At 58.7% G+C, this 46,302-nt stretch carries 45 protein-coding genes; 28 read left to right on the top strand and 17 right to left on the bottom strand.

Going from position 1 to position 46,302, the window contains the following annotated elements; translation table 11 throughout:
- Positions 1-13: 13 nt before the first annotated feature.
- Positions 14-1,465 carry a pyruvate kinase gene (gene pyk / locus QYH43_RS14040; protein WP_095057107.1) on the bottom strand — a complete coding sequence of 484 codons (1,452 nt, stop codon included), beginning with the start codon at positions 1,463-1,465 and terminating at the stop codon, positions 14-16.
- Between the two features lie 299 nt (positions 1,466-1,764).
- Between pyk and QYH43_RS14035 the strand changes: the two genes are divergently transcribed.
- On the top strand, positions 1,765-2,151 hold the full coding sequence (locus QYH43_RS14035) for a tol-pal system YbgF family protein (RefSeq protein ID WP_095057108.1): 387 nt from the start codon (positions 1,765-1,767) through the stop codon (positions 2,149-2,151).
- 232 nt (positions 2,152-2,383) lie between these two features.
- Positions 2,384-2,743 carry a PilZ domain-containing protein gene (locus tag QYH43_RS14030; protein ID WP_095057109.1) on the top strand — a complete coding sequence of 120 codons (360 nt, stop codon included), beginning with the start codon at positions 2,384-2,386 and terminating at the stop codon, positions 2,741-2,743.
- A 29-nt stretch (positions 2,744-2,772) separates the two neighbouring features.
- Here the strand turns inward: QYH43_RS14030 and QYH43_RS14025 are convergent, their stop codons facing one another.
- The 6 genes from QYH43_RS14025 to QYH43_RS14000 are packed head-to-tail and all read right to left on the bottom strand — an operon-like array spanning position 2,773 to position 9,486.
- Positions 2,773-4,101: a DUF58 domain-containing protein gene (locus QYH43_RS14025; protein ID WP_095057110.1), complete on the bottom strand. Its 1,329-nt coding sequence runs from the start codon at positions 4,099-4,101 to the stop codon at positions 2,773-2,775.
- Positions 4,098-5,099: a MoxR family ATPase gene (locus QYH43_RS14020; RefSeq protein ID WP_095057111.1), complete on the bottom strand. Its 1,002-nt coding sequence runs from the start codon at positions 5,097-5,099 to the stop codon at positions 4,098-4,100. Before QYH43_RS14020 ends, QYH43_RS14025 begins: the two co-directional genes overlap by 4 nt.
- A complete protein-coding gene (locus QYH43_RS14015) occupies positions 5,096-6,259 on the bottom strand; it encodes a DUF4350 domain-containing protein (RefSeq protein WP_301157235.1) in 1,164 nt (387 codons plus the stop codon). The genes QYH43_RS14020 and QYH43_RS14015 overlap by 4 nt, the downstream gene beginning before the upstream one ends.
- Positions 6,256-7,800, bottom strand: a complete 1,545-nt coding sequence (locus QYH43_RS14010; RefSeq protein WP_301157234.1) for a DUF4129 domain-containing protein — start codon at positions 7,798-7,800, stop codon at positions 6,256-6,258. The genes QYH43_RS14015 and QYH43_RS14010 overlap by 4 nt, the downstream gene beginning before the upstream one ends.
- Positions 7,787-8,764 carry a stage II sporulation protein M gene (locus tag QYH43_RS14005; protein WP_301157233.1) on the bottom strand — a complete coding sequence of 326 codons (978 nt, stop codon included), beginning with the start codon at positions 8,762-8,764 and terminating at the stop codon, positions 7,787-7,789. Before QYH43_RS14005 ends, QYH43_RS14010 begins: the two co-directional genes overlap by 14 nt.
- Positions 8,761-9,486 carry an RDD family protein gene (locus QYH43_RS14000; RefSeq protein ID WP_301157232.1) on the bottom strand — a complete coding sequence of 242 codons (726 nt, stop codon included), beginning with the start codon at positions 9,484-9,486 and terminating at the stop codon, positions 8,761-8,763. The genes QYH43_RS14005 and QYH43_RS14000 overlap by 4 nt, the downstream gene beginning before the upstream one ends.
- A 186-nt stretch (positions 9,487-9,672) precedes the next feature.
- Here QYH43_RS14000 and sbcB point away from each other — a divergent pair, with 186 nt between their 5' ends.
- Positions 9,673-11,103, top strand: a complete 1,431-nt coding sequence (gene sbcB / locus QYH43_RS13995) for an exodeoxyribonuclease I (protein WP_095057116.1) — start codon at positions 9,673-9,675, stop codon at positions 11,101-11,103.
- Positions 11,104-11,202: 99 nt separating this feature from the next.
- Here the strand turns inward: sbcB and mvaT are convergent, their stop codons facing one another.
- On the bottom strand, positions 11,203-11,580 hold the full coding sequence (gene mvaT / locus QYH43_RS13990) for a histone-like nucleoid-structuring protein MvaT (protein WP_007986150.1): 378 nt from the start codon (positions 11,578-11,580) through the stop codon (positions 11,203-11,205).
- A 336-nt stretch (positions 11,581-11,916) separates the two neighbouring features.
- Between mvaT and purU the strand changes: the two genes are divergently transcribed.
- Together purU and QYH43_RS13980 are read left to right on the top strand one after the other, a co-directional pair.
- Positions 11,917-12,765, top strand: a complete 849-nt coding sequence (gene purU, locus QYH43_RS13985; protein WP_095057117.1) for a formyltetrahydrofolate deformylase — start codon at positions 11,917-11,919, stop codon at positions 12,763-12,765.
- Between the two features lie 86 nt (positions 12,766-12,851).
- On the top strand, positions 12,852-13,028 hold the full coding sequence (locus QYH43_RS13980) for a hypothetical protein (RefSeq protein ID WP_177408777.1): 177 nt from the start codon (positions 12,852-12,854) through the stop codon (positions 13,026-13,028).
- Positions 13,029-13,043: 15 nt separating this feature from the next.
- Here QYH43_RS13980 and QYH43_RS13975 read toward each other — a convergent pair whose 3' ends face one another.
- From QYH43_RS13975 to QYH43_RS13965, 3 genes are all read right to left on the bottom strand, one after another.
- The gene (locus QYH43_RS13975) at positions 13,044-13,811 is read right to left on the bottom strand and encodes a DUF2334 domain-containing protein (RefSeq protein ID WP_095057118.1); all 768 of its coding nucleotides are present in this window, start codon (positions 13,809-13,811) and stop codon (positions 13,044-13,046) included.
- A complete protein-coding gene (locus QYH43_RS13970; protein ID WP_301157231.1) occupies positions 13,804-14,925 on the bottom strand; it encodes a glycosyltransferase family 1 protein in 1,122 nt (373 codons plus the stop codon). The genes QYH43_RS13975 and QYH43_RS13970 overlap by 8 nt, the downstream gene beginning before the upstream one ends.
- A 151-nt stretch (positions 14,926-15,076) precedes the next feature.
- On the bottom strand, positions 15,077-16,966 hold the full coding sequence (locus tag QYH43_RS13965; protein ID WP_301157230.1) for a methyl-accepting chemotaxis protein: 1,890 nt from the start codon (positions 16,964-16,966) through the stop codon (positions 15,077-15,079).
- Positions 16,967-17,154: 188 nt separating this feature from the next.
- Here QYH43_RS13965 and QYH43_RS13960 point away from each other — a divergent pair, with 188 nt between their 5' ends.
- The gene (locus QYH43_RS13960) at positions 17,155-18,633 is read left to right on the top strand and encodes a helicase HerA-like domain-containing protein (protein WP_095057137.1); all 1,479 of its coding nucleotides are present in this window, start codon (positions 17,155-17,157) and stop codon (positions 18,631-18,633) included.
- An 80-nt stretch (positions 18,634-18,713) separates the two neighbouring features.
- On the opposite strand, the gene QYH43_RS13955 is transcribed toward QYH43_RS13960, so the two are convergent.
- Complete coding sequence (locus QYH43_RS13955; protein ID WP_095057121.1) at positions 18,714-19,169, bottom strand: DUF721 domain-containing protein; 456 nt, start codon at positions 19,167-19,169, stop codon at positions 18,714-18,716.
- 307 nt (positions 19,170-19,476) lie between these two features.
- Here QYH43_RS13955 and secA point away from each other — a divergent pair, with 307 nt between their 5' ends.
- From secA to QYH43_RS13935, 4 genes are all read left to right on the top strand, one after another.
- A complete protein-coding gene (gene secA, locus QYH43_RS13950) occupies positions 19,477-22,212 on the top strand; it encodes a preprotein translocase subunit SecA (RefSeq protein ID WP_095057122.1) in 2,736 nt (911 codons plus the stop codon).
- Between the two features lie 121 nt (positions 22,213-22,333).
- Entirely contained in the window at positions 22,334-23,551 is a 1,218-nt protein-coding gene (argJ, locus tag QYH43_RS13945) for a bifunctional glutamate N-acetyltransferase/amino-acid acetyltransferase ArgJ (RefSeq protein WP_095057123.1), read from the top strand.
- Between the two features lie 145 nt (positions 23,552-23,696).
- Entirely contained in the window at positions 23,697-24,329 is a 633-nt protein-coding gene (locus tag QYH43_RS13940; protein WP_301157229.1) for a glutathione S-transferase family protein, read from the top strand.
- Entirely contained in the window at positions 24,326-25,270 is a 945-nt protein-coding gene (locus QYH43_RS13935) for a Nudix family hydrolase (protein WP_301157228.1), read from the top strand. The genes QYH43_RS13940 and QYH43_RS13935 overlap by 4 nt, the downstream gene beginning before the upstream one ends.
- Positions 25,271-25,388: 118 nt before the next feature.
- Here QYH43_RS13935 and QYH43_RS13930 read toward each other — a convergent pair whose 3' ends face one another.
- From QYH43_RS13930 to QYH43_RS13920, 3 genes are read right to left on the bottom strand one after another with little or no spacing between them, the layout of a single operon-like run.
- Entirely contained in the window at positions 25,389-25,970 is a 582-nt protein-coding gene (locus QYH43_RS13930; RefSeq protein WP_095057126.1) for a cob(I)yrinic acid a,c-diamide adenosyltransferase, read from the bottom strand.
- Positions 25,971-25,972: 2 nt separating this feature from the next.
- A complete protein-coding gene (locus QYH43_RS13925; protein ID WP_095057138.1) occupies positions 25,973-28,009 on the bottom strand; it encodes an ATP-binding protein in 2,037 nt (678 codons plus the stop codon).
- A gap of 45 nt (positions 28,010-28,054) precedes the next feature.
- A complete protein-coding gene (locus QYH43_RS13920) occupies positions 28,055-28,972 on the bottom strand; it encodes a putative 2-dehydropantoate 2-reductase (protein WP_095057127.1) in 918 nt (305 codons plus the stop codon).
- A 135-nt stretch (positions 28,973-29,107) separates the two neighbouring features.
- Here QYH43_RS13920 and QYH43_RS13915 point away from each other — a divergent pair, with 135 nt between their 5' ends.
- Together QYH43_RS13915 and QYH43_RS13910 are read left to right on the top strand one after the other, a co-directional pair.
- Positions 29,108-29,593, top strand: a complete 486-nt coding sequence (locus tag QYH43_RS13915) for a YajQ family cyclic di-GMP-binding protein (RefSeq protein ID WP_095057128.1) — start codon at positions 29,108-29,110, stop codon at positions 29,591-29,593.
- A gap of 135 nt (positions 29,594-29,728) precedes the next feature.
- Positions 29,729-30,571: a mechanosensitive ion channel family protein gene (locus QYH43_RS13910; protein WP_095057129.1), complete on the top strand. Its 843-nt coding sequence runs from the start codon at positions 29,729-29,731 to the stop codon at positions 30,569-30,571.
- Positions 30,572-30,700: 129 nt separating this feature from the next.
- Here QYH43_RS13910 and QYH43_RS13905 read toward each other — a convergent pair whose 3' ends face one another.
- Positions 30,701-32,059, bottom strand: coding sequence for an OprD family porin (locus QYH43_RS13905; RefSeq protein ID WP_095061304.1), 1,359 nt, complete (start codon positions 32,057-32,059; stop codon positions 30,701-30,703).
- A 901-nt stretch (positions 32,060-32,960) separates the two neighbouring features.
- On the opposite strand from QYH43_RS13905, the gene QYH43_RS13900 reads away from it, so the two are divergent.
- Together QYH43_RS13900 and QYH43_RS13895 are read left to right on the top strand one after the other, a co-directional pair.
- Positions 32,961-33,386, top strand: coding sequence for an HIT domain-containing protein (locus tag QYH43_RS13900; protein ID WP_301157227.1), 426 nt, complete (start codon positions 32,961-32,963; stop codon positions 33,384-33,386).
- A 3-nt stretch (positions 33,387-33,389) separates the two neighbouring features.
- Entirely contained in the window at positions 33,390-33,596 is a 207-nt protein-coding gene (locus QYH43_RS13895; RefSeq protein ID WP_095188019.1) for a SlyX family protein, read from the top strand.
- Positions 33,597-33,672: 76 nt separating this feature from the next.
- Here the strand turns inward: QYH43_RS13895 and QYH43_RS13890 are convergent, their stop codons facing one another.
- On the bottom strand, positions 33,673-34,275 hold the full coding sequence (locus QYH43_RS13890) for a cold-shock protein (protein WP_301157226.1): 603 nt from the start codon (positions 34,273-34,275) through the stop codon (positions 33,673-33,675).
- 530 nt (positions 34,276-34,805) lie between these two features.
- Between QYH43_RS13890 and QYH43_RS13885 the strand changes: the two genes are divergently transcribed.
- The 14 genes from QYH43_RS13885 (at position 34,806) to ybgF (ending at position 46,246) form a co-directional block, all read left to right on the top strand.
- A complete protein-coding gene (locus tag QYH43_RS13885) occupies positions 34,806-35,132 on the top strand; it encodes a ribbon-helix-helix domain-containing protein (RefSeq protein WP_095061312.1) in 327 nt (108 codons plus the stop codon).
- 136 nt (positions 35,133-35,268) lie between these two features.
- Positions 35,269-35,490: an FmdB family zinc ribbon protein gene (locus QYH43_RS13880; protein WP_007977333.1), complete on the top strand. Its 222-nt coding sequence runs from the start codon at positions 35,269-35,271 to the stop codon at positions 35,488-35,490.
- Between the two features lie 109 nt (positions 35,491-35,599).
- Positions 35,600-37,375 (top strand): aspartate--tRNA ligase, encoded by a 1,776-nt coding sequence (gene aspS / locus QYH43_RS13875; RefSeq protein WP_095061315.1) that lies wholly within the window; start codon positions 35,600-35,602, stop codon positions 37,373-37,375.
- A 128-nt stretch (positions 37,376-37,503) separates the two neighbouring features.
- Positions 37,504-38,250: a YebC/PmpR family DNA-binding transcriptional regulator gene (locus tag QYH43_RS13870; RefSeq protein ID WP_095061317.1), complete on the top strand. Its 747-nt coding sequence runs from the start codon at positions 37,504-37,506 to the stop codon at positions 38,248-38,250.
- A gap of 158 nt (positions 38,251-38,408) precedes the next feature.
- Complete coding sequence (ruvC, locus tag QYH43_RS13865; RefSeq protein ID WP_095061320.1) at positions 38,409-38,933, top strand: crossover junction endodeoxyribonuclease RuvC; 525 nt, start codon at positions 38,409-38,411, stop codon at positions 38,931-38,933.
- Between the two features lie 113 nt (positions 38,934-39,046).
- The gene (gene ruvA, locus QYH43_RS13860) at positions 39,047-39,655 is read left to right on the top strand and encodes a Holliday junction branch migration protein RuvA (protein WP_007995640.1); all 609 of its coding nucleotides are present in this window, start codon (positions 39,047-39,049) and stop codon (positions 39,653-39,655) included.
- Entirely contained in the window at positions 39,656-40,717 is a 1,062-nt protein-coding gene (gene ruvB, locus QYH43_RS13855; RefSeq protein WP_095061322.1) for a Holliday junction branch migration DNA helicase RuvB, read from the top strand. It begins immediately after the preceding gene.
- A 127-nt stretch (positions 40,718-40,844) separates the two neighbouring features.
- On the top strand, positions 40,845-41,312 hold the full coding sequence (ybgC, locus tag QYH43_RS13850; RefSeq protein WP_053155328.1) for a tol-pal system-associated acyl-CoA thioesterase: 468 nt from the start codon (positions 40,845-40,847) through the stop codon (positions 41,310-41,312).
- Positions 41,302-41,997, top strand: coding sequence for a protein TolQ (tolQ, locus tag QYH43_RS13845; RefSeq protein ID WP_008027789.1), 696 nt, complete (start codon positions 41,302-41,304; stop codon positions 41,995-41,997). Before ybgC ends, tolQ begins: the two co-directional genes overlap by 11 nt.
- Before the next feature lie 23 nt (positions 41,998-42,020).
- Entirely contained in the window at positions 42,021-42,473 is a 453-nt protein-coding gene (gene tolR / locus QYH43_RS13840) for a protein TolR (RefSeq protein WP_161806672.1), read from the top strand.
- Complete coding sequence (tolA, locus tag QYH43_RS13835) at positions 42,473-43,552, top strand: cell envelope integrity protein TolA (protein WP_095061326.1); 1,080 nt, start codon at positions 42,473-42,475, stop codon at positions 43,550-43,552. Before tolR ends, tolA begins: the two co-directional genes overlap by 1 nt.
- A 17-nt stretch (positions 43,553-43,569) precedes the next feature.
- On the top strand, positions 43,570-44,850 hold the full coding sequence (tolB, locus tag QYH43_RS13830; protein WP_177408856.1) for a Tol-Pal system beta propeller repeat protein TolB: 1,281 nt from the start codon (positions 43,570-43,572) through the stop codon (positions 44,848-44,850).
- A 52-nt stretch (positions 44,851-44,902) separates the two neighbouring features.
- Positions 44,903-45,400 (top strand): peptidoglycan-associated lipoprotein Pal, encoded by a 498-nt coding sequence (gene pal / locus QYH43_RS13825; RefSeq protein WP_003178634.1) that lies wholly within the window; start codon positions 44,903-44,905, stop codon positions 45,398-45,400.
- Between the two features lie 6 nt (positions 45,401-45,406).
- The gene (gene ybgF, locus QYH43_RS13820; protein WP_095061330.1) at positions 45,407-46,246 is read left to right on the top strand and encodes a tol-pal system protein YbgF; all 840 of its coding nucleotides are present in this window, start codon (positions 45,407-45,409) and stop codon (positions 46,244-46,246) included.
- The last annotated feature ends 56 nt before the right edge of the window (positions 46,247-46,302 follow it).

The following is a 46,302-nucleotide window of genomic DNA, read 5'->3' as shown; positions in this document are numbered from 1 at the left end:
AGCGACCGGTCAATCAGACCATCGGGTCGCCAACGTGCAGGATCTTCATGCCGTTGGTGCCGCCGGTGGCGTGGTAGCTGTCGCCCTTGGTCAGGATGACCCAGTCGCCTTTCTCCACGACGCCGCGCTTGACCAGCTCGTCGATCGCCTTCTGGCTGACTTCGTTCGGTGCCAGCGAAGCCGGGTCGAACGGGATGGTGTACACGCCACGGAACATCGCCGCGCGGGCCTGGGCTTCGCGGTGCGGGGTGAACGCGTAGATCGGCACCGAGGAACGGATACGCGACATGATCAGCGGGGTGTAACCGCTTTCAGTCAGTGCGATGATCGCTTTCACGCCCGGGAAGTGGTTGGCGGTGTACATGGTCGCCAGCGCAATGCTTTCATCGCAACGCTCGAACTCTTTGCCGATGCGGTGGCTGGAGGTCTTGCTGGTCGGGTGCTTTTCGGCACCGACGCAGATACGCGCCATGGCCTGAACGGCTTCCAGCGGGTACAGACCGGCAGCACTTTCGGCCGAGAGCATCACGGCGTCGGTGTAGTCGAGCACGGCGTTGGCCACGTCGGACACTTCGGCGCGGGTCGGCATCGGGTTCTGGATCATCGACTCCATCATCTGGGTCGCAACGATCACAGCCTTGTTGTGGCGGCGTGCGTGCAGAATGATTTTCTTCTGAATGCCCACCAGCTCGGCGTCACCGATTTCCACGCCCAGGTCACCACGGGCAACCATCACCGCGTCGGACGCCTTGATCAGACCGTCGAGGGTTTCGTCATCGGCCACGGCTTCGGCACGTTCGATCTTCGCCACCAGCCAAGCGGTGCCGCCGGCCTCGTCGCGCAGTTGGCGGGCGTATTCCATGTCGGCAGCGTCACGCGGGAAAGAGACCGCGAGGTAGTCGACTTCCATTTCCGCCGCGAGCTTGATGTCGGCCTTGTCTTTTTCAGTCAGGGCTGGTGCGGTCAGGCCGCCACCGCGACGGTTGATGCCTTTATGGTCCGACAGCGGGCCGCCGATGGTCACGGTGCAATGCAGTTCGGTGGCGGTAGCGGTGTCGACGCGCATGACCACGCGACCGTCGTCGAGCAGCAGCTCGTCGCCGACGCCGCAGTCCTTTACCAGGTCCGGGTAGTCGATACCGACCACTTGCTGGTTGCCTTCGGTCAGAGGATGGCTGGTGGAGAAGGTGAATTGATCACCGATCTTCAGCTCGATCTTCTTGTTGGCAAATTTGGCGATACGGATTTTCGGGCCTTGCAGGTCACCCAGCAGGGCGACGAAGCGACCGTGCTTGGCCGCGAGGTCACGCACCAGCTTGGCGCGAGCCTTGTGCTCGTCCGGGGTGCCGTGGGAAAAGTTCAGGCGGGCGACGTCCAGGCCAGCCAGAATCAGCTGTTCGAGAACTTCCGGCGAGTTACTGGCCGGGCCAAGGGTAGCGACGATTTTGGTACGACGGACGGACATGCAAAGACTCCTGAGTTCAAGCGCTGAGTGAGGCTACTATGCTCCGAATGTGTAGTCATTGTTCGTGTGCACTACTTTTCAGGAAGAGTTTGGTTTTAATGAAAAACCAGATGTTGCCCCGATCTCTGTAGGCGCGAGCCTGCTCGCGATGAACTCAAGTGCGATGCGTTTCTTCAGTAAATACGCATTATCGTTAACCTCCATCGCGAGCAAGCTTGCTCCTACAGTGGTCTGTGGTGTCTGAGGGTTGAAGATTTTCGTCCGCGGGTCGATACAGCGTTCAAGACAGGAGATCCCCCATGCGATTCGTGCTCATTGCCGCCCTTGCCATCAGCGTCCTCAGCGTCACGGGCTGCACCCGTTGGTCGATGAACCATCACTTGAACAATGCCTACAAAGCCTATGACCGGGGCAATTGCGAGCAAGTCATGCTTGAACTGTCCAAGGTCGAGCGCGAAAGCCGGGCGCGACCTTATGTGTGGCCCGAAGCATCGATGATGCGCGGCCTGTGCCTGGAACGGCAGAAGATGTTCGTCGATGCGGCGCAGACGTATCAGTTCATCATCGCCTCGTATCCCCAGAGCGAATACGCCTACCGCGCCCGCGCCCGTCTGGAAACCCTGCAAAGCCTGGGGCACTACCCGTTGCGCAGTGCGGCAGCGGCGGTACGCCCGACGCAGTTCTGATGGCGGCTGTCATTCAATGACTGGCTCACCGGCGGTGGTGAGCTATAGTCGAATAAACCGGTTTGGAGCCTGGTCTCCAATCCGGGGCAACACCTGCAACCGGCATTGGCAAGACACAGCACTCCGAGAACTGGCGCACCGGGAGCGGGGAGAGCGGGCACTTATTTAAGGCAGTCCCGTTCCGAAGCAGTAGTGCGGCTCTGCTTAAGAGCCTGGCATAGTGAATGTCCACATGTTTACCGACCGCCGAATCGAGCGGCACCAACTGCCGTACTTTTTGAGAGTCTTCAACAGCCACACGGACAAGCCCATTGGCTATCTGGGCAATGTGTCCGAAGACGGGTTGATGTTGATCAGTCAGCTGCCGATGATGATCGGCGCCGAATTCATTTTGCGCCTCAAGATCCCCGTCAGTGAGGGCAGCCCGCAAGTTATCGACCTGCGGGCGTGTTGCCTGTGGTGCCATGAAGACGCAACACCTCACCACTATGACGCCGGATTTTGCCTGCAACGGGCGCCGCCGGAATATGGGCAACTGGTCGAGGCGTTGAAGCAGTATTTCAGTTTTCAGTCGTTGCCAGCTTCGGCCTGATATCAACCGAGCCTGCGCCGGGGGCATCGTCAGCTTCCGGCCTTCTTCCAGGCCAGGTACTGAGTCACCAAATCCGCACCCAGCTCAGCAGGTCGCGCTTCCAGTACCCATACGCCATGGGCACGCAACCGCTCATGGAGTTCTGCACGCGCATTCAGGTAATCCACCGTGCCGCAGTAATCCAGTGCCTCGGACAAGGTCTGCACCGGCCGATGTCTCAGACTGTCGAGCAAATCTTCCCGCAGGCTGGCCACCACTACCTGATGCTGTTGGCTCAGGCGTTTGACGGCGACCAGCAGTTGCTCGTCGTCTTCGTCTCGCAGATTGGTGACCAGCATCACCAGTGCCCGGCGTTTTTGTCGGGTCAGCAATTGATTGGCGGCAGCCTGGTAATCCGCGGGGCGCTGGGTGCTGTCGAGGTCGTAGACGCTGTTGAGCAGGACGTTGAGCTGCGCAACGCCTTTGACCGGTGCGAGGTAATGCGGTCGCTCGCTGGCAAAGGTGCTCAAGCCCACCGCATCGCCTTGGCGCAGCGCCACGTAACTCAGTAGTAAACAGGCATTGAGTGCATGGTCAAAATGCGCCAGTTCTCCGTCCTGACTGCGCATGTGCCGGCCGCAGTCGAGCATGAAGACAATCTGCTGATCACGCTCGTCCTGATACTCCCGGGCAATCGGCGTGCGTTGGCGGGCGGTGGCTTTCCAGTCGATCTGGCGCAGGCTGTCGCCTTCACGGAATTCCCTGAGTTGATGGAACTCCAGGCCCAGGCCGCGACGTTGTTTTTGGCGCACGCCGAGCTGGCTGAGCCAGTTATCCACAGCCAGCAGTTGACCGCCATAAAGGCGGGCAAAGTCGGGGTAGACGCGGGTGTGGTCCGGCGCGTCGAGCAAGCGTTTGTCGGTCCACAACCCCAAGGGGCTTGGCAGGTTGATTTCGCACCGCTCAAAACCAAAGTGACCGCGCTTGAGCGGTCGTAGCCGATAAGCCATGTTGCTGTGCTGGCCGGGTTGCAGTTCGACTTTCAAGGGCAGGTTTTCGAAGTTCAGGCCCTGGGGCACATGATCAAAAATCTGTACGTTCAGTGGTCGTGAATAATCATGCTCGAGCGTCAGGTGGACATCGCTCCAGCGACCCAGCGCGAGGCTGCCGGGCAGTTGGCGTTTCAGTCGGGGTGAGGGCAGGCGCTTCAAACGCACCGCGTCGAGAATGGCCAGGGCCAGCAACGCCAGCAACAACCCCCAGTTGATCGCACTGAGGTTCGGCGACACCGCGAATTCCAGTGCCCGCAAGGTGCCCAGCACAATGCCACAGGCGAGCAGGATCACCAGCCAGCTCAGCATCAGCCGTGAGGGTTTCACTGGCGCGGCGCCGGCACTTGATCAAGCAATTGCTGGAGCACCTGGTCGACGTCCAGCCCTTCGATATCCAGCTCCGGTGCAACGCGAACGCGATGGCGTAACACGGCGAGGGCGCAGCCCTTGATGTCATCCGGAATCACGAAATCGCCACCGCGCAGCAACGCCCGCGCCCGGGCGCAACGCACCAAAGCGATGGAGGCGCGCGGTCCGGCGCCGAGGATCAAGCCTGGCCAACTGCGGGTGGAACGGGCCAGGCGCACGGCGTAATCCAATACCTGATCGTCCAGCGGCAAATCGCTGGCGATGCGTTGCAGGGCCAGCACATCCTTGGCTTGCAGCAGCGTGCGCAACGGTTGCACATCGAGCATGTCGGCCCGGGTCGAACGGCTGACCTGGCGCACCATGTTCAGCTCTTGTTCGGCGTCGGGGTAGTCCATGCGCACCTTGAGCATGAAGCGGTCCAGTTCGGCTTCCGGGAGTGGATAAGTGCCTTCCTGTTCGATCGGGTTTTGCGTGGCGAGCACCATGAACGGTTGCGCGATGGGCAGGGCGCGACCTTCGAGGGTGACCTGGCGTTCCTGCATGGCTTCGAGCAGCGCGGCCTGGGTTTTCGCCGGGGCGCGGTTGATTTCGTCGGCCAGCAGCAGGTTGGTGAAAATCGGGCCTTTGCGCAGCTTGAACTGCTCGGTCTGCAAGTCGTACACCGCATGACCGGTGACGTCGCTGGGCATCAGGTCCGGGGTGAACTGGATGCGCGCGAATTCACCGCCGAAGCAGCGGGCGAGGGCGCGTACCAACAAGGTCTTGCCCAGCCCGGGCACACCTTCAAGCAACACGTGGCCGCCAGCAATCAGCGCGGTGAGGACGTCGTCGATCACCGTGTCCTGACCGATCAGGGCTTTTTGCAATTCCTGGCGCAACGCCTGGGCCAACTGGCTGGCGCGCTGGCGTTGTTGAGCGGCATGGCTCGGTAGATTGGGCTCGATCGCTTCACTCATAAGGCGTTCCTCAAGATTTGCAGGTGGGCGACCTGGCGGCTGAATTCAACGCTGGAAAGTCGTTGTTTCGGGCTCGGGGTCATGGCCTGGCTGATAGCGTGTGTGGGTTGGCCGGTCAGGCGTGCAAGCACCCGCCATTGCTCGGCAACGCCGAGTTGTTCAAAACCTGGGTGGCGACGGCGCACGCGGCGCAGGATGTCTTTTTGCAAAGCCTGCATCAGGCTGGCCTGTCCGTTGCGGCGCAGGATGAAATCGGCACTGGCGCGCAGGTGTTCCTGAAGTTGCCGACGTGCCTTCGGTGCCGGTTCCAGCAGTGGCCCCTGACGCACACCGAAGTGCCAGAAACCCAGACCGACCAGCGCGAGCAATGCCACCAGCGCCTGCGGGAAGTAGCGCATCAGCAAGAGGGGCAGGCTGTCGTGATCGGTGTTGAACACCAGCGTCACGTGTGTGTCTGCGGTCAGGTACCAAAGCAGCCAGGCGTTGTCGTATCGGTCGATGGCCGGAGTTTTCCACAGGTCGGCGTCGGTGACCACGATGACTGAACCGAGCCCGTGATCGAGCTGCATCATGTGCGTGGCTTTGCCACTGTTGGCCCAGGACTGGGCGAGGTTGTTCGGGTCTTCAAGATGGAACGCGGTGTCGAAACCGGCGTAGGCCGGTGCGTCTTCGTCTTCCAGGTAAAGTTTGGTCAGAAAGGGGTAAGGCTCTTTGTCGAGATCGGGCGGCGGGTCTTTGAGGTCTTTGCTCAGCGACTGGTGCACTTGAACCCGGTCGAGCAGCAGGTCATCGCTCTGTTGCAGCTTCTCATCCCATAGCGATTGGGCGACGAACAACAGTCGGCCACCGGCCTGGGCCCAGTTCATCAGTTGATCAATCTGACGTGGTGTCATGTTGTCGCGCTCCCCGAGCACCAGCAGGCTGTGCTGATGCGGCTCCAGGGTCGGCAGGAAGTCGAGGCCATTGGCGTGATTGACGGTCAGGCCCTGCTTGCGCAGGAAGTGTTCTGCTGCCAGGTAAGGATTGGCTTGAGCTTCGGGGGACGGGCCGTGATCGATTTCTATCTGATAGGGCATGGCCTTGAAGTACAGATAAGCAGCCAACGCTCCGACCAGAGCGAGGCTGATCGCACCGATCGCCAGCCACCCGCGCCGGTTCAATGGGCGGCTCTCGGTCCGAACAAGCCGCGCCAGGCTTCACACAGTTCCTGTTGCGCTTGGGCCGGTGGCAGGCGATGACCGTAGGCCATGTTTTGCCAGTGCCCGGTCAGGGTTTGGCTGAAGGTCAGCAGGGCCGGTTGTTGCAGCTGTTCAACGCGTTTGAGCACCTGACCTTCGGTGTCGGCGGCTTTCAGCGTCATGTTGAAATCATGCAGCAAGCGACTGAGCAAGGCGCGGTAAAGCAACCCGAGGGCCTCGCGTGGATTGGATTGCCAGAGGTGTTCGGCACTGGCGGCAACATCGTCGGGCAAGGATTCGGGTTTGAGGTCCAGACCGAACGCCTGCTGCGGCAAAGGTCGGGGGAGCTTTTGTTTCCGCGTCGGACGGCGGCTGACGAACGCTTGCAGCCAGTCGCGATAGTGCCAGATCAACACAACGAGGCCGCTGATGACCACTCCCCACAGGACGACTTCAATGACCGCTGCCACCGAACCGAAACGCTGGCCGTCAAACAGTCTGAACAGGGCCTTCAGCCATGCCGGTGTTTTGTCGTCGTCCGGGGTTTTGACGTCCGGTTTGCCCTCGCCAAATCGGTAGCGTGTCACCGCTTCCTTGTTCTTGAAGGGCGGTTGATCGAGCAGGGCCTTGATACTGTCCCTGGACGCCTGGCTGGTGAGGGGCTGATCCAGCAAGCGCGGGCTGTTGGGGGAAGCGTCCGGTTCGGCGGCCCACACCGTCTGCGCTGTCGGCAGCAGCAGGAACACCGCCAGTAACAACACGCCACTTGCACTGACGACACGTTGGCGCAGGCGACGGAACACCAGTTCGATATCCCAGGCTTCGAGCACGGTGCGTCGGTTCAGGTACAGGCTGAAGCCGCAGGCGACATAAACCGGTTCCCAGACGATCAGCACCCCCACGTAGAAAACGTTGGTCAGGTGTTCCAGCCAACGCCAGTCCCGGGTCATCGCGCCGATCAGCGACTGCCAGCTCCAGTCAATCGCGACCTGTTGTGGCAGGAGCAGATAAAACAGCACCATCAAGCCAATCCATAAGGCGCCTTCCAGATGGGCACCGATGATCGTCAGCCATCGCGCGGCACCGGCGTCGCTCTGCAACAGCACTTGTAATCGTTGTTGGCGCAGCTTCCCGTCCAGACCTTCAAGTTGCAACACCGGCATCACAAAGCTGCGGGTCAGGCTCAAACGGCGCCAGGTCAAACTGGCGATCAATTGTGGCCTGAGCAACCGCGGCCATTGGAGCAGCACCTGTTTCAGCGTGGGTGTTTCGCCGAACATGGCGCTGGACAGGATGTACAGCGGCAGGCGTTCGAATGCCGGTTTCAGCCACCAGAACATGAAGACGGCAAGGGTCGGGGAATCCCACAGCCCCCAGCTCAGCAGCGCGAAAACCGGCAAGGTCACGATCGCCCAACTGGTCATCAACAAGCGCCGGTGACGCTGGCTCAGGAGGACGCCGAGGTCCATGGCTTCCCAGGTGGTGCGGGGGCGGATGACCACGGTGGCGTCACTCAGGCGCATGACGTTGGCGTCCGGCAAACAGCAGGTAGGTCAGCACCAGCAACCACAGCGCGGCACCGACCAGATACTTGGTCATGGCCGTAGGGCTGGTCATTGATGACCAATAGGCCTCGATGAATGCGGCAATCAGCAAAAACAGCATGACCCCGCAAATCAGCAGGACGCTTTTGCGCGCCGCCAGCTGCAAGGCCTGCGCACGAGGAAGGCGCCCCGGTGCGATCAGTGCCCAACCCAGTTGCAGGCCTGCGGCACCGGCCAGGGCGATGGCGGTGAGTTCAAAAGCGCCGTGACCGATCACGAATGGCCAAAAGGTTTGCCCGTAACCAATATAAGTCAGGTGTCCGGCGACTGCGCCGATCATCAAGCCGTTGAAGATCAGGTAAAACACACTGCCCAGCCCCAGCAGCAGTCCGCTGGCGAAGGTCTGAAAAGCGATGCCGATGTTGTGCATGATGTAGTAGCCGAACATCATCCAGTTTTCACTGGAGGCACGGTCCGCCGTGCGCCCGAGGTGACCAGCGGCGGGGTCGTACATGCTTTGCATTTCGCTGACTTGCGGGGCGGGGATCAGGTTATAGATCAGCTCTGGAAACCCGTATACCAGCAGCGCGAACCCGAACAGGCTGCCGAAAAACATCAGGCTGGCAGCCAGTACGAAGCGCCACTGTTCACGCACCAGTCGCGGGAAGTCTGCGAGGATGAATGCCACAACATTGGCGCCCAACTGGCTGCGATGGCGATACAGTTGTTGATGGCCGCGCAGCACCTGTTGCTGTAACGAATCCACCAGAAAACTGCTATAGCCACGTTCCCTGGCGATCGCCAAGTGATTGCAAAGGCGTCGGTAGTCACTCGGGAAACTGTCGAGGTCCTGGGTTGTGCGGTCCTGTTCCAGGCGTTCCAGATGAAGGGAAAACTGCGCCCATTCGGCTTTGTGCCGGTTCTCGAATAGACGTTGCTTCATGCCGGCCCCAACAAGCCGCGGGCGATGCCGTTGAGCGCTTCGACCGCTCGTGGGGCGGGAATCTGCAAAGGTTGGGCGAGGATGGATGCCAGTTCATGGGCTCGCGCTCGAGAGAGTTCCCCCTGGCGTTCGGCAAACCCGAGAATGGCGCGCTGTTCGGCGAGTGTCAGGGCGAATGGCGGTCGACTGGGCAGGGCCTCGGGCAGCTCGGGGCGGGTGAGTGGCCGGTCGCGGTAAATCACCAGTGTGCCGGCGGCAATGTCGCCGAGGCGCTTGAAGTTGGGGTGTTGCAGGCAACTGATGGCGCCGAGGAAGTAACCGAATGGCAGCAGGTCGATAAACCGCAACAGGTTGCGCAGCAGCGAAGCGGACCAGCCTATGGGCGTGCCATCGTCCTGTACAACACGCAATCCCATCCATTGCTTGCCTGGCGAGCGGCCCTGATTGAGCACTTCGAACAGCACCATGTACCACCAGCTGACGACAAACAGCAGGATCGAACTCAGGCCGGCCCCCAGTTTGCCGAGCATCGCCAGGACGATGAACAGCAGGCCCATAATCAAACCGCGCAAGCCAAGATCGATGGCGAATGCGAGGGCACGCACCATCAGCCCGGCCGGGTGCAGTGGCAAGTCGATGCCCTCGGGCGTTTCGACCTGGTGCCGCGTATCCAGTGGCGGTGACAGCGTCGCATTCCTTGGCAGTGCTGTGGTCTCGAGCATGGGCATCCTGATGATGTGGCCTGGATCGGGATTCGATGTCTATCCGATGCTAGCAGTCTCGCCGGGAAAAAAGACATAACTATGTATTGCACATCAAGCGGCCCCCTCTGCTTGAATGACAAGACTACTGGCCGGGGCGGGACATGAACGCCTAGACTTCGCCGATCTTCAGTTCAGGAATCGCCTGTGACCTCCATCTTCTGGTACGACTACGAAACCACTGGCATCAATCCCCGCTGCGACCGCCCGTTGCAGATGGCCGGGCTGCGTACCGATTTCGATCTCAATGAAATAGACGAACCGGTCAACCTCTATTGCCAACCCAGTGAAGACATCCTGCCGCACCCGGCCGCTTGTGCAATCACCGGAATTACTCCGACACAACTGGCCGAGCACGGTTTGAGCGAAGCCGATTTCATGACGCGTGTTCATGCCCAGCTCGCGGCGCCGGGCACCTGCGGGGCGGGTTACAACACCTTGCGTTTCGACGACGAGATGACCCGCTACAGCCTGTACCGAAACTTCTTCGACCCCTACGCCCGTGAGTGGCAGGGCGGCAACAGCCGCTGGGACCTGATCGACGTCGTTCGTGCCGCTTACGCCCTGCGTCCGGATGGCATCGTCTGGCCGACGGATGACGAGGGGCGCATAACCCTCAAGCTTGAACGCCTGACCGCTGCCAACGGCATTGATCATGGCCATGCCCACGAAGCGCTGTCGGACGTTCGCGCGACGATTGCCCTGGCGCGCCTGATTCGGGAAAAACAGCCCAAGTTGTATGACTGGCTGTTTCAGTTGCGCAGCAAACAGAAAGTCATGGACCAGATTCGCCTGCTGCAACCGATGGTGCATGTCTCCGGGCGATTTTCGGCGGCGCGCAATTACGTGGGCGTCGTATTGCCTTTGGCCTGGCATCCTCGTAACAAGAACGCCCTGATCGTCTGCGACCTGCACCTTGATCCTCAAGGCTTGCTCGATCTGGATGCCGAGGCCTTGCGTCAACGTTTGTATACACGGCGTGATGACCTGGCCGAGGGTGAATTGCCGGTACCGCTCAAACTTATCCACATCAACAAATGTCCGGTGGTTGCACCGTTGGCGGTACTTCGCCCTGAAGATCAGCAACGTCTGGGGCTGGACATGCCGCTTTATCAGCAGCGCGCACTGCGGCTAAGTGACGCGCAGGAAGTTTGGCGGGATAAAGTGCTGGCGACTTATGCCAAGGAAGATTTCGCCCAGAGTCAGGATCCGGAGCAACAGTTATACGATGGCTTTATTGGTGATCGGGATCGGCGTCTGTGCGAGCAAGTCAGAAGCGTCGACCCAGCACAATTAGCGCAAGAACCGTGGCCTTTCGATGATGAACGTTTGCCGGAATTATTGTTTCGATATCGCGCCCGTAACTTTCCCGACACGCTGAGTATCGAAGAGCAAGAGCGTTGGCGAATGTTCTGTCAGAAACGTTTGTCAGACCCGGAGTGGGGGGCGCCAAATACCCTGGAAAGTTTTGTAGAGGCAGCGGCCCAGTTGAGTGTTACTGCTCTGCCGCTTCAGCAGAAGGTATTGAATGAGTGGCAGGATTATGTTCAGGCATTACGCAAACGTTTGAATCTTTGAAATCGAACATGTCAGGTGTTGAGTTTTGCCCATAAAAAAACGCCAGCATTAGCTGGCGTTCTTTTTTGTCACGGATCCATCTGCGACAAGCTCTGTGGCTTAGCCCAGCAGGGTAGCCCAGCCTTCAACCACGTCACCGCCCCACTTGGCTTTCCACTCTTTCAGAGTTTTGTGGTTGCCACCTTTGGTTTCGATGACTTCGCCGTTGTGCGGGTTTTTGTATTGTTTAACTTTGCGAGCACGCTTGGTGCCAGTCGTTTTGACGGCAGCGCCACGTGGTGCTTTGGTTTTGGACTCTGGATCCAACAGCGCGATGATGTCACGCAGGGACTTGGAGTATTCGCCCATCAGGGTGCGCAGTTTGCCTTCGAATTCCAGCTCGGTTTGCAGTTTGTCGTCTTGGGACAGATTCTTCAAACGGGCTTGCAGCTCTTTGATAGCTTCTTCGGTGGCGCGATATTCGTTGATCAAGGACATGGTGACTACCTTATGTGTACGCTGGATGGCAGGGTGACAGTGCGGCAATAATAGTCAGGGTGTTTCATCAAGTAAACATTTAAACCAAGTTTATTTACTTTAGTTGTAGGGATTTTTTGCACACGGCTAATGCAATTAATAGTGTCATCCAGCCCTCACACAAAAATACAAAAAATAACAATTGAGAGATGTCACAAGAGCGCCTGCGTGTTTGAGCCAGGGTGATGCTCACCCCATTGCACCTGCCTTCTGGCAGGGCAGGCGTCATCGATACTGCAGTTTTGCTGCGCAATCGTTAGAATGGCGGCCTTTGCGAAGTTCTGGAGTTTCCCCCTCATGCGCACTTTTCGCCTGGTGATTTCTTGCCCGGACCGTGTCGGCATCGTTGCCAAAGTCAGTAACTTTCTGGCATCACACAACGGCTGGATCACTGAAGCGAGCCATCACTCGGACAATCTCAGTGGCTGGTTCTTCATGCGTCACGAAATTCGTGCCGACTCGCTGCCCTTTGGTATCGACGCGTTGCGCGAAGCCTTTGCCCCGATCGCCGAAGAGTTCTCGATGGACTGGCGCATCACGGATACCGAGCAGAAAAAGCGCGTAGTCCTGATGGCCAGCCGCGAGTCGCACTGCCTGGCGGACTTGCTGCACCGCTGGCACAGCGATGAACTGGACTGCGAAATTTCCTGTGTGATTTCCAACCATGATGACTTGCGCAGCATGGTGGAGTGGCACGGTATTCCGTACTACCACGTCCCGGTCAATCCGCAGGACAAACAACCGGCATTCGCCGAAGTATCGCGCCTGGTCAAACAGCACGATGCCGAAGTCGTGGTACTTGCCCGTTACATGCAGATTCTGCCGCCGGAGTTGTGCCGCGAGTACGCACACAAAGTCATCAACATTCACCACAGCTTCCTGCCGTCGTTCGTTGGCGCCAAGCCGTACCACCAGGCATCGATGCGTGGTGTGAAGCTGATCGGCGCGACCTGCCATTATGTGACCGAAGAGCTGGATGCCGGCCCGATCATTGAGCAGGACGTGGTACGCGTCAGCCACAGCGACAGCATTGAAGACATGGTGCGTTTCGGTCGTGACGTCGAGAAGATGGTGCTGGCCCGCGGCCTGCGTTATCACCTGGAAGACCGGGTGCTGGTGCATGGCAATAAAACCGTGGTGTTCTGATAGCCGCACGACACGGTTGATATTCGAAGGGCCTGGGCGTTCAATCGCTTCAGGCCCTTCGCCGTTTCTGCACTGAGGACTTGACCATGGCCGATCCACTGGATAAAGCCACTTCACAGGCACCTGCCACCTTGGGTGAGGGCTGTTTGAGTCGCTATGACCCGGATGACATGGGCCCTGAAACCGGAACGGACTTTCCTGACGCCGCGCAGTTGTGGGAAGAGCTGTACAAGCCTAACGCCGATAAATCCAAGCCTGCCTGAGACTCATCAACGTTTTCAACCGATGCGGTCGAGTTGCAGCGTCAACCAATGGCTCTTGGTCATCGGCAAGCGCCCCTGCCCAAGCAGGCGTTCAAGGGTGTTCAGCCAGTAACGCCGCGAGAAGTCATGGCGCATGTCCACCGGGTGCACGCCAAGGCGAATCACCGGGGCCTGTCGCCAGCGTTGTTCGCACAGGTCGCTGACGAGTTTGGAAACGCCGCGCCGCCAGGCACTTCGGGCGCTCCAGACCAGTCCTGGGGCATCGATGGCGGTGAAGTCCGGCAGGCGGTAAAGATGCTGCGGACCACTGGTGTAGCTCAAGGGCAATTGGCGCAAGGCCTGCCGGGTGCCATCGCTCATCAGCCAGGCCGGGGCGACGAAACCCTGCAACGGCCAGTCATTGCGGCGGAACAAGTCGATGCCCGAGTGCAGGCGGGCGAGGGCGGCTTCGCGGGACAGCTGATAAAACTCGCCTTCGTGGGTATAGATCCGGCGCATGAACCAGTCCCGGGGAGTGCTTGCCCTCGGCCCGTCATCGCAATGGAAGTAACCGTGCAGTACCAATTCATCCCCGCAGGCGACCCTGGCACTGAGAAAACGGCGAAAGTCCGGGTGGGCGTCGAGATCGTTGTGCTTGTGAAAGTTCGGCACCACCAGCCAGGTCATTGGCACACCACCCAACGCATCGACGGCTTCGACGAAGGGTTGATAGTCCGCCCAGGTTGGCGGGGCGACGTCATGCAACACCAATAGCAAACCTGAGCCGCTCATGGACTCAACCATTGGCCGTCTGCGGCCATTGAGCACCGAGCACGGCGTGGTAGTGCCCCAACAGGCTGTTGACCACCGAATCCCAGGCGTAAAACCGTTCGACGTGTTTTCGCGCCAGTCTGCCCAGCGCGACGCTGTCCGAATTGAACAGCTCCCGAACGGCGTTGGCCATCGCCAGGGGATTGTTCGGCGCGCACAGCAAGCCACCTTCCTCGGTAACAAGCTCCTCAAAGGCACCGGCCGCTACCGCCACTACCGGAATACCGCACGCCATCGCTTCGAGGATCACCAGACCGAAGGTTTCCTGGTCACCGGCGTGCAGCAACGCATCGGCACTGGCCATCAGGCGGGCGACTTGCGCGGCGCAGCAGAACTGATCGATCACGGTGACGTTGGGCGGCACTGCGCCGGGCATCGACGAGCCGACCAACAGCAGGTGAAAGCGCCGGCCCAGGCGTTTCATGCAGTCGAGCAGCACCGGCAGATTCTTTTCCTTGGAGCCACGACCGGCAAAAATCAGCAGATGGGTGTTTTCATCGATCCCCAATGCAGCCCGCAACCCAGGATCTCTGGCACCCGGATTGAACGTCTGCAGATCGACGCCCAGAGGCTGTACAAAAACATTCCTGACCCCCAGACCGGTCAGTTTGTCGGCCATGACCCGGCTCGGCGCCAGGACCCGGTCGAAGTTGCCGTAGAGTTTGCTGACATAAGCCTCGACATTGTTGGTCACCCAGTTGCCCATGCGGTTGCTGACCAGCAGCGGCAGGTCGGAATGATAGAAACCGATGACGGGTACATCGAGTTGACGCCGGGCATCCAGCGCCGCCCAGGCCGTGAGGTAGGGGTCGCCGACTTCGATCAGATCGGGCTGTAAATCCTGTAGGACATTGCGCCAAGGTGCGAGACGAAGAGGGAATCGATAACCCTTGCCGAAGGGCAGGGCGGGAGCAGGAACCTTGAAGATGCCGTCGTGTTCGCTGAAGGAGGATCCGGGGATCAGCAAACTGTGGCGAATACCCGGCTTGACGCCCAGGCGACGATGCTTGGCATCCAGATAAGTGCGAACGCCACCGCTGGCAGGGGCGTAGAACATGGTTATGTCAGCGATATGCACGATGAACATCCCTCCGGTCCTGTACTCCCTTGGTTGACCTTTATGAAGGATAGTTGTTCGGTTGGGAGTTGGCGGGAGGGGGGCGCTCCTACAGTAGATCTCCTGTGCGATGGAGATCCCTGTAGGAGCGAGCTTGCTCGCGATGGGGCCAGATCAGACGCTAGATACGGAAACTACCTACCAATTGCTTCAGGCGCGCTGCCTGCTGTTCAAGATCCGAACACGCACGCAACGTCGATTGCAGGTTTTCCACGCCTTCCTGGTTCAGGGTATTGATCTCGGTGATGTCGACGTTGATCGACTCCACCACGGCGGTCTGTTCCTCGGTCGCGGTGGCCACCGACTGGTTCATGCCGTCGATTTCACCGATACGCAGTGTCACGCTGTTGAGGCGCTCACCCGCCAGATTGGCGATTTCCACACTGTCCTGGCTGTGGCGCTGACTGTCGCTCATGGTGCTGACCGATTCCCGGGCCCCGACTTGCAGCTCCTCGATCATGGTTTGCACCTGTTGCGCCGATTCCTGGGTGCGGTGCGCCAGATTGCGAACTTCGTCAGCCACGACGGCAAAACCACGCCCGGCTTCACCGGCGCGCGCGGCTTCAATCGCGGCGTTGAGCGCCAACAGGTTGGTTTGCTGGGAAATGCTGGTGATGACCTCGAGAATCTGCCCGATATTCACGGTTTTGCTGTTCAGCGATTCGATGTTGCTGCTCGACGCGCTGAGCATGCTCGACAGTTGATTCATCGCGGCAATGCTGCGATCGACCACTTGCTGGCCGTCTTCGGCGAGGCTGCGGGCGTCGCTGGCCTGGGTCGAGGCCTGCGCGGCGTTGCGGGCGATTTCCTGGGCGGCGGCGCCGAGCTGGTTGATGGCGGCGGCCACGCTGCTGGTGCGCGAAGCTTGCTGGTCAGAATTGAACATCGAGGAATTGGAAGCGGCGACCACACGCAACGCCACTTCGTTGACCTGGCCGGTAGCGGAAGACACTTCGCGGATCGAGCCGTGAATACGTTCCACGAAACGGTTGAACGCAGTGCCGAGGGTGCCGAATTCGTCGTTGTTCTGAATGGTCAGGCGCTTGGTCAGGTCGCCTTCGCCGTCGGCGATGTCGGCCATGGCGCGGGTCATGACGTGCAGCGGCTGGATCAGGATGCGGATCAACATGCTCAGCAGAGCGATGATGATCGCCACGGCAATCACCGTCGCAACCACCGCTGAGGTGCGGAATTCGCTGAGCATCGAGAAGGCTTTTTCCTTGTCGACCGACAGACCGATGTACCAGTTGACCGAAGGCAGGCCCTTGATCGGGGTGAAGGAGACGATGCGGGTCTTGCCGTCGACATCGACTTCACTGAAGCCGCTGCCGATACGCGGAGTGTCTTTTGGAAACGCCTCGCTCAGGGACTTCATCACCAGGGTTTTGTCCGGGTGAACCAGGATCTTGCCATCGGCGCTGATCAGAAATGCGTAACCCATGCCATCGAAGTCGCGGGCGCTGAGGGTGTCGATCAGCGTTTGCAGGCTCAGGTCGCCACCCACCACACCAACGCTTTGTCCGGACTTCTTCGAGGCAGCGGCCATGGAGATGATCAACTGGCCGGTCGCTGCATCGATGTACGGTTCGGTCAGGGTTGGCGTGCTGCTGTTTTCGGCACCTTTGTACCAGGGACGAACGCGCGGGTCGAAACCGTCAGGCATCTTTGCATCAGGACGAATAGTGAAGTGCCCGGTGGCGTCGCCCAGGTAGGACGCCATGAAAGTCGACGTCAGGGCTTTCTGCTCAAGCAGGTTGGCGACGTTGGATTGTTCCGGATTGATGGCAATATTTTGCGAAAGGTTTTCGATCAGCAAAATACGACCGGCCAGCCAGGTCTGAATATTGTTGGCGGTGACGTCGCCCATTTCGTTGAGGTAGTTGTCCAGGTCTTCGCGAATCGCGTTGCGCTGCAAATAGTCGTTGTACAGCGTGAACGAGGCGAAAGCGGCAATAACAACGAGCGCGGCGGCAAGCAGGATTTTATGGCTGAAACGCAGATTTTTATTCATGGCTTGGGTTTCCGCTAAGGTCTTAATGTCCAACGCGTGCTTTTATAAAGGGACGCACTGTGGGCAAAGTTGAAAGCAACTGATATTTCCGCCTCTCCTTTGGGAAATTTCCGATCAGATCGTGTCTGATTGCTTTGTCGTAATCTCTATCGGCCGTGTAGGACTAAAGATTAACCATGGGTGACCAAATGCCTGACTCATTGCAACTCGTAATCGGCGCCGATCTCACGGGGCAACCGATCGCCCAGGCCTTTCGACTGGCAAACCGCCACGGATTGATCGCGGGCGCAACCGGTACCGGTAAAACCGTGACCTTGCAGCGCATGGCCGAAGCCTTCAGCGATGCCGGTGTGGCCGTGTTCGCCGCCGACATCAAGGGTGACCTGTGCGGTTTGGGCGCCGCCGGCAACCCCCAGGGCAAGATCGCCGAGCGGATTGCCGGGATGCCCTGGCTGAACCACAAGCCTCAGGCGTATCCGGTGACCTTGTGGGACATTCATGGTCAGTCCGGTCATCCATTGCGCACTACCTTGAGTGAAATGGGGCCGTTGCTCTTGGGAAGTCTGCTGGAGCTGACCGACAGTCAGCAGTCTGCGCTGTATGCCGCGTTCAAGGTGGCGGACCGCGAAGGCCTGTTGCTGCTGGATCTGAAAGATCTGAAGGCGTTGCTTAACCACCTCAAGGACAACCCGGCACTGCTGGGGGATGACGCGGCACTGATGACCACGGGCTCCAGTCAGGCGCTGTTACGCCGGCTGGCCACCCTTGAGCAACAGGGCGCCGAAGCGTTGTTCGGTGAACCGGCGCTGCAACTGGAGGACATTCTGCAACCGGGCGCTGATGGGCGCGGGCGCATTCACTTGCTCGATGCCAGCCGCCTGGTGCATGAAGCGCCGAAGGTCTACGCGACATTCCTGTTGTGGCTGTTGGCCGAACTGTTCGAACAACTGCCCGAGCGCGGCGATGCCGACAAACCGCTGCTGGCGCTGTTTTTCGACGAAGCGCACTTGTTGTTCAACGGCACTCCGCAGGCATTGCGCGATCGCCTGGAGCAGGTTGTACGACTGATTCGTTCGAAAGGCGTGGGCGTGTACTTCGTCACTCAGTCTCCGGGGGATTTGCCGGACGACGTGCTGGCGCAGCTGGGCTTGCGTGTGCAACACGGTTTGCGCGCCTTCACCGCCAAGGAGCAGAAATCCCTGCGGGCGGTCGCCGAGGGTTTCCGGCCGAACCCGGCGTTCGATACCTTGTCGGTGCTGACCGAGCTGGGCATCGGCGAGGCGCTGGTCGGCACGCTTCAAGAGAAAGGTACGCCGGAAATGGTCCAGCGGGTGCTGGTGGCGCCACCGCAATCGCGGATCGGGCCATTGACCGAAACCGAGCGCACGATGTTGATCGCCGGCTCACCGTTCAAAGGGCGTTATGACAAACCGATCGATCGCGAATCAGCCTACGAAGTGCTGGTGGGACGCAAGGGACTGGCACCTGAGCCCGAAGCGGAGCAGGGCAAGCAGGAACCGAGTTTCACCGAACAGGCCGGAGAGTTTCTCGGCACGGCGGCAGGGAAGGCGTTGAAATCGGCGATGCAACAGGCCGCGAACCAGATTGGCCGACAGTTGGTGCGGGGTTTGATGGGCTCGTTGCTGGGCAGCAAAAAACGCCGCTGAACGCAAAAGATCGCAGCCTTCGGGGTACTCGCAATCCCAATGCAGGAGCTGCCGAAGGCTGCGATTTTTTGATCTTGTCTTTAATCTTTGGATTTGGCGTGCGCCGCCAATCGCTCCAGCGCCGCCCGCAAATTCGGATCGCTGATGCCATCGGCCGTGGCCTGAATGGTCGCTGCCGCGTCGTTGGACAAATCCATGGTATGCCCGGTCGCACCTTGTTGAACGGTCGGCGGCTGAACTTTGAACAGAATCCGGGTCAGATTGGCGAACTCATCGAACATCTGCAATTGCCGTTGCAGGCGTTTTTGCTGGTAGCGCAAGCGAGTCGCCCAATGCCCATCGGTGACAATCAGCAACAAACTGCCTTCGCGCCACGAAGCCACATGGCAATGCTCGCGAGCGGCGGGTTGCAATTGGCTTTCGAGCAGACGCTGGAGATGGCCCAGGCGCTGAGCGTGGCCAAGAATGGCTTTCAGCGGTTTGGCTTCGCGTAGTAGAACGGCAGGTACTTTGGCCGTAAGTGGGCGAAATGCCATGATCAGACACCTGAGGTAACAGAGACGTCATGGTAGCAGAAAGCGCCGGATGAACTCGCCCATTGCTTTTGTGTACGCTTTACCCATTAAATCAACGACTAACTTGTTCCTTGAACGGGTTGAAATTAAGCAAAACGCCCTTATTTTAAGTGAGCCCCGTCAAAGCGCAGTGCCAGCATCGTGGAATAACGCCACTTTCCTCACCACCGTTTCCGGGTAGAATGCTCGTTCGCATGCGGCCATGAGGGCTGCACGGGCGACTCACGGGGCCGCCCTCCATCCCTTTAGTGTGGAAGATCCTGCCGATATGTTTGCGCCTTTGTTAAAGAAACTTTTTGGAAGCAAGAACGAGCGTGAAGTCAAACGCATGCTCAAGACGGTGCAACTCGTCAATGCCTTCGAAGAGCAAATGGTGGCCCTTTCGGACGATCAATTGCGTGCCAAGACAGACGAGTTCAAGGCCCGCATCGCCAAAGGGGAAACCCTCGACAAACTGCTGCCAGAAGCCTTTGCGGTTGCCCGTGAAGCCGGTAAGCGTGTCATGGGCATGCGTCACTTCGACGTCCAGCTGATCGGCGGCATGACCTTGCATGAAGGCATGATCGCGGAAATGCGTACCGGTGAAGGCAAGACCCTGGTGGCAACACTGGGCGTTTACCTCAACGCGCTGTCCGGCAAGGGCGTGCACGTAGTGACGGTGAACGACTACCTGGCCCGTCGTGACGCCAACTGGATGCGTCCGTTGTACGAATTCCTCGGCCTGACGGTCGGCGTGGTCACGCCGTTCCAGCCGCCGGAAGAGAAACGCGCCGCCTACGCCTCCGACATCACCTACGGCACCAACAACGAATTCGGTTTCGATTACCTGCGCGACAACATGGCGTTCAGCATGGAAGAAAAATTCCAGCGCGAACTCAATTTTGCCGTGATCGACGAAGTCGACTCCATCCTCATCGACGAAGCCCGTACTCCGCTGATCATCTCCGGTCAGGCCGAGGACAGCTCCAAGCTGTACATCGAGATCAACAAACTGATCCCGCAGCTGGAACTGCACGTCGAGGAAGTCGAAGGCGAAGTCACCAAAGCCGGCCACTACACCGTTGACGAGAAGACCCGTCAGGTCGAGCTCAACGAAGCCGGTCACCAGTTCGTCGAAGAAACATTGACCCGCATCGGCCTGCTGGCTGAAGGCGAGAGCCTGTACTCGGCGCACAACCTGAGCCTGCTGACTCACGTCTACGCCGGTCTGCGTGCGCACAAGCTGTTCCATCGCAACGTCGAATACATCGTGCAGGACGGTCAGGTTGTCCTGGTCGACGAACACACCGGTCGTACCATGCCGGGCCGTCGTTTGTCCGAGGGCCTGCACCAGGCCATCGAAGCCAAGGAAAACCTGAACATCCAGGCCGAGAGCCAGACCCTGGCTTCAACCACGTTCCAGAACTACTTCCGTCTGTACAACAAACTGTCCGGCATGACCGGTACGGCCGACACCGAAGCGTTCGAGTTCCACCAGATCTATGGCCTGCAGGTCATGGTCATCCCGCCGAACAAGCCGTTGGCCCGTAAGGACTACAACGACCTGGTATTCCTGACCGCCGACGAGAAATACGCGGCAATCGTGGCGGACATCAAGGAAAGCATGGCCGCTGGCCGTCCGGTGCTGGTGGGTACTGCGACCATCGAAACCTCCGAGCACATGTCCAGCCTGCTCGTGAAGGAAGGCATCGAACACAAGGTTCTGAACGCCAAGTTCCACGAAAAAGAAGCCGAAATCATCGCCCAGGCCGGTCGCCCAGGCGCACTGACCATCGCCACCAACATGGCCGGTCGTGGTACCGACATCCTGTTGGGCGGTAACTGGGAAGTGGAAGTCGCTTCGCTGGAAGATCCGACCCCTGAGCAGATTGCCCAGATCAAGGCCGACTGGCAGAAGCGTCACCAGCAAGTGCTCGAATCGGGTGGTTTGCAGGTGATTGCCTCCGAGCGTCACGAATCACGCCGTATCGACAACCAGCTGCGTGGTCGTGCCGGTCGTCAGGGCGACGCCGGTTCCAGCCGCTTCTACCTGTCCCTGGAAGACAGCCTGATGCGCATCTTTGCCTCTGACCGGGTGAAGAACTTCATGAAAGCCCTGGGCATGCAGCCTGGCGAAGCGATCGAGCACCGCATGGTGACCAACGCCATCGAAAAGGCTCAGCGCAAGGTTGAAGGTCGCAACTTCGACATTCGTAAGCAACTGCTCGAGTTTGACGACGTCAACAACGAACAGCGTAAAGTGATCTATCACATGCGTAACACGTTGCTGGCCGCCGACAACATCGGTGAAACCATCGCCGACTTCCGTCAGGACGTGCTCAACGCCACCGTCAGCGCGCACATTCCTCCGCAATCGCTGCCTGAGCAGTGGGATGTGGTCGGTCTGGAAGCCGCGTTGCAGAGCGACTTCGGCGTTTCGCTGCCGATCCAGCAATGGCTCGACGAAGACGATCACCTGTACGAAGAAACCCTGCGCGAAAAACTGATGCAGGAACTGATTGCAGCGTACAACGAGAAAGAAGACCAGGCGGGTGCCGAAGCGCTGCGCTCCTTCGAGAAGCAAATCGTTCTGCGTGTGCTGGACGACCTGTGGAAAGACCACCTGTCGACCATGGATCACCTGCGCCACGGTATCCACTTGCGTGGCTACGCCCAGAAGAACCCGAAGCAGGAATACAAGCGCGAGTCGTTCACGCTGTTCTCCGAGCTGCTGGATTCGATCAAGCGCGACTCGATCCGTGTGCTGTCCCACGTTCAGGTTCGCCGCGAAGATCCGATCGAAGAAGAACAGCGCCTGCGCGAGGAAGCCGAAGCTTTGGCGGCCCGCATGCAGTTCCTGCATGAAGAAGCCCCAGGTCTGGAGCAACCGGAAGTGTTGGGCGAAGAGATCGATGTGGCCCTGGCCGCCGCTCCGGTTCGCGCTGAACACAAGCTGGGTCGCAACGAGCTGTGCTACTGCGGTTCGGGCAAGAAGTTCAAGCATTGCCACGGGCAGATCCAGTAAAACCCGTTTCAACCGCTGAAATACCCGCGCCGCGACCGGCTTCTGCCGTCGCGGCGTTTTGCCATTCAAATCACCGTTCATCCTGAAACGGTGCTGACATCATTTAGTTAGGAGCGCATTCATGGCTGTTGGTCTTGGTCCTTTGCCAACGTTGCACCCGGTTGCCGGATTTGAACTCGGTATCGCTTCGGCCGGCATCAAGCGCCCGGGGCGCAAGGATGTCGTGGTCATGCGCTGCGCCGAAGGCTCCACGGTGGCTGGCGTCTTCACCCTGAACGCCTTTTGCGCCGCGCCGGTGATCCTGGCCAAGCAGCGTGTGCAAGGCCCGGTGCGCTACCTGCTGACCAACACCGGCAATGCCAACGCCGGCACCGGCGAGCCAGGCCTGGCCGCGGCCGAGCGCACTTGCGCGAAACTGGCCGAGTTGACCGGCGTCGATGCCAGCCTGGTGCTGCCGTACTCCACCGGTGTGATCGGCGAGCCACTGCCGGTCGAAAAAATCGAAGGCGCACTGCAAGCGGCCCTCGATGACCTGTCGGTCAATAACTGGGAAGCGGCGGCCACCGGCATCATGACCACCGACACTTTGCCGAAGGGCGCCAGCCGCCAGTTCCAGCATGACGGCGTGACCATCACCGTCACCGGCATCAGCAAAGGCGCGGGCATGATCCGTCCGAACATGGCGACCATGCTCGGCTACATCGCCACCGACGCCAAAGTCGCTCGCGACGTGCTGCAAAACCTGATGCTGGACGGCGCCAACAAGTCGTTCAACCGCATCACCATCGATGGCGACACCTCGACCAACGACTGCTGCATGCTGATCGCCACCGGTCAGGCTGCACTGCCGGAAATCACCCGTGCCGAAGGCGAGCTGTTCGCCAAACTCAAGCAAGCAGTGTTTGAAGTGTGCATGGACGTGGCTCAGGCCATCGTGCGTGACGGCGAAGGCGCGACCAAGTTCGTGACTGTCGAAGTCAACGGCGGCGGCAATCACCAGGAATGCCTGGACGTCGGTTACACCGTGGCCCACTCGCCGCTGATCAAGACTGCGTTGTTCGCGTCCGACCCAAACTGGGGCCGTATCCTGGCGGCTGTCGGCCGTGCCGGTGTACCGAACCTGGACGTGAGCAAGATCGACGTATTCCTCGGTGAAGTGTGCATCGCCAGCCGTGGTGCGCGTGCTGCGACCTATACCGAAGCCCAGGGCTCGGCGGTCATGCAGCGGGAAGAGATCACCATCCGTATCGAGCTGGGCCGCGGCGATTGCAGCGAAACCATCTGGACTACGGACCTGTCCCACGAATACGTGAAGATCAACGCCGAGTACCGTACTTAAGATCGCGTCGATCCCATCGCTAGCAGGCTAGCTCCCACATTGGATTTGTGTACACCCGAACCACTGTAGGAGCGAGCCTGCTCGCGATGACGGTTTACCGGTCAGCCACTAAACTGGCTTGTCCCTAAATCTAAAGGTCCCGAACATGAGCCTGCACCTGATCATCGGCGACAAACTGCTTTCTTCCTGGTCCCTGCGCGGCGCCCTGGCTCTGGATTTGACCGGTGCTGCCTACACCGAAGAACTGATCAAGCTGAACCAGCCGGACACCCGCGAGCGTCTGCTCAAGCATTCGCCGACCGGTAAAGTCCCGCTGCTGAAAACCGAACACGGCACCGTCGCCGATTCCCTGGCCATTGCTGAGTACCTGGCAGAACAATTTCCGGATTCCGGCCTGTGGCCAAAAGACACCGGCGCCCGTGCCCAGGCGCGTTCGGCGTGCGCGCAAATGCATGCCGGTTTCTTTGCCATGCGCGGCAACATGCCGTTCAACCTGAGCCACGATGCGCCGCTCTCGCCGCTTCCGGCTGATGTGCAGGCGGACATCGAGCGCATCTCTGCGTTGTGGGCTGAATGCCGTGCCGCGTCAAGCGAGACAGGGCCCTACCTGTTTGGCCGTATCAGTCTGGCTGACGCGTTTTTCGCCCCGATTGCCGTGCGCCTGCGCACCTACCAGGTGAAACTGTCCCCGATTGATCAAGCCTACGTCGAAACCCTCTACCAATGGCCCGCCTTCAAGGCCTGGCAGAAGGCTGGACTGGAGGAGTTGCAAAGGTGAAACGAGTCCATGTCGCCGCCGCCGTCATCCGTGATGGCAGCGGCAATATCCTGATTGCCCGACGTGCCGATTCCCAGCACCAGGGCGGCCTGTGGGAGTTTCCCGGTGGCAAGGTCGAGGCCGACGAGTCGGTTGAAGCCGCGCTCGCCCGTGAGCTCCATGAAGAGCTGGGGATTGTGGTCGGCGCGGCTCGCCCGTTGATCAAGGTCTGTCATGACTATCCGGACAAACAGGTGTTGCTGGATGTCTGGGAAGTGTCGGCGTTCACCGGTGAGCCCCACGGCGCCGAAGGTCAACCGCTGGCCTGGGTGTCTGCGCGTGATCTGTCGAGTTATGAGTTCCCGGCGGCCAATCAGCCGATTGTGGCGGCTGCCCGGTTGTCTTCGCAGTACCTGATTACCCCGGAAGACCTGGAAACCCCGGCCCTGCTGCGCGGTATTCAGAAAGCCATTGCCGGCGGCATCAAGCTGATCCAGTTGCGGGCGCCGAACGGTTACGATCCGCAGTATCGCGATTTGGCGGTGGATGCCGTGGGCCTGTGCGCCGGTAAGGCACAGCTGATGATCAAGGGACCGTTTGAGTGGCTGGGCGATTTCCCGTCAGCTGGCTGGCACATTACCTCGGCTCAATTGCGCAAATACGCAGCGGCCGGTCGACCAGTGCCAGCTTCGCGCTGGTTGGCGGCATCCTGCCATAACGCTGAAGAGCTGGCGCTGGCTGAACAGATGGGCGTGGATTTCGTCACCTTGTCGCCCGTGCAGCCAACCCTGACTCACCCTGATGCGCAGCCGTTGGGCTGGGAGCAGGCGTCGAGCCTGATCGATGGATTCAGCAAACCGGTGTTCCTGCTCGGTGGCGTGGGTCCGGCAGAGTTGCAAAAAGCCTGGGCGGCGGGAGCCCAAGGTGTGGCGGGGATTCGGGCGTTTTGGCCTGAGACTTGATTTTCCAGTGATGCAGATGGCCTCATCGCTAGCAGGCTAGCTCCCACAGGTTTTGTTTGCACCAACAAATCCACGGTGGGAGCTAGCCTGCTAGCGATGAGGGCCTTACAAACGCCGACTAGACCCCAGGCTTCTGCGCAGGCTGCCAAAGAATCTCGGCAATCCCTTGGCGCTTGGCAATCAGCCGCGCCACGACAAACAACAAATCCGACAGCCGATTGATGTACGCCAGGCCAACCCCGGCCAACGGCTCGATCGCATTCAATTGCTGGCATCTTCGCTCGGCACTGCGGGCAAGGCTGCGGCAGACATGGGCTTGGGCAATCAGCGCCGAGCCTCCCGGCAAGATGAAATTCTCAAGCGGCCCCAGCTCTTCGTTCCATACATCGATCGCCGCTTCCAGACGCTCGATTTCCGCTGCGTTCAGCGCTTGATAAACCGGCATCGCCAGCTCGCCACCCAGATCGAACAATCGGTGCTGACAAGGTGCCAACACCTCTATCACTTCGTGCAAACCTGGACATGTGCCTGTTTCTGCCGCCAATCCGGCCAGCAGCACGCCGACCTGACTGTTGAGTGTGTCGACCTCGCCAATCGCCTCGATCCGTGGGTGATCCTTGGGCACACGGCGGCCGTCGCCCAAACCGGTTTCACCTTTGTCGCCGGTGCGGGTGTAAATCTTCGACAGGCGAAAGCCCATGGTTACCTCGATAGCTGATTGAGTTCTTGAGAAACAAGCGGGGTGCTTGCCAGCGGCAGGCGCAAGGTGAAACAAGTGCCTTGGCCAGGGGTCGATTGCACTTCCATCTGACCCTTGTGGTTGTTGGTGATGATGAAATACGACACCGACAGGCCAAGGCCGGTGCCCTGACCGATTTCCTTGGTGGTGAAGAATGGCTCGAAAGTGCGTTTGCGCACGCTTTCGCTCATGCCGATGCCGTTGTCCTCGACCTGGATTTCCGCCCACGGCGGATTGAGCTTGGTGCGCAGAATAATGCGCCCCGGCTCGTGGTCGTCTTCGCGCTGGTGAATGGCTTGCGCGGCGTTTTTCAGCAGGTTGAGCAGAACTTGCTCGAGTTCGTTGGCCGTGCCGGGAACCGGACCCAGCGCCGGGTCGAACTGACGGATGATCGCCTGACCCTTGAAGTCGAAGCCGATGGCCAGGTCAAAATCGTTGCCGGCAATTTCCACCGCCTGATCAATCAGCGCCGGCAAATCGCACGGGGCCATTTGCCGGGTGCTGCGCCGGCTGAAACTGAGCATGTGGGTAACGATTTTCGCCGCCCTGGCACCGGCCTGCTGAATACCGTCGAGCAACTGCGGCACTTCGCGGATTTGCAGGTACTGGTTGACCGTCGACAGTTCGATGCCGGCTTGCTCGGCCACTTCGATGTTCTTCGGCAGTTCGGCTGACAGGCGTCGACGAATGTTTTGCACGTTGTGCAGGATCGCTCCCAGCGGGTTGTTGATCTCATGGGCCATGCCCGCGGCGAGGCCACCGACCGAGAGCATTTTCTCCGACTGCACCATCATTTCTTCCAGGGACAGGCGCTGGGTGATGTCATCGATCCGGATCACCACGCCACGCCCCGCGCCGCCCATGAGCGGATAGAACGTCAAGGCATAGTGCCGGGGCTCCTCGTCTTTGAGCCAGGTGACCCGTTCGATCTTGGCCACGGTGTGTTGCTCAACGGTTTGCTTGAGCTGCGGCAAAAACGGCTTGAGCGGTTCGAAGGCCAGGAAGATCGGCTGGTTCAAGGCTTCGTCCAGCCGCGTGCCGGACAGGGCGCTGGCTTCCTGATTCCACTGCGTCACATAAAGCTGTTCGTCGAGTGCAATCAATGCCGACGGCATGGAGTCGATGATGCTGTTGAGGTAATTCTGGAAACCGGTGAGCTTCTTTTCGATCTTGCTGCGCACCTGGACTTCGAGTTCCAGCTTGCGGTTGGTATGCCGGGTTTCTTCGGCCAAGCCCTGGGCCTGGTCGTAGGCCGCCTGTGAGTCGTCCCGCGCCCGTTTAAGTTGCTGCTCCCGGGCTTCGATACGCGAAAGCATGGTGTTGAAAGCTTCGGCGAGGCTGCCGATTTCGTCGTGGTTACCGCGGGAGGCGCGCAGGGCGTAGTTCTCTTCACGGGTCACTTGCCGGGACAGTTCTTCGAGCTGATGGATCGGCCGGGTGATCAGGCGCTTGATCTGGCGGGCGATCACCAGCCACAGCAGCACGCTGAAGATCAGGATGCCGAGGCTGGCGGTCAGGGTCCCGGTGTAGAAGGCGACGGGCAGTTCGCTGCTGGCGACCAGCAACAAATGCCCGGGCGCGGTGCCGGGGCGGGACAGGGTGATGATTTGATTGCTGCGAAATTCGGTGGCCTGCCAGGCTTCGATGTGCCGGTAGCGTTTCGGCAGCTCCAGTACTTCGCCATGCTGCAATTGCGCGAGCTGTTCGCCCTTGCCGTCATAGAGGGCGGCCGCGCGCAGCGGGGCATAGGCATTGAGTTCATTGAGCAGGCGCTCGGCACTCTGCTTCGACTCCAGCGCCTCGGACACCAGGCTCGGGTTGGAAATCAGGCGGCCGATCGTCTGCAAGGCCTGAGGCGCCATGCTTTCCTGAGAGATGTAATACGCGGCGCTGATAAAAGTCAGGTTGGCCACCAGCAGGACGGTGGTCAACAGCACCAGCAGAGCGGCCAGGAGTTTCTGGCCGACAGGCAGGTTTTCAAGACGCTGGCGCAATGGCATCAGGTTCATCGCTGAAAAGGAACAAGTGGCCAGCGTAGCCGCTGCTCAGTCGCTGGGCAATCCAAGGCTGTGCAGATGGGTGATCAGCCGTTGTTGCAGCTGAGTCAAGTGAGGCAGATTCAGCTGATGACGCTCCGCGACTTTGCAGGCGTAACCCAACAGGTAACTGATTTCAGTGCGTCGCAGGCTCGCAACGTCCTGGTGCATCGAGGAGAAATTGGCAGCGGTTGCGTGAATCACTCGTTCGACTTCCTGCTGCAGGTTCTCGGCGGCTGCCGGCTGGCCGCAACGCTCAAGCAGCTCCGTCAGTTCGCCGCACAGTGTGGCGACTTCGCAGTGATGGTTCTGCAAGCCGCCATTGCGGCAATCGTGCAGCACCGTCAGCGGATTGATCGCGCAGTTGAGCGCGAGTTTTCTCCACAGCCTCGTCAGAATCTCCGTGCTCCACTCATGGGGGATGCCGGCGGCGTCCAGGTCTTCCAGCCAGATGGGCGCGACCGGGTGGCTGGCATCCCCGAGCCAGGTGAAGCCATGGCCCGCAAACACCACCCGCCAGTCGCCGTCGCGAAAGGCACCCTCGGTACTGGATGCATAAATGCAGCGCGCCTGTGGAACCTGCGTGGCGACGGCGTCCTGGCTGCCCAAACCGTTTTGCAGCAGGATCAACTCGGCTCCGGGCGCCAGGCGCGGCGCCAGGCGCGCTACCGCCGCTTGGGCGTCGTAAGCTTTGCAGGCCACCAACAGACGGTGGATCGGCTCGCTGCTGTCGGGTGTTTCGGCGGCGACTGCATAGCATTGTGCAACGCCATGCTCCACCAGCGTCAGTCCGCCAGCGGCCTCGTAGGCCTGCAATCGCGCAGCGTCACGCAGAATCAGCCTGACCGGCGCACCGGCCCGTGCCAGACGTGTCGCCCATAAGGTGCCGAGGCTGCCGGCGCCCAGAACATGCCAAGTGGTGGACATCAACTTTTTGCTCTGTTTGAAGCGCGCATCGGAGGCTCGCAGTGAATGATGGGAAAGACCCGTTATAATCAGCGCGGATTTTAACCGCAAGCCACGCGTGCTTCCTCGGCGCGCCTTTTATTTTGGAGAGATTACATGCCGTCGTTCGACGTGGTATCCGAACTGGACAAACACGAACTCACCAACGCGGTCGAGAACGCCGTCAAGGAACTCGATCGTCGCTATGACCTGAAAGGCAAAGGCAGCTTCGAGTTCAAGGAAAAGGACCTGACCGTCAACCTGACCGCTGAAGCGGATTTCCAGCTTGAAGCGATGATCGAGATCCTCAAGCTGGCGCTGGTCAAGCGCAAGATCGATGTGCAGTGCCTTGAGGTCAAGGATGCGTATGCGTCGGGTAAATTGATGAAGCAGGACGCCGTGCTCAAGGAAGGTATCGACAAAGAGCTGGCGAAGAAGATTGTTGCTCACGTCAAGGACGCCAAGCTCAAGGTCCAGGCCGCCATTCAGGGCGAGCAGGTGCGCATTACCGGCAAGAAGCGTGACGACTTGCAGGACGCTATTGCAGCGCTGCGGGCCAAGGAATTCGGCATGCCGCTGCAGTTCAACAACTTCCGCGACTGATCTTTAAAACGGGAACCTCTTGACGTTTTCGGCGTCCGAGGCCCAGCAGCGGCAGAAATGATCGAGCCCGTGGCGGCTCGGTCTTTCTGCCGCAATTTTTCGCGTGCCGGATAGCCGCAAAACAGGAGAAAGCAGATGGACTTAAATGCTGAGGTAGACAATCTGGTCAAGGCTTCCCAAGCCTGGATCCCGATGATCATGGAGTACGGCAGTCGCGTACTGTTGGCGGTGCTTACCCTGGCCGTCGGCTGGTGGTTGATCAACAAGGTCACGCAAAAACTCGGCGGCCTGTTGGCGCTGCGTAATGCCGATCTGGCGCTGCAAGGGTTCATCAGCAGCCTGGCGAACATCATTCTCAAGGTTTTGCTGATTGTCAGCGTGGCCTCGATGATCGGTGTGGAAACCACCTCGTTCGTTGCGGCGATCGGTGCAGCGGGTCTGGCCATTGGTCTGGCTTTGCAGGGCAGCCTGGCGAACTTCGCCGGTGGCGTGCTGATTCTGTTGTTCCGTCCGTTCCGTATCGGTGACTGGATCGAAGCCCAGGGTGTTGCCGGCACCGTCGACAGCATTCAGATTTTCCACACCGTGCTGCGCACTGGTGACAACAAAACCATCATTGTGCCTAACGGCAACTTGTCGAACGGCATCATCACCAACACCAACCGTCAGCCAACCCGCAAGGTTGTCTTCGATGTGGGCGTTGATTACGAAGCGGATCTGCAAAAGGCCCGTCAAGTATTGCTCGAACTGGCCAAGGATCCACGCGTACTGGCCGATCCGGAGCCTCAGGCAGTCATTTCTACCCTGGGCGACAGTTCGATCACTGTTTCCCTGCGTGTTTGGGTCAAGACGGCTGATTACTGGGATGTACTGTTCATGTTCAATGAATTGTCCCGTGACCGTCTCAGAGAGGCGGGCATTGATATTCCATTTCCACAGCGGGTAATTCGTGTGGTTCAGGAATCTGCGGTGCAGTGAGTAGCCGTTTAATGCAGGTCTGACTCTTTGGTCAGGTCTGTATTGGTCAACCAGCTTCTAGCGCACAACAAAAAAGGCCCATCCGAAGATGGGCCTTTTTATTTGTTACCGCAAACTAACTGGATGCGATTACAAAACCGACAGCGGGTAGTCAACGATCAGGCGGAACTCTTTGATGTCGCCTTCACCTTGGTCGGAGTTAGCGAAGTGCCATGCCTGACGAATACGGAAGGACAGGTCTTTAGCCGGGCCGTTCTGTACAACGTACTTGGCTTCAAAGTTGGTTTCGTTGTGCTTGCCGTCTTCACCGTACATACCAGCGTAGGCGCTGCCTGCTGGAGTGTTGGTGCCGTCGATGTCCCAACCTTTTACGTAACGGGTCATGAAGCTCAGACCAGGAACGCCGTATTCAGCCATTTTCAGGTCATAACGAACTTGAGCCGATTTTTCGTTAGGTGCGTTGAAGTCGGAGTACTGAATGGAGTTAGCGAGGAAAATCGAGTCGCCACCACGGTTGTTCTTGCCGACGCCGATGTAGTCGAACGGCGTATCACCGTTGACCTTCTGGAAGGCCAGGGTAACGGTGTGAGCTTTCAGGAACGAGTAAGCTGCGGCCAGCGAGAAGGTGGTGTTGCTGATTTCGCCGACTTTAGCGTCGCCGGTATCCTGAGTGTTGTAGATGTTACCGTCGAAGTTGATCGACTGACTGTCAGTCAGTGGAAGGGTGTAGTTCAGGTTGGCGTAGTACTGGTTCCAGATGTCTTCCAGCTTGGCACCGTAAAGCGAGGCGCTCAGGTTGTCAGTGAAACCGTATTTGCCACCGAAGTAGTCGATCTTGTTGGCTTCTTCACCATCGCTAAAGTTCGCGTAGGTTGCATACAGGCCGCCGTCTTGGGCGTTTTTGTCCTGGCTGGAACCCGAGTAGAAGTGGCCGGCTTCGAGGTCAAGATCTTTGATCTCGCTGCTCTGCAATTGGATACCAGTGGCAGTTTGCGGCAGGATACGGGAACCGCCAACAGCGAACACTGGCGAAGTGCTTGGCTGCATGTCGCCGACTTTCAGCTCGGTTTTGGAAACGCGGAATTTAACGGCGCCGCCGGCTTTACCCTGGCTGTCGTTAACTTCGCGATGGCCGCTGGCATTAGGGGTATCGCTACGGCTCATGTTGCCGGTGCCGCCGGTGCCGTCGCCACCGTCCAGCTTGATTGCCAGGTAACCGTATGCATCAACGCCGACGCCGATCAGACCCTGGGTGTAGCCAGAGCTGAAGTTGCCCCAAATACCTTGAGTCCAGTCTTTCTGGTCGTTGCCGCCATCTTTGTTGTCACGGTTGAAGTAGTAGTTGCGAACCAGCAAGTTCAGCGTGCTGTCTTCAACAATACCTTTGGCTTCAGCCTGGTCACTAACGAAAGGTGCGGCCGTAGCCAACTGGGTACTGGCGGCTGCTGCAACGGCCAGTGCGATCATGCTCCACTTCATCACGCGCATCGTGATTTGCTCCTTTGGTTTTTAGAAGAGTACTGCCGTCCCACCTGATTTATTATCTGGGCGGCTCTTTCTTTTTGTGTCGGCGCAAACTTATATCACGCCGACAATGTTGGCGATACTTGCGTATCTAACCTTTCGTGTTCTTTACGACCCTGTCGCAAACAGCTTGGTAGATGTCGCAAATTTACAACTCCAACGCAACAGGATTGACCACGTCTGTGCGGTTTCTTTATGCCTGAGCGTCGGTAAAAAGAGTCCCTGGTGAAACGTTTGAATCTCCTTTGGGCTACCTTGCCACTATTTTTTTCTGCCTTCGGGCCTCTACTTCCAGCGGAGGCCTATCAGGCAATGTGGGTGTGAATGCAACAAGCGTGCACAAACTGCTCATGTGCTGCGTTTTTTTTCTGAAACGCTGTCCGAACGTGTGAAAACCTCATAAAACAGGAGGGTTCAAGCACGTTTTGTTTGGGCTTGACTGCGTGGCTCACATCATGTTTCTCAGTTGCAACCGCCGACGTGGCCACCAAAAATGTTACCGGTTCACCCCGCCTGTGAGTAAAAGGCGGATGTCGAAGCGTTCAGCGTAGACTCAGTGTGCGTTTTTGGTGCAAAAAATTTTACTGGGCGTATTCAACACTGGCAGGGGAATCATGGACTGACGCGAATATCTCTTTGCTAATCAGTCATTTCGGTATTTTTGCTCCCGATGGCGGTGCTGCGATGGTGCGCTCAGCCGAAAAACGATTCATGGCGGGGCGTGACAGGTCCTTTTGCTCATCACCGGACCGGTTCGTCGTGAAGCGCACGACATTCACAGGTATGCTGCCTTCCGGTCGTTTGGTGCACGATCCTTCGGGATGGGCGCTAAGCTGAAAATGATGCCCCGGCGAGAGTGCTCACAGTGTTCGTATTAGATCCACGCCTTCAACAAGACACGTTGCCGATCGGGGATTTCCCGCTCTGCCGGTTACTGTTGTCCAACGATTCGAATTATCCCTGGTTTATCCTGGTACCTCGTCGTGAGGCTATCAGTGAGATATTTCAGTTGGATGTCGCCGATCAACTGCAGTTGTTTCAGGAAACCACTGCGCTGGCGGAAACCCTCAAGGATTCCTTTGATGCAGACAAGTTGAATGTCGCGGCATTGGGGAATGTTGTCAGTCAGTTGCATATGCACGTGATCGTGCGTAAGCGGGACGACGCCGCATGGCCGGCCCCCGTCTGGGGCAAGCACCCGGCCAAGCCTTACAGCCTGGAACAAATCTCTGCCGTTCGCGAACGTCTGCGCCTGGTACTGACCGATGGTTTTACGTTTTTGGAGGACTGAGCCATGAGCCTTGAAGATCGCGTGACTGATCTGGAAAGCCGTTTGGCGTTTCAGGATGACACCATTCAGGCATTGAATGATGTGCTGGTGGCGCAGCAACGGGTGGTTGAGCGCCTGCAGCTGCAAATGGCTGCGCTGCTCAAGAGGCAGGAGGAAATGGTCGGTCAGTTCGAATCTTTCGAAGAAGAAGCCCCGCCGCCGCACTACTGATCAGTCAGTTGTACGGAGCAGGCCATAAAAAAACCGCGAACAGCCAGGCTGCTCGCGGTTTTTTTACGGCCTTGAATCAGCGTCGCGGCAATGCGGCGATCACGTCTTCGGCTTGCAGGCCTTTGTCACGATTCATGACGGAGAACTCTACGCGCTGGCCTTCGACCAGGACGCGGTGACCTTCGCCACGAATGGCCCGGAAGTGCACGAAGATATCGTCACCGGAATCTCGGGAGATAAAGCCGAAACCTTTGGACGTATTGAACCACTTGACGGTGCCGGTATCGCGGTTGGTCATGTCGTAGCTTGGCGAAGCCGTGGCGGGTGACGATTTGTAAAAGCTGATGGCCAGGTGCAACGCTACGGCAACCAGCGCCGCTACCAGGCTGAACAGGACGGCAGGTTGACCGGCGATGACAGGCATCGGTGCGATCAGCGTCAGTGTCTGCAGGACTACGGCAAGAACCAGCAGGGCGCTGACCAGGTTTTGCAGTTGGTGACGCGGGCCTTTGTTCCAGTAAGGAATGACAGGAGCAAGTGTGAGGTTGAGCAGGCCGAAAAAGGCCAGATAAAGCGCGTCAGGTTGTTGCAGGTAAGGTAGGGCTTCGGATTGCAGGCTAGGGATGAAGGACAGCAGCAAAGCCGCTGCACCTATCAACAGGTGGACGATTTTCAACATTTTGATTAACTCACGTTAAGACAGCACACAAGGAAGAGCTGATGGCGCACGGTTCGCTTCGGGACAAATAAGAGGCGTTGGGCACGTACTCGGTATCAGCCTATGCGCCGTACCCGGAAAAATAGGTACTGACGACACGCTGCCTATTTAACAGTAAAGCCGCAGGCTACTCAAATCAGGGCGTCCGGCGGTTCGTCGGGGGTATCAACATCCCGGCTCCCGATGCTTGTTCTGCATATGCGCGGCTCTTTACTGGAGTGCTGGCCGTTATGTGCGCGAATAACGCCGTCGCGGGTTGTTCGTGCCGAGAGTTCCTACACCTTTAGGCGCTTTTCATGAGGGCATCGGTATCAAGTTGTGTGGGAAAACTGCTGTCGTAGGACGCTGTCCATGATCTGCCCGCAGTTGTTGGCTTATCCTACGATCAGGGTCATAAAGTCATCTGGATATACCTTTGTACCTGCGTTTTTATAAGCCGACAGAACAGTGGTTCTGGTAGACGCCAGGGATGACAAAGGAGTGTCAGCGATATGGTTTATGACAGGCTGGAACAGGGAAGGGACGGTGCGCGCAGGGAAATAATGATTGATCCGTTCGTCCGTGAGTTCGATATGGGGCTGGCCCGGCCCTTGTCCCGTTCCGTGCGCTTGAATGGTTTCGCGACCTGTTTGCGGCTGGAGCAGGTCTATTGGGATATTTTGGCGGAAATGGCCAGGATCAATTGCTGCACGGTCAGCACCTTGTTGTCCCACGTGGATCGCGAAGTTCATTTGCGTCATGGCGGGGTGAAGAATTTCAGTGGATTGGTGCGGGTCGTCTGTGTTGTACACAGCCTCAAGGAAGTGGTGATGTCCTAGCTATCGCCGTTAAACAGGCAGAGTGTCGGTCTGTGCAGTCTTACGGCTGCACAGGCCGCATTTAATGGATATAATCCCGCTCTTTGCCGCAAAACCCAGCGTGTGCGGTAGCAATCTGATCGCCGAGACAACCCCCATGCCGATGTACGATTATCAATGTGCTTCCTGTGGTCATCAGTTGGAAGCCATTCAAAAGATCAGCGATGCACCGCTGGTCGACTGCCCTGCCTGCCAGGCGCCAGAGCTTAAAAAGATGCTGTCCATGCCGGGCTTCCGCCTCAGCGGCACCGGTTGGTACGAAACCGATTTCAAGACCGGTTCCAAGAAGAACCTGGCCGGCGGCGACAAAGCTGACTAAGGTCTGGAACCCGAGTTGAACGACACGCGCGAGCCCTTGCAACATTCCGCAGTGGATGTGCCCAAGGTCTCCAACCGAATTTCGAATTACGAGAAGTGAAACCACGACCATGATGCGCAGCCATTATTGCGGCCAACTGAACGAAAGCCTGGAAGGCCAGGAAATTACCCTTTGCGGATGGGTCCATCGTCGCCGAGACCACGGTGGGGTGATTTTCCTCGATATCCGTGATCGTGACGGTCTGGCCCAGGTCGTGTTCGATCCGGACCGCGCCGAATCCTTCGCTGCCGCCGACCGCGTGCGCAGCGAGTTCGTCGTGAAGATCACCGGCAAGGTTCGCCTGCGTCCGGCGGGTGCCACCAACGCCAACATGGCGTCGGGCATGATCGAAGTCCTGGGCTATGAACTGGAAGTGCTGAACGAGTCGGAAACTCCGCCGTTCCCGCTGAACGAGTTCTCCGACGTCGGCGAAGAAACCCGCCTGCGCTATCGCTTCCTCGACCTGCGTCGCCCGGAAATGGCCGAGAAGCTGCGTCTGCGTTCGCGCATGACCACCAGCATCCGTCGCTTCCTGGACGAGAACGGCTTCCTCGACGTCGAGACGCCGATCCTGACCCGTGCCACGCCAGAAGGTGCGCGTGACTACCTGGTGCCTAGCCGCACCCACGCCGGCAGCTTCTTCGCCTTGCCGCAATCGCCGCAGCTGTTCAAGCAACTGCTGATGGTGGCCGGCTTCGACCGTTACTACCAGATCGCCAAGTGCTTCCGTGACGAAGACCTGCGTGCCGACCGTCAGCCGGAATTCACCCAGATCGACATCGAGACCAGCTTCCTCGATGAAAAAGAGATCATGGGCCTGACCGAGCAAATGATCCGCAACCTGTTCAAGGAAGTGCTGGGTCTGGAATTCGGTGAGTTCCCGCACATGACCTTCGAAGAAGCCATGCGCCGCTACGGTTCCGACAAGCCTGACCTGCGTAACCCGATGGAACTGGTTGACGTTGCCGACCAGCTCAAGGAAGTCGATTTCAAGGTGTTCAGCGGCCCGGCCAACGACCCGAAATGCCGTATCGCCGCCTTGCGCGTTCCAGGCGGGGCAAGCATGCCGCGCAAGCAGATCGACGATTACACCAAGTTCGTCGGCATCTACGGTGCCAAGGGCCTGGCGTACATCAAGGTCAACGAGCGCGCTGCCGGTGTTGACGGCCTGCAGTCGCCGATCGTGAAAAACATCCCTGAGGCCAACCTGAACGTGATCCTCGATCGCGTTGGCGCGGTCGATGGCGACATCGTGTTCTTCGGCGCCGACAAGGCCAAGATCGTCAGCGAAGCCCTGGGCGCCCTGCGCATCAAGCTCGGTCACGACCTGAAACTGCTGACCTGCGAGTGGGCACCGATGTGGGTCGTCGACTTCCCGATGTTCGAAGAAAACGACGACGGCAGCTTCTCTGCGCTGCACCACCCGTTCACCGCGCCGAAGTGCACGCCGCAAGAGCTTGAGGCCAACCCGGCCGGCGCTCTGTCCCGTGCCTACGACATGGTTCTGAACGGTACCGAGTTGGGTGGCGGTTCGATCCGTATCCACCGCAAAGAGATGCAACAGTCGGTGTTCCGTCTGTTGGGCATCAACGAAGCGGAACAGGAAGAGAAATTCGGCTTCCTGCTCGACGCCCTGAAGTACGGCGCCCCGCCGCACGGTGGCCTGGCCTTCGGTCTGGACCGTCTGGTGATGCTGATGACCGGCGCCCAGTCGATCCGTGAAGTGATCGCCTTCCCGAAAACCCAGAGCGCGGCAGATGTCATGACTCAGGCGCCGGGTCAGGTGGATGCCAAGGCATTGCGCGAATTGCACATTCGTCTGCGCGAAACGCCTAAAGCCGAGTAAGGCTGGCTTGAAGGGCGCATCTCTGGATGCGCCCTTTCTTTATCGATTGAGCGGTACAAGATTTTTGTTTGCCGGCCGACGCAATGCAGCGTGGCGGGCAATGTTTCAAAGAGAATTCGGAGCGAGATATGGCAGGTCATTCCAAGTGGGCGAACATCAAGCACCGCAAAGAACGTCAGGATGCCAAAAAAGGCAAGATTTTCACCAAGTGGATTCGTGAACTGACCGTCGCGGCCCGTCAGGGCGGCGGTGATCCAGGTTCCAACCCGCGTCTGCGCCTGGCGTTGGACAAGGCCCTCGGCGCGAACATGAGTCGCGACATCATCGATCGGGCAGTCGCTCGTGGTGCCGGCGCCGCCGATACCGACGACATGGTCGAACTGACCTACGAAGGCTACGGCCCTGGTGGCGTCGCGGTGATGGTCGAGTGCATGACCGATAACCGCAACCGCACTGCTGCCGCTGTTCGACATGCGTTCAGCAAATGCGGCGGCAACCTCGGCACTGACGGCTCGGTGGCCTACCTGTTCGAACGCAAGGGGCAGATTTCCTTCGCCGCCGGCGTGGACGAAGACGCGTTGATGGAAGCGGCCATGGAAGCCGACGCTGACGATGTGGTGACCAACGAAGACGGTTCCATCGACGTGTTCACGTCGTTTGCCGGGTTCTACGCTGTGCGCAACGCGCTGGAAGCGGCCGGCTTCAAAGGTGACGACGCAGAAATCGTCATGCTGCCGACCACCAGTGCCGAGCTCGATCTGGAAGGCGCCGAGAAAGTCCTCAAGCTGATCGACATGCTCGAAGACCTGGACGACGTGCAAAACGTCTACTCCAACGCGGAAATTCCGGAGTCTGTGGCCGCACAGCTCGGTTGAGGGCGACTAGTCTCCAATGTGGGAGCTGGCTTGCCAGCGATGGCGTCGGCACATCGAATAATGATGGCGCCTGACACTCCGTCATCGCTGGCAAGCCAGCTCCCACATTTTTTATTCACTGTGTTGAATATCGTGCTTTTACTTAACCCGCAGGCGTTATGACTTTAATTCTTGGTATCGACCCCGGTTCACGCATCACCGGTTATGGCGTGGTTCGCGATACCGGCCGTGGCTGCGAGTATGTGGCTTCCGGCTGCATTCGTACCGGTGCCGGCGAGCTGCATGAGCGTCTGCAGATTGTCTTTCGCGGGGTGCGCGAGATTATTCAGACGTACCATCCGGTAACCATGGGCATCGAAAAGGTCTTTATGGCGCGTAACGCCGACTCCGCCCTGAAACTGGGCCAGGCCCGCGGTGCCGCCATCGTAGCGGGCGCGGAAGAAAACCTGGAAATTGCCGAGTATTCCGCAACCCAGGTCAAGCAAGCGGTGGTTGGCACCGGTGCGGCTAATAAAGAGCAAGTGCAGATGATGGTCATGCACATGCTGAAATTGACCAGCAAACCCCAGATCGATGCGTCGGACGCCCTGGCGATTGCGATCTGCCACGCGCATACCCGCTCCAGTCTGCTGCCCCACGGTCTGGGTGCAGCACGCAGTCGTGGCGGGCGCCTGCGTCTCTGATAGCATCAGCAGTCATTTTTATGGAATGAGGGATTCTCGCCTGGGTTGTCGGCGATATTCCTCACTCTGTCAGTCGCTGGCCCAGAGCTGGCCAACGCTCAAGGATTTGTAACGTGATTGGACGTTTGCGCGGCACCCTGGCTGAGAAGCAACCCCCGCATCTGATTCTGGATGTAAACGGTCTGGGTTATGAACTTGAAGTACCCATGACAACGCTTTATCGCTTGCCGTCGGTCGGTGAGCCGCTGACCTTGCACACCCATCTGGTCGTGCGCGAAGACGCGCAGTTACTCTATGGCTTTGTCGGCAAGCGTGAGCGAGACTTTTTTCGCGAGCTGATCCGCCTTAATGGTGTCGGGCCAAAACTGGCCCTGGCCTTGATGTCGAGCCTGGAAGTCGACGAGCTGGTCCGTTGCGTGCAATCTCAGGACACCTCGGCACTGACCAAGGTGCCGGGCGTGGGCAAGAAGACCGCCGAGCGTTTGCTGGTGGAACTCAAGGATCGCTTCAAGGCCTGGGAAACCGTGCCTGCCATGTTTGCTCTGGTACCGAATCAGCCGGACGGACCGGCCCCGGTGAACACCGCCGAAAACGACGCGGTCAGCGCCTTGATCTCCCTGGGTTACAAACCACAGGAAGCGAGCAAGGCGGTGTCTGCGATCAAGGAGAAAGGTTTGAGCAGCGAAGACATGATCCGCCGCGCCTTGAAGGGGATGATCTAAGTGATTGAAGCTGATCGTCTGATTGCCGCCACGACGGCCCCTCGAGATCGCGAGGAAGTCCAGGATCGCGCCATTCGCCCGGTCAGCCTGGCCGAATACATTGGCCAGCCGACTGTTCGCGAGCAAATGGAGTTGTTCATCCAGGCTGCCCGTGGGCGCAATGAGTCGCTGGATCACACGTTGATCTTCGGCCCGCCGGGCCTGGGTAAAACCACCCTGGCGAACATCATCGCCCAGGAAATGGGCGTGTCGATCAAGAGCACGTCCGGCCCGGTGCTGGAGCGTCCCGGTGATCTGGCGGCGCTGCTGACCAACCTTGAACCGCATGATGTGTTGTTCATCGACGAAATCCATCGGCTTTCACCGATAGTCGAAGAAGTGCTGTACCCGGCCATGGAAGATTTCCAGCTCGACATCATGATTGGCGAAGGCCCGGCTGCGCGTTCGATCAAACTCGATCTGCCACCGTTCACCCTGGTCGGCGCAACGACCCGGGCAGGCATGCTGACCAACCCGTTGCGCGACCGTTTCGGCATCGTTCAGCGTCTTGAGTTCTACAACAACGCCGACCTGTCGACGATTGTCAGCCGTTCGGCGAGCATCCTCGGTTTGCCGCTGGACCCGGAAGGCGCCTTCGAAATCGCCCGTCGTGCCCGCGGCACGCCGCGGATCGCCAATCGTTTGTTGCGTCGGGTGCGCGACTTCGCCGAAGTTCGTGCCAAAGGCCACATCACCAAACCGATTGCCGACCTGGCGCTGAACCTGCTGGACGTCGACGAGCGCGGTTTCGATCATCAGGACCGGCGTCTGTTGCTGACCATGATCGAGAAGTTCGATGGCGGGCCGGTCGGGGTAGACAGCCTGGCGGCCGCGATCAGCGAAGAGCGCCACACCATTGAAGACGTGCTGGAGCCTTATCTGATCCAGCAGGGTTACATCATGCGCACACCGCGGGGGCGAGTGGTGACGCGGCATGCTTATCTGCATTTCGGTTTGAATATTCCGTCACGATTGGGCGAAATGCCTGTGGTAGACGAGTTCCTTGGTGCCGTGGACGATTAATAACCTTTGCGTGCTGATTTTTTCGGGCAATGTGTGGTCCCAGGACCGTACTTTTGCGCGAAAGCCGCAGAACAACGAAAAACAGTTGCCTGGCCGGATTGGCAACCTGAGGAGTAAGCACTAGAGTATGCGCGCGCAAAACGGGCTGGAGCCTTTCGCACATCGTTGTCGCGTTTATTACGAGGACACCGATGCGGGCGGCATCGTGTATTACGTTAATTACCTCAAGTTTATGGAACGGGCTCGAACCGAGCGGCTACGAAATCTGGGCTTTGCCCAATCGCAGCTGGCAGGTGAGGACCTGTTGTTTGTCGTGCATTCCAGCGAAGCGCGTTACCACGCGCCGGCGCGACTGGACGACGAGCTGCTGGTAAGCGCTGAAGTAATCGAATTGAACCGTGTCAGCCTGCGCTTCAAGCAGCAGGTCAGGCGGGCTACGGATGATGCACTGCTCTGTGAAGGGCAGTTTCTGGTGGCCTGTGTGCGCACTGAAAGTTTAAAACCCCGGGCCATTCCCGAAGCTCTACGAGCGGCCTTTGCCGACGTGAGCGGCGCGGGTACACACTCAAAGCAGGAGATAAAGCGTGGAAGCTAACGTCGTCGACCATTCCTCCATGTGGAGCCTGGTCAGCAATGCCAGTATCGTGGTGCAACTGGTAATGCTGATCCTGGTAGCCGCATCGGTGACCTCATGGATCATGATCTTTCAGCGCAGCAACCTGCTGCGCGCCGGTCGACGTGCCCTGGAGAGCTTTGAAGAGCGCTTCTGGTCGGGTATCGACCTGTCCAAACTCTACCGTCAGGCCGGCAGCAACCCGGACCCTGATTCGGGTGTCGAGCAAATCTTCCGCGCCGGCTTCAAGGAATTCTCCCGTCTGCGCCAGCAGCCAGGTGTAGACCCGGAAGCGGTCATGGAAGGCGTGGCACGTGCCATGCGCGTTGCCATTTCCCGCGAAGAAGAAAAGCTTGAGCAAAGCCTGCCGTTCCTGGCCACCGTCGGTTCCGTAAGCCCGTATATCGGTCTGTTCGGTACCGTGTGGGGCATCATGAACTCCTTCCGTGGTCTGGCTACTGCGCAGCAAGCGACCCTGGCCACTGTGGCCCCTGGTATCGCCGAGGCACTGATTGCGACCGCGATCGGTCTGTTCGCCGCCATCCCTGCCGTTATCGCCTACAACCGTTTTGCCGCGCGCAGCGAAACGCTGATCGGCCGTTACTACACCTTCGCCGATGAATTCCAGGCGATCCTGCACCGCAAAGTGCACACCAGCGAAGAATAAGCAGGTAATTTCCAATGGCTTTAATCGCTCGAGCTCGCAAAAAGCGCAAGCCGGTTGCCGAGATGAACGTGGTGCCTTACATCGACGTGATGCTGGTACTGCTGGTCATTTTCATGGTGACCGCGCCGATGCTCAATCAGGGCGTGAAAGTTGATCTGCCCAAGGTTTCCAGCGAAGCCTTGCCGCAGGATAACAACACGCAGGTCCTGACCATTTCGATCAAGGCTGACAAGACCTATTACTGGAACCTTGGCAGCGAAGTCGACACAGAAAAGCAGCAGGACAGGGCGATGACCCTGCCGCAGATGACCGACGCCGTGACCAAGATCATTCGCGCCGGTACTGAAGGTGGCAAGCGTACCCAGGTGTTCATTCGTGGCGACAAGACTGTCGACTACGGCTCCGTCATGGGCGCGATGGGCGGGTTGCAGAAAGCCGGGGTCGGTAATGTTGGCTTGATTACCGAGGCACCCTGATGCAGCAAATGCGAGAGCCGTCCGCCTCGGAAAGCTACTTCTGGCCTAGTGTCTGGGCGATTGGCTTGCACGTGCTGGTGTTCGGCATGCTGTTTGTCAGTTTCGCCTTCACACCGGAATTGCCGCCGGCCAAGCCGATTGTCCAGGCGACCCTGTACCAGCTGAAATCGAAAAGTCGGGCAACCACCCAGACCAATCAGAAGATTGCGGGTGAGGCGCAGAAATCCGCTGCGCGCCAGACCGAAGTCGAACAGATGGAGCAGAAAAAGATCGAGCAGGAAGCGATCAAGGCCGCGGAACAAAAGAAGGAAGATGCGGCTCAAAAAGCCGAAGAATCCAAGAAGGCCGACGAGACGAAGAAAGCGGAAGAGGCAAAAAAGGCTGATGAAGCCAAGAAAGCCGATGAAGCGAAGAAGACCGCCGAAGCCAAAAAGGTCGAAGAGAAACAATTGGCTGATATAGCCAAGAAGAAGGCCGAAGAAGAAGCCAAGAAAGCGGCTGAAGAAGAGGCCAAGAAAGCGGCCGCTGAAGAAGCGAAGAAAAAGATCGTCGAAGACGCGAAGAAGAAAGCCGCGGAAGACGCCAAGAAGAAATCTGAAGCTGAAGAGGCGAAGAAGAAAGTCGCCGAAGACGCGAAGAAGAAAGCGGCTGCCGACGCTGCGAAGAAAAAATCGCAGGAAGCGGCACGTAAATCCGCCGAAGACAAAAAGGCCCAGGCCTTGGCAGATTTGCTTTCCGACACGCCACAGCGTCAGCAGGCCTTGGCCGATGAGCAAGGTGACGAAGTCGCCGGCAGCTTCGATGACCTGATTCGTGCGCGTGCTGCGGAAGGTTGGGCTCGTCCGCCTTCGGCTCGCAAAGGCATGACAGTCGTGTTGCAAATCGGCATGTTGCCGGACGGTACGGTGACTTCGGTCAACGTGTCCAAATCCAGCGGCGATGGTCCGTTTGACGCTTCGGCAGTGGCAGCGGTGAAGAATATTGGACGTTTGACAGAAATGCAGGGAATGAAGCCGAGTGATTTCGCTCCGTATCGTTCATTCAAGATGACATTCACACCTGAGGATTTAGCCTTGTGAGAAACCTTCTTCGAGGAATGCTCGTCGTTATCTGCTGCATGGCAGGGATAGCGATGGCTGATGAGAAAAACATTCTGGTTACCAGCGGCAGTGATCGGGCGACCCCGATTGCCGTCGTGCCGTTCGGTTTCCAGGGCGGTAGCGTGCTGCCGGACGACATGGCGGAAATTATCGGTAACGACCTGCGCAACTCGGGTTACTACTCGCCGATTCCAAAGCAGAACATGATCAGCCAGCCGAGCCAGGCCAGCGAAATCATCTACCGTGACTTCAAGGCGCTGGGCGCCCAGTACGTCATGGTCGGCAGCATTGTTCCGGCGGGCGGTCGCCTGCAGGTGCAATACGCACTGTTCAACGTCGCCACCGAACAGCAAGTGCTGACCGGCAGCGTGTCGGGCGGCGTTGATCAACTGCGCGACATGGCGCACTACATCTCCGACCAGTCGTTCGAAAAACTCACCGGTATCAAAGGTGCGTTCTCGACGCGTCTGTTGTACGTGACGGCCGAGCGTTTTTCCGAGAAGAACACTCGCTACACCCTGCAACGCTCGGACTATGACGGTGCTCGCGCCGTGACCCTGCTGCAATCGCGCGAGCCGATCCTGTCGCCGCGTTTCGCACCGGACGGCAAGCGTATCGCCTACGTCTCGTTCGAGCAGAAGCGTCCGCGCATTTTCATGCAGAACATCGACACCGGTCGCCGTGACCAGATCACCAACTTCGAAGGCCTTAACGGTGCGCCAGCCTGGTCTCCGGATGGCAGTCGCCTGGCGTTCGTGCTGTCGAAAGACGGCAACCCGGACATCTACGTGATGAACCTCGGTTCGCGTCAGATCACCCGCGTTACCAACGGTCCTGGCATCAACACCGAACCGTTCTGGGGCAAGGATGGTTCGACCATCTACTTCACGTCTGACCGTGGCGGCAAGCCACAGATCTACAAAACCAGCGTGGGTGGTGGCGGTGCCGAGCGTGTGACGTTCGTCGGTAACTACAACGCCAACCCGAAACTGTCGGCTGATGAAAAGACGCTTGTCATGATTCACCGTCAGGATGGCTTCACCAATTTCAAGGTGGCGGCCCAGGATTTGCAGCGCGGTAGTGTAAAAATCCTCACTGATAGCACTCTGGACGAGTCGCCTACTGTTGCGCCCAACGGCACCATGGTAATCTACGCCACCCGCCAGCAGGGCCGGGGAGTCTTGATGCTCGTGTCCATTAATGGACGCGTAAGGCTCCCGCTTCCTACCGCTCAAGGCGAAGTCAGAGAACCTTCCTGGTCCCCTTACCTGAACTGACGCGGCGCTACATGTTGTACTTAACACACTGGGGTTCATTAGGAGTTTCACGATGGAAATGCTGAAGTTTGGTAAATTTGCTGCGCTGGCTCTCGCCATGGCTGTAGCTGTAGGTTGCTCGTCCAAAGGCGGCGACAATGCCGGTGAAGGCGCGGTAGATCCAAACGCTGGTTACGGCGCAAACACTGGTGCAGTTGACGGCTCCCTGAGCGAAGAAGCTGCACTGCGCGCTATCACCACTTTCTACTTCGAATACGACAGTTCTGACCTGAAGCCAGAAGCCATGCGCGCTCTGGACGTTCACGCCAAGGACCTGAAAGCAAACGGCGCTCGCGTTGTTCTGGAAGGCAACACCGACGAACGTGGTACTCGTGAGTACAACATGGCACTGGGCGAGCGTCGTGCGAAAGCCGTTCAGCGTTACCTGGTACTGCAAGGTGTTTCCCCAGCTCAGCTGGAACTGGTTTCCTACGGCGAAGAGCGTCCAGTTGCTACCGGCAACGACGAGCAGTCCTGGGCTCAAAACCGTCGCGTCGAACTGCGTAAGTAATTCGTCATGCGAACGTGCCGTCGTGCTGTAACTGTTTTGGCTCTCAGCCTCGCCCCGCTTGCGGTGTGGGCTGCGGTTCCTGTGGTCGAGGACAACTCCGGCTATAACAATAGCGGGAGCAGTTATCCGCCTGCGGGTTACGGTACGAACGGCGCCTATGCCGGGGGAGGGGTTTCGGCCCCTGTCTCGGCACAGGGTCAGTTGTTCAACCAACTGCAACAAATGCAGGATCAGATCTCGCGCCAGCAGGGTGTGATCGAAGAACTGCAAAATGATGTATCGCGCATGAAGCAAGAAAGCCTGGAGCGATATCAGGATCTTGATCGGCGCATAGGAACCGGCGTTGCACCAGCCGCGACTCCTGATAATTCTTCTACCGGTGGCAGTTTGAACGCCCCCGGCGCAGCCGCAGGTGCAGGAGCTGGCGCAGCCGCCGCTCAAGCGCCCGCCGCGGGTAGCGAACCGGCGGATCCGGCGAAGGAAAAGCTCTATTACGATGCTGCCTTCGACCTGATCAAAGCCAAGGATTTCGACAAGGCCAGCCAGGCTTTTGCCGCTTTCCTGCGCAAGTACCCGAACAGCCAGTATGCGGGTAATGCCCAGTACTGGTTGGGCGAAGTGAACCTGGCCAAAGGCGATCTGCAAGGTGCAGGTCAGGCTTTTGCCAAGGTTTCACAGCTGTATCCCAAGCACGCCAAAGTGCCTGACTCGCTGTACAAGCTCGCTGATGTAGAGCGCCGCCTTGGTCATACCGACAAGGTCAAAGGCATTCTGCAGCAGGTCGTGTCCCAATATCCGGGCACTTCCGCCGCTCAGTTGGCTCAGCGCGATCTGCAAAAAATGTAAGGCTGCTTGACCTGTTTCGAAGAAACCCGCGCTTGTCGCGGGTTTTTTCGTTAGAA

The sequence above is a fragment of the Pseudomonas sp. C32 genome, assembly GCF_030417915.1.
Classification (GTDB): Bacteria; Pseudomonadota; Gammaproteobacteria; order Pseudomonadales; family Pseudomonadaceae; genus Aquipseudomonas.
Note: the sequence above shows the minus strand (reverse complement) of the source record. Positions and strands in the feature narration are given on the sequence as shown.

Coding starts and splice junctions, on each gene's coding strand:
- QYH43_RS13940 (WP_301157229.1), top strand. CDS start 23,697: ATGAGCCTGCACCTGATCATCGGCGACAAACTGCTTTCTTCCTGGTCC.
- QYH43_RS13885 (WP_095061312.1), top strand. CDS start 34,806: ATGGTTTATGACAGGCTGGAACAGGGAAGGGACGGTGCGCGCAGGGAA.
- QYH43_RS13890 (WP_301157226.1), bottom strand. CDS start 34,275: ATGTTGAAAATCGTCCACCTGTTGATAGGTGCAGCGGCTTTGCTGCTG.
- ruvC (WP_095061320.1), top strand. CDS start 38,409: ATGACTTTAATTCTTGGTATCGACCCCGGTTCACGCATCACCGGTTAT.
- ybgC (WP_053155328.1), top strand. CDS start 40,845: ATGCGCGCGCAAAACGGGCTGGAGCCTTTCGCACATCGTTGTCGCGTT.
- QYH43_RS14035 (WP_095057108.1), top strand. CDS start 1,765: ATGCGATTCGTGCTCATTGCCGCCCTTGCCATCAGCGTCCTCAGCGTC.
- mvaT (WP_007986150.1), bottom strand. CDS start 11,580: ATGTCCTTGATCAACGAATATCGCGCCACCGAAGAAGCTATCAAAGAG.
- QYH43_RS13970 (WP_301157231.1), bottom strand. CDS start 14,925: ATGTTCATCGTGCATATCGCTGACATAACCATGTTCTACGCCCCTGCC.
- tolA (WP_095061326.1), top strand. CDS start 42,473: ATGCAGCAAATGCGAGAGCCGTCCGCCTCGGAAAGCTACTTCTGGCCT.
- tolB (WP_177408856.1), top strand. CDS start 43,570: ATGCTCGTCGTTATCTGCTGCATGGCAGGGATAGCGATGGCTGATGAG.
- QYH43_RS14000 (WP_301157232.1), bottom strand. CDS start 9,486: ATGCTCGAGACCACAGCACTGCCAAGGAATGCGACGCTGTCACCGCCA.
- argJ (WP_095057123.1), top strand. CDS start 22,334: ATGGCTGTTGGTCTTGGTCCTTTGCCAACGTTGCACCCGGTTGCCGGA.
- QYH43_RS13980 (WP_177408777.1), top strand. CDS start 12,852: ATGGCCGATCCACTGGATAAAGCCACTTCACAGGCACCTGCCACCTTG.
- purU (WP_095057117.1), top strand. CDS start 11,917: ATGCGCACTTTTCGCCTGGTGATTTCTTGCCCGGACCGTGTCGGCATC.
- QYH43_RS13895 (WP_095188019.1), top strand. CDS start 33,390: ATGAGCCTTGAAGATCGCGTGACTGATCTGGAAAGCCGTTTGGCGTTT.
- pyk (WP_095057107.1), bottom strand. CDS start 1,465: ATGTCCGTCCGTCGTACCAAAATCGTCGCTACCCTTGGCCCGGCCAGT.
- QYH43_RS13915 (WP_095057128.1), top strand. CDS start 29,108: ATGCCGTCGTTCGACGTGGTATCCGAACTGGACAAACACGAACTCACC.
- pal (WP_003178634.1), top strand. CDS start 44,903: ATGGAAATGCTGAAGTTTGGTAAATTTGCTGCGCTGGCTCTCGCCATG.
- QYH43_RS13905 (WP_095061304.1), bottom strand. CDS start 32,059: ATGCGCGTGATGAAGTGGAGCATGATCGCACTGGCCGTTGCAGCAGCC.
- QYH43_RS14020 (WP_095057111.1), bottom strand. CDS start 5,099: ATGAGTGAAGCGATCGAGCCCAATCTACCGAGCCATGCCGCTCAACAA.
- QYH43_RS13910 (WP_095057129.1), top strand. CDS start 29,729: ATGGACTTAAATGCTGAGGTAGACAATCTGGTCAAGGCTTCCCAAGCC.
- QYH43_RS13880 (WP_007977333.1), top strand. CDS start 35,269: ATGCCGATGTACGATTATCAATGTGCTTCCTGTGGTCATCAGTTGGAA.
- aspS (WP_095061315.1), top strand. CDS start 35,600: ATGATGCGCAGCCATTATTGCGGCCAACTGAACGAAAGCCTGGAAGGC.
- ybgF (WP_095061330.1), top strand. CDS start 45,407: ATGCGAACGTGCCGTCGTGCTGTAACTGTTTTGGCTCTCAGCCTCGCC.
- QYH43_RS13955 (WP_095057121.1), bottom strand. CDS start 19,169: ATGGCATTTCGCCCACTTACGGCCAAAGTACCTGCCGTTCTACTACGC.
- secA (WP_095057122.1), top strand. CDS start 19,477: ATGTTTGCGCCTTTGTTAAAGAAACTTTTTGGAAGCAAGAACGAGCGT.
- QYH43_RS13960 (WP_095057137.1), top strand. CDS start 17,155: ATGCCTGACTCATTGCAACTCGTAATCGGCGCCGATCTCACGGGGCAA.
- QYH43_RS13975 (WP_095057118.1), bottom strand. CDS start 13,811: ATGGTTGAGTCCATGAGCGGCTCAGGTTTGCTATTGGTGTTGCATGAC.
- QYH43_RS13930 (WP_095057126.1), bottom strand. CDS start 25,970: ATGGGCTTTCGCCTGTCGAAGATTTACACCCGCACCGGCGACAAAGGT.
- QYH43_RS13965 (WP_301157230.1), bottom strand. CDS start 16,966: ATGAATAAAAATCTGCGTTTCAGCCATAAAATCCTGCTTGCCGCCGCG.
- QYH43_RS14010 (WP_301157234.1), bottom strand. CDS start 7,800: ATGCGCCTGAGTGACGCCACCGTGGTCATCCGCCCCCGCACCACCTGG.
- QYH43_RS13920 (WP_095057127.1), bottom strand. CDS start 28,972: ATGTCCACCACTTGGCATGTTCTGGGCGCCGGCAGCCTCGGCACCTTA.
- QYH43_RS14030 (WP_095057109.1), top strand. CDS start 2,384: ATGTTTACCGACCGCCGAATCGAGCGGCACCAACTGCCGTACTTTTTG.
- QYH43_RS13870 (WP_095061317.1), top strand. CDS start 37,504: ATGGCAGGTCATTCCAAGTGGGCGAACATCAAGCACCGCAAAGAACGT.
- QYH43_RS14005 (WP_301157233.1), bottom strand. CDS start 8,764: ATGAAGCAACGTCTATTCGAGAACCGGCACAAAGCCGAATGGGCGCAG.
- QYH43_RS13925 (WP_095057138.1), bottom strand. CDS start 28,009: ATGCCATTGCGCCAGCGTCTTGAAAACCTGCCTGTCGGCCAGAAACTC.